51 protein-coding genes, 4 tRNA genes and 1 pseudogene are annotated in these 55,815 nt (G+C 67.1%); 28 read left to right on the top strand and 28 right to left on the bottom strand.

Annotated elements, in window-relative coordinates; all coding sequences use genetic code 11:
* Window positions 1-273 precede the first annotated feature (273 nt).
* Window positions 274-1,350, top strand: coding sequence for a phosphoribosylformylglycinamidine cyclo-ligase (gene purM / locus ACGFNJ_RS35440; RefSeq protein WP_393458628.1), 1,077 nt, complete (start codon window positions 274-276; stop codon window positions 1,348-1,350).
* A 182-nt stretch (window positions 1,351-1,532) separates the two neighbouring features.
* On the opposite strand, the gene ACGFNJ_RS35435 is transcribed toward purM, so the two are convergent.
* From ACGFNJ_RS35435 to ACGFNJ_RS35420, 4 genes are all read right to left on the bottom strand, one after another.
* Complete coding sequence (locus tag ACGFNJ_RS35435) at window positions 1,533-1,739, bottom strand: DUF3073 domain-containing protein (RefSeq protein WP_069165659.1); 207 nt, start codon at window positions 1,737-1,739, stop codon at window positions 1,533-1,535.
* A gap of 176 nt (window positions 1,740-1,915) precedes the next feature.
* Window positions 1,916-2,869, bottom strand: a complete 954-nt coding sequence (locus ACGFNJ_RS35430; RefSeq protein WP_393458625.1) for an asparaginase — start codon at window positions 2,867-2,869, stop codon at window positions 1,916-1,918.
* Window positions 2,866-3,606 (bottom strand): MOSC domain-containing protein, encoded by a 741-nt coding sequence (locus tag ACGFNJ_RS35425; protein ID WP_393458622.1) that lies wholly within the window; start codon window positions 3,604-3,606, stop codon window positions 2,866-2,868. The genes ACGFNJ_RS35430 and ACGFNJ_RS35425 overlap by 4 nt, the downstream gene beginning before the upstream one ends.
* Before the next feature lie 148 nt (window positions 3,607-3,754).
* Entirely contained in the window at window positions 3,755-4,867 is a 1,113-nt protein-coding gene (locus ACGFNJ_RS35420; protein ID WP_393458619.1) for a YgfZ/GcvT domain-containing protein, read from the bottom strand.
* A 206-nt stretch (window positions 4,868-5,073) separates the two neighbouring features.
* Here ACGFNJ_RS35420 and ACGFNJ_RS35415 point away from each other — a divergent pair, with 206 nt between their 5' ends.
* The 6 genes from ACGFNJ_RS35415 to ACGFNJ_RS35390 all read left to right on the top strand — a co-directional run bounded on the left by ACGFNJ_RS35415 (window position 5,074) and on the right by ACGFNJ_RS35390 (window position 13,737).
* Window positions 5,074-5,994, top strand: a complete 921-nt coding sequence (locus tag ACGFNJ_RS35415; protein ID WP_393458616.1) for an aminodeoxychorismate lyase — start codon at window positions 5,074-5,076, stop codon at window positions 5,992-5,994.
* Between the two features lie 240 nt (window positions 5,995-6,234).
* A complete protein-coding gene (locus tag ACGFNJ_RS35410) occupies window positions 6,235-7,734 on the top strand; it encodes a cytochrome ubiquinol oxidase subunit I (RefSeq protein WP_393458613.1) in 1,500 nt (499 codons plus the stop codon).
* Window positions 7,735-7,743: 9 nt separating this feature from the next.
* Window positions 7,744-8,775, top strand: coding sequence for a cytochrome d ubiquinol oxidase subunit II (cydB, locus tag ACGFNJ_RS35405; RefSeq protein ID WP_393458610.1), 1,032 nt, complete (start codon window positions 7,744-7,746; stop codon window positions 8,773-8,775).
* 3 nt (window positions 8,776-8,778) lie between these two features.
* Window positions 8,779-10,635, top strand: a complete 1,857-nt coding sequence (gene cydD, locus ACGFNJ_RS35400) for a thiol reductant ABC exporter subunit CydD (protein WP_393458607.1) — start codon at window positions 8,779-8,781, stop codon at window positions 10,633-10,635.
* Between the two features lie 120 nt (window positions 10,636-10,755).
* Window positions 10,756-12,480 (top strand): ATP-binding cassette domain-containing protein, encoded by a 1,725-nt coding sequence (locus ACGFNJ_RS35395; RefSeq protein ID WP_393459239.1) that lies wholly within the window; start codon window positions 10,756-10,758, stop codon window positions 12,478-12,480.
* Between the two features lie 387 nt (window positions 12,481-12,867).
* Window positions 12,868-13,737: a class I SAM-dependent methyltransferase gene (locus tag ACGFNJ_RS35390; RefSeq protein WP_393458604.1), complete on the top strand. Its 870-nt coding sequence runs from the start codon at window positions 12,868-12,870 to the stop codon at window positions 13,735-13,737.
* 1 nt (window position 13,738) lies between these two features.
* On the opposite strand, the gene ACGFNJ_RS35385 is transcribed toward ACGFNJ_RS35390, so the two are convergent.
* From ACGFNJ_RS35385 to ACGFNJ_RS35360, 6 genes and pseudogenes are all read right to left on the bottom strand, one after another.
* Window positions 13,739-14,446 (bottom strand): FABP family protein, encoded by a 708-nt coding sequence (locus ACGFNJ_RS35385; protein ID WP_393458602.1) that lies wholly within the window; start codon window positions 14,444-14,446, stop codon window positions 13,739-13,741.
* A 202-nt stretch (window positions 14,447-14,648) separates the two neighbouring features.
* Window positions 14,649-14,954, bottom strand: a complete 306-nt coding sequence (locus tag ACGFNJ_RS35380; RefSeq protein ID WP_014981486.1) for a DUF1416 domain-containing protein — start codon at window positions 14,952-14,954, stop codon at window positions 14,649-14,651.
* Window positions 14,955-14,956: 2 nt separating this feature from the next.
* Window positions 14,957-15,790: a sulfurtransferase gene (locus ACGFNJ_RS35375; protein ID WP_393458599.1), complete on the bottom strand. Its 834-nt coding sequence runs from the start codon at window positions 15,788-15,790 to the stop codon at window positions 14,957-14,959.
* 121 nt (window positions 15,791-15,911) lie between these two features.
* Window positions 15,912-16,391 (bottom strand): annotated as a pseudogene (locus ACGFNJ_RS35370) (DUF4395 domain-containing protein); the annotation flags it as partial.
* A gap of 310 nt (window positions 16,392-16,701) precedes the next feature.
* On the bottom strand, window positions 16,702-17,142 hold the full coding sequence (locus ACGFNJ_RS35365) for a thioredoxin family protein (protein ID WP_393458596.1): 441 nt from the start codon (window positions 17,140-17,142) through the stop codon (window positions 16,702-16,704).
* On the bottom strand, window positions 17,139-17,939 hold the full coding sequence (locus ACGFNJ_RS35360) for an LmeA family phospholipid-binding protein (protein ID WP_393458593.1): 801 nt from the start codon (window positions 17,937-17,939) through the stop codon (window positions 17,139-17,141). Before ACGFNJ_RS35360 ends, ACGFNJ_RS35365 begins: the two co-directional genes overlap by 4 nt.
* A gap of 196 nt (window positions 17,940-18,135) precedes the next feature.
* Between ACGFNJ_RS35360 and ACGFNJ_RS35355 the strand changes: the two genes are divergently transcribed.
* The 6 genes from ACGFNJ_RS35355 to pstB all read left to right on the top strand — a co-directional run bounded on the left by ACGFNJ_RS35355 (window position 18,136) and on the right by pstB (window position 24,106).
* Window positions 18,136-18,897, top strand: a complete 762-nt coding sequence (locus ACGFNJ_RS35355; RefSeq protein WP_393458590.1) for a winged-helix domain-containing protein — start codon at window positions 18,136-18,138, stop codon at window positions 18,895-18,897.
* 174 nt (window positions 18,898-19,071) lie between these two features.
* Window positions 19,072-19,992, top strand: a complete 921-nt coding sequence (gene mshD, locus ACGFNJ_RS35350) for a mycothiol synthase (RefSeq protein WP_393459236.1) — start codon at window positions 19,072-19,074, stop codon at window positions 19,990-19,992.
* Window positions 19,993-20,234: 242 nt separating this feature from the next.
* Window positions 20,235-21,347, top strand: coding sequence for a phosphate ABC transporter substrate-binding protein PstS (gene pstS / locus ACGFNJ_RS35345; protein ID WP_393458587.1), 1,113 nt, complete (start codon window positions 20,235-20,237; stop codon window positions 21,345-21,347).
* Window positions 21,348-21,435: 88 nt separating this feature from the next.
* On the top strand, window positions 21,436-22,407 hold the full coding sequence (pstC, locus tag ACGFNJ_RS35340) for a phosphate ABC transporter permease subunit PstC (protein ID WP_393459231.1): 972 nt from the start codon (window positions 21,436-21,438) through the stop codon (window positions 22,405-22,407).
* On the top strand, window positions 22,407-23,309 hold the full coding sequence (pstA, locus tag ACGFNJ_RS35335) for a phosphate ABC transporter permease PstA (protein ID WP_393458584.1): 903 nt from the start codon (window positions 22,407-22,409) through the stop codon (window positions 23,307-23,309). The genes pstC and pstA overlap by 1 nt, the downstream gene beginning before the upstream one ends.
* A gap of 20 nt (window positions 23,310-23,329) precedes the next feature.
* Window positions 23,330-24,106: a phosphate ABC transporter ATP-binding protein PstB gene (gene pstB / locus ACGFNJ_RS35330; RefSeq protein ID WP_393458581.1), complete on the top strand. Its 777-nt coding sequence runs from the start codon at window positions 23,330-23,332 to the stop codon at window positions 24,104-24,106.
* A 199-nt stretch (window positions 24,107-24,305) separates the two neighbouring features.
* Here pstB and phoU read toward each other — a convergent pair whose 3' ends face one another.
* The 3 genes from phoU to dusB form a co-directional block, all read right to left on the bottom strand.
* Entirely contained in the window at window positions 24,306-24,968 is a 663-nt protein-coding gene (phoU, locus tag ACGFNJ_RS35325; protein ID WP_069165695.1) for a phosphate signaling complex protein PhoU, read from the bottom strand.
* Between the two features lie 100 nt (window positions 24,969-25,068).
* Window positions 25,069-27,285 (bottom strand): LCP family protein, encoded by a 2,217-nt coding sequence (locus ACGFNJ_RS35320; RefSeq protein WP_393458577.1) that lies wholly within the window; start codon window positions 27,283-27,285, stop codon window positions 25,069-25,071.
* A 300-nt stretch (window positions 27,286-27,585) separates the two neighbouring features.
* Window positions 27,586-28,728 (bottom strand): tRNA dihydrouridine synthase DusB, encoded by a 1,143-nt coding sequence (dusB, locus tag ACGFNJ_RS35315; RefSeq protein ID WP_393459228.1) that lies wholly within the window; start codon window positions 28,726-28,728, stop codon window positions 27,586-27,588.
* A gap of 178 nt (window positions 28,729-28,906) precedes the next feature.
* On the opposite strand from dusB, the gene ACGFNJ_RS35310 reads away from it, so the two are divergent.
* Complete coding sequence (locus ACGFNJ_RS35310) at window positions 28,907-29,725, top strand: LLM class F420-dependent oxidoreductase (protein WP_393458574.1); 819 nt, start codon at window positions 28,907-28,909, stop codon at window positions 29,723-29,725.
* Window positions 29,726-29,826: 101 nt separating this feature from the next.
* On the opposite strand, the gene ACGFNJ_RS35305 is transcribed toward ACGFNJ_RS35310, so the two are convergent.
* Genes ACGFNJ_RS35305 through ACGFNJ_RS35290 form a run of 4 tightly spaced genes read right to left on the bottom strand, consistent with a single transcriptional unit; the run spans window position 29,827 to window position 33,267 of the window.
* The gene (locus tag ACGFNJ_RS35305; protein WP_393458571.1) at window positions 29,827-30,705 is read right to left on the bottom strand and encodes an SDR family oxidoreductase; all 879 of its coding nucleotides are present in this window, start codon (window positions 30,703-30,705) and stop codon (window positions 29,827-29,829) included.
* Window positions 30,706-30,731: 26 nt separating this feature from the next.
* On the bottom strand, window positions 30,732-31,166 hold the full coding sequence (locus ACGFNJ_RS35300; protein WP_393458568.1) for an SRPBCC family protein: 435 nt from the start codon (window positions 31,164-31,166) through the stop codon (window positions 30,732-30,734).
* A gap of 17 nt (window positions 31,167-31,183) precedes the next feature.
* Complete coding sequence (locus ACGFNJ_RS35295; protein WP_393458565.1) at window positions 31,184-32,383, bottom strand: lipid-transfer protein; 1,200 nt, start codon at window positions 32,381-32,383, stop codon at window positions 31,184-31,186.
* The gene (locus ACGFNJ_RS35290) at window positions 32,380-33,267 is read right to left on the bottom strand and encodes a MaoC/PaaZ C-terminal domain-containing protein (RefSeq protein WP_393458562.1); all 888 of its coding nucleotides are present in this window, start codon (window positions 33,265-33,267) and stop codon (window positions 32,380-32,382) included. The genes ACGFNJ_RS35295 and ACGFNJ_RS35290 overlap by 4 nt, the downstream gene beginning before the upstream one ends.
* Window positions 33,268-33,413: 146 nt before the next feature.
* Between ACGFNJ_RS35290 and ACGFNJ_RS35285 the strand changes: the two genes are divergently transcribed.
* Complete coding sequence (locus ACGFNJ_RS35285) at window positions 33,414-34,466, top strand: AraC family transcriptional regulator (protein WP_393458559.1); 1,053 nt, start codon at window positions 33,414-33,416, stop codon at window positions 34,464-34,466.
* 3 nt (window positions 34,467-34,469) lie between these two features.
* Here ACGFNJ_RS35285 and ACGFNJ_RS35280 read toward each other — a convergent pair whose 3' ends face one another.
* Window positions 34,470-35,360: an SDR family oxidoreductase gene (locus ACGFNJ_RS35280; RefSeq protein WP_393458556.1), complete on the bottom strand. Its 891-nt coding sequence runs from the start codon at window positions 35,358-35,360 to the stop codon at window positions 34,470-34,472.
* A 192-nt stretch (window positions 35,361-35,552) separates the two neighbouring features.
* The gene (locus ACGFNJ_RS35275; RefSeq protein ID WP_393458553.1) at window positions 35,553-36,698 is read right to left on the bottom strand and encodes an acyl-CoA dehydrogenase family protein; all 1,146 of its coding nucleotides are present in this window, start codon (window positions 36,696-36,698) and stop codon (window positions 35,553-35,555) included.
* Window positions 36,699-36,847: 149 nt separating this feature from the next.
* On the opposite strand from ACGFNJ_RS35275, the gene ACGFNJ_RS35270 reads away from it, so the two are divergent.
* On the top strand, window positions 36,848-37,498 hold the full coding sequence (locus ACGFNJ_RS35270; protein ID WP_245745855.1) for a hypothetical protein: 651 nt from the start codon (window positions 36,848-36,850) through the stop codon (window positions 37,496-37,498).
* 162 nt (window positions 37,499-37,660) lie between these two features.
* On the opposite strand, the gene ACGFNJ_RS35265 is transcribed toward ACGFNJ_RS35270, so the two are convergent.
* The 3 genes from ACGFNJ_RS35265 to ACGFNJ_RS35255 all read right to left on the bottom strand — a co-directional run bounded on the left by ACGFNJ_RS35265 (window position 37,661) and on the right by ACGFNJ_RS35255 (window position 39,903).
* Window positions 37,661-38,632, bottom strand: a complete 972-nt coding sequence (locus tag ACGFNJ_RS35265; RefSeq protein ID WP_393458550.1) for an acyl-ACP desaturase — start codon at window positions 38,630-38,632, stop codon at window positions 37,661-37,663.
* Window positions 38,633-38,940: 308 nt separating this feature from the next.
* Window positions 38,941-39,531 (bottom strand): DUF937 domain-containing protein, encoded by a 591-nt coding sequence (locus ACGFNJ_RS35260; protein WP_393458547.1) that lies wholly within the window; start codon window positions 39,529-39,531, stop codon window positions 38,941-38,943.
* A gap of 299 nt (window positions 39,532-39,830) precedes the next feature.
* Window positions 39,831-39,903: transfer RNA gene (locus tag ACGFNJ_RS35255), tRNA-Lys, on the bottom strand.
* A gap of 850 nt (window positions 39,904-40,753) precedes the next feature.
* Between ACGFNJ_RS35255 and ACGFNJ_RS35250 the strand changes: the two genes are divergently transcribed.
* The 4 genes from ACGFNJ_RS35250 (at window position 40,754) to ACGFNJ_RS35235 (ending at window position 41,822) form a co-directional block, all read left to right on the top strand.
* Window positions 40,754-41,419, top strand: coding sequence for a TetR family transcriptional regulator (locus tag ACGFNJ_RS35250; RefSeq protein ID WP_393458544.1), 666 nt, complete (start codon window positions 40,754-40,756; stop codon window positions 41,417-41,419).
* Window positions 41,420-41,514: 95 nt separating this feature from the next.
* Window positions 41,515-41,587 (top strand) — tRNA-Glu (locus ACGFNJ_RS35245).
* A gap of 29 nt (window positions 41,588-41,616) precedes the next feature.
* Window positions 41,617-41,690: transfer RNA gene (locus tag ACGFNJ_RS35240), tRNA-Asp, on the top strand.
* A gap of 58 nt (window positions 41,691-41,748) precedes the next feature.
* Window positions 41,749-41,822, top strand: a tRNA-Phe gene (locus tag ACGFNJ_RS35235).
* A 462-nt stretch (window positions 41,823-42,284) separates the two neighbouring features.
* On the opposite strand, the gene ACGFNJ_RS35230 is transcribed toward ACGFNJ_RS35235, so the two are convergent.
* Window positions 42,285-42,725 (bottom strand): pyridoxamine 5'-phosphate oxidase family protein, encoded by a 441-nt coding sequence (locus tag ACGFNJ_RS35230; protein WP_393458541.1) that lies wholly within the window; start codon window positions 42,723-42,725, stop codon window positions 42,285-42,287.
* Between the two features lie 126 nt (window positions 42,726-42,851).
* Window positions 42,852-43,457 carry a GNAT family N-acetyltransferase gene (locus ACGFNJ_RS35225; RefSeq protein WP_393458538.1) on the bottom strand — a complete coding sequence of 202 codons (606 nt, stop codon included), beginning with the start codon at window positions 43,455-43,457 and terminating at the stop codon, window positions 42,852-42,854.
* Between the two features lie 136 nt (window positions 43,458-43,593).
* On the opposite strand from ACGFNJ_RS35225, the gene ACGFNJ_RS35220 reads away from it, so the two are divergent.
* The 5 genes from ACGFNJ_RS35220 to ACGFNJ_RS35200 all read left to right on the top strand — a co-directional run bounded on the left by ACGFNJ_RS35220 (window position 43,594) and on the right by ACGFNJ_RS35200 (window position 46,076).
* Window positions 43,594-43,902: an ArsR/SmtB family transcription factor gene (locus ACGFNJ_RS35220; protein ID WP_393459225.1), complete on the top strand. Its 309-nt coding sequence runs from the start codon at window positions 43,594-43,596 to the stop codon at window positions 43,900-43,902.
* Window positions 43,899-44,399: an SRPBCC domain-containing protein gene (locus tag ACGFNJ_RS35215; protein ID WP_393458535.1), complete on the top strand. Its 501-nt coding sequence runs from the start codon at window positions 43,899-43,901 to the stop codon at window positions 44,397-44,399. Before ACGFNJ_RS35220 ends, ACGFNJ_RS35215 begins: the two co-directional genes overlap by 4 nt.
* Window positions 44,400-44,587: 188 nt before the next feature.
* On the top strand, window positions 44,588-44,830 hold the full coding sequence (locus ACGFNJ_RS35210) for a hypothetical protein (protein WP_393458532.1): 243 nt from the start codon (window positions 44,588-44,590) through the stop codon (window positions 44,828-44,830).
* Window positions 44,831-44,946: 116 nt separating this feature from the next.
* On the top strand, window positions 44,947-45,111 hold the full coding sequence (locus ACGFNJ_RS35205; RefSeq protein WP_393458529.1) for a hypothetical protein: 165 nt from the start codon (window positions 44,947-44,949) through the stop codon (window positions 45,109-45,111).
* A gap of 263 nt (window positions 45,112-45,374) precedes the next feature.
* On the top strand, window positions 45,375-46,076 hold the full coding sequence (locus ACGFNJ_RS35200) for a polyprenol monophosphomannose synthase (protein WP_393459222.1): 702 nt from the start codon (window positions 45,375-45,377) through the stop codon (window positions 46,074-46,076).
* A gap of 55 nt (window positions 46,077-46,131) precedes the next feature.
* Here the strand turns inward: ACGFNJ_RS35200 and ACGFNJ_RS35195 are convergent, their stop codons facing one another.
* The 3 genes from ACGFNJ_RS35195 to ACGFNJ_RS35185 all read right to left on the bottom strand — a co-directional run bounded on the left by ACGFNJ_RS35195 (window position 46,132) and on the right by ACGFNJ_RS35185 (window position 50,684).
* Window positions 46,132-46,569, bottom strand: a complete 438-nt coding sequence (locus ACGFNJ_RS35195) for a DUF6069 family protein (protein ID WP_393458526.1) — start codon at window positions 46,567-46,569, stop codon at window positions 46,132-46,134.
* A 131-nt stretch (window positions 46,570-46,700) separates the two neighbouring features.
* Window positions 46,701-48,140 carry an HAD-IB family hydrolase gene (locus ACGFNJ_RS35190; protein WP_393458523.1) on the bottom strand — a complete coding sequence of 480 codons (1,440 nt, stop codon included), beginning with the start codon at window positions 48,138-48,140 and terminating at the stop codon, window positions 46,701-46,703.
* A gap of 81 nt (window positions 48,141-48,221) precedes the next feature.
* Window positions 48,222-50,684, bottom strand: coding sequence for a glycerol-3-phosphate 1-O-acyltransferase (locus ACGFNJ_RS35185; protein WP_393458520.1), 2,463 nt, complete (start codon window positions 50,682-50,684; stop codon window positions 48,222-48,224).
* Between the two features lie 147 nt (window positions 50,685-50,831).
* Here ACGFNJ_RS35185 and ACGFNJ_RS35180 point away from each other — a divergent pair, with 147 nt between their 5' ends.
* Window positions 50,832-51,596 carry a DUF2127 domain-containing protein gene (locus ACGFNJ_RS35180; RefSeq protein ID WP_393458517.1) on the top strand — a complete coding sequence of 255 codons (765 nt, stop codon included), beginning with the start codon at window positions 50,832-50,834 and terminating at the stop codon, window positions 51,594-51,596.
* 104 nt (window positions 51,597-51,700) lie between these two features.
* Complete coding sequence (locus ACGFNJ_RS35175; protein ID WP_393458514.1) at window positions 51,701-53,020, top strand: salicylate synthase; 1,320 nt, start codon at window positions 51,701-51,703, stop codon at window positions 53,018-53,020.
* Window positions 53,021-53,091: 71 nt separating this feature from the next.
* Here the strand turns inward: ACGFNJ_RS35175 and ACGFNJ_RS35170 are convergent, their stop codons facing one another.
* A complete protein-coding gene (locus ACGFNJ_RS35170; RefSeq protein WP_393458511.1) occupies window positions 53,092-54,714 on the bottom strand; it encodes a (2,3-dihydroxybenzoyl)adenylate synthase in 1,623 nt (540 codons plus the stop codon).
* Window positions 54,715-54,849: 135 nt separating this feature from the next.
* Here ACGFNJ_RS35170 and ACGFNJ_RS35165 point away from each other — a divergent pair, with 135 nt between their 5' ends.
* Window positions 54,850-55,725: an oxidoreductase gene (locus tag ACGFNJ_RS35165; RefSeq protein ID WP_393458508.1), complete on the top strand. Its 876-nt coding sequence runs from the start codon at window positions 54,850-54,852 to the stop codon at window positions 55,723-55,725.
* Window positions 55,726-55,815 lie beyond the last annotated feature (90 nt).

Raw genomic sequence — 55,815 nt, 5'->3', positions numbered from 1 at the left:
GGCGTTCGTACGTAGTGCAATCGAGACGAATCGAACGCCGCATGGTGTCCTCGGCGGGATACCGTGACAACTGGTCGCGCAGGCGCAGGGGTCACTTGTCGAGTACGCCGAGCGCTTTTCGACCGACGCGTGGTCAGCCCGGTTGACAAGTCTCGCGGCACCCAGGTCCGGCAAAAAGGCACGGGTAGGCGGGACAGCTGCAACGTAGTTACAGCTCTCCGGTAGCGTGAGCAGGCATCTATCCGCCGATTCGGTTTGGAGCTTTCCCCGAAAATGACTGAACAGACCCCCAGTGGTGGTGCCTCGTACGCCGCGGCAGGCGTGGATATCGAGGCAGGTGACCGCGCAGTCGAATTGTTCGGGCCATTGGCGAAGAAGGCGAGCCGACCCGAGGTCCAGGGCGGCCTCGGCGGATTCGCCGGACTGTTCGCGCTGAAGGGTGGCTACCGCGAGCCGTTGCTCGCCGCCTCCACCGACGGGGTCGGCACCAAGATCGCGGTCGCGCAGGCGATGGACAAGCACGACACCGTCGGGCTCGACCTCGTCGCGATGGTCGTCGACGATCTCGTCGTCTGCGGCGCCGAACCGCTGTTCCTGCAGGATTACATCGCCATCGGCAAGGTCGTCCCGGAGAAGGTCGCCGAGCTGGTCTCCGGCATCGCCGAGGGCTGTGTGCGGGCGGGTTGCGCGCTGCTCGGCGGCGAAACCGCCGAACACCCCGGCCTGATGGACCCGGACGACTACGACCTGTCCGCGACCGGCGTCGGCGTGGTCGAGGCCGACGCGGTGCTCGGCCCGGACCGGGTGCGTCCCGGTGACGTGGTGATCGCGATGGGTTCCTCCGGCCTGCACTCCAACGGCTACAGCTTGGCCCGCAAGGTGCTGCTCGACATCGACCGGATGTCGCTCACCGGGCATGTCGAGGAGTTCGGGCGCACCCTCGGCGAGGAGCTGCTCGAGCCGACCCGGATCTACGCCAAGGATTGCCTCGCGCTGATCGCCGAGACCGATGTGCGCACCTTCGCGCATGTCACCGGTGGCGGGCTGGCCGCCAACCTGGGCCGCGTGCTGCCTGCCGGCATGGTGGCCGAGTTGGATCGCGGGACATGGAACCCGGCGCCGGTGTTCAAGATGATCGCGCAGCGCGGCCGGGTCGAGCGGGTCGAGATGGAGAAGACGTTCAACATGGGCGTCGGCATGGTCGCCGTCGTCGCGCCGGAGGACGTCGATCGCGCGCTGGCCGTGCTGACCGCACGACACATCGAATGCTGGACGCTCGGCACCGTCAAGAAGGCCAAGGAGGCCGACGCGGTGCGCGCCGTCCTGGTCGGCGAGCACCCGCGGTTCTGAGCCGGCAGGGCCGCTCACACAACTACACCCGAACACACGTCAGCGTCCCGCATCATCAGATGCGGGACGCTGGTGCGTTATAAGCGTTTTCGGCGCCGACCTGGTTCGGAGCAAGCCGTCAACACGCAGCAACGGCTGAAGGGGGAGGCACGTCGACCTCCCCCTTCAGACAGTGCTCCGAGTCAGCGGCGCCAGTCGTCGTAGTCGTCCTCTTCCCACTGGGATGAGGACTTGTCCGCGTCGTGCTCATCGGACAGCACACCACTCCGTTGGGAGTTGGGGCTTCCCGAAAGCTCGCGCTGAAGGCTCGCGAAGTCGCTCGGCGGGCTGCTGTACTTCAGCTCGCGTGCGACCTTGGTCTGCTTTGCCTTAGCCCGGCCACGGCCCATGGCTGACCCCCTCGCGTCACTGCGGGGCGGCCTGGGGTTTGGTTGGCGGCCCCGTTCGAATTAATACTCTTCCTGACAGACACTTTAGCGCGTGTCTGGCCGTCCCGCTTCCAGGAGTGGGTGAAGAACTCCGGAAGAGGTTCCGTTTGCCCGGTTGTCGCCCTCGACCGGGGGGCCTACAGCACCCCGGGGATCGCGCGAATCACGCCGACCCGAGCACCGCCGCCGAGCACCGCAGGCGCAGCGAGTTCCGCGTGCGCGTCGGACCAATCGATGCCGATGCGGTGCAAAATGGCCAGCGTCAGGGGCATTCGGGCACGGTCGTGTCCGTCGTCGATCTTGTAGGCGAAAGCTGTTCCGTCGGGCAGTGCGCCGGCGTGCACACCATCGGCGCCGATCTTGCAAACCAGTCCGGGAGTGGCTTGCATGGCCAGCAGATCGGGTGCGTTGGTGCCCGAAATCACTCGCGGATGCGCGCGGATGGCGTCGGCGACGCGGCGCTCCGGTGCGTCGGGATCGGCGGTCGCCATGGTCGCGAAGACGCGGGCCAGATTCACCAGCGAGACCGGAATGATCGGCAGGCCACAACCATCGATGCCGAGGTCGGTCTCGAGCTCGCCGGTGAGGTCGGCAACGGTCGCGATGATCGCCTGCTGCAACGGATGTGCCTGGTCGAGGTAGCCCTCGGTGGGCCAGTCGTTGATCTTGCAGGTCGCCAGCATCGCGGCGTGCTTGCCCGAGCAGTTCATGTAGATGCGGCGCGGTTCGTGCGAACCGGAAAGGACGGCCGCGCGCGCCTTGTCGTCGACCGGCAGATCCGGCGGGCAGGCCAGCGACTTCTCATCGAAGCCGAAGCGGTCGAGGAGCCTGCGCACCAGCGCGACATGATCGGGCTCGCCGTAATGCGAGGCGGTCGCGACCGCGAGCTCGGCGTCGTCGACCGGCTCGAACCCGTGCCGCAGCAAGGTGATCGCCTGCATCGGCTTGTTCGTCGAGCGCGGGAAGATCGGCAGATGCACCTCGCCGAGCGCGAGGGTCGGCTCGCCCGCGGGATCGAGGATGACCGCCGAGCCGCGGTGCACGCATTCACGGAAGCCGGAGCGAACGACTTCGACCAGTTCCACACTCACAGTTGGGCTCCCGTGTCGAGTTCGGCGGCGCGCCGGTCGGTCGCGCCGTTGTCGGTGGTGCTGCCCGCATTTCGCGCGGCGGCCCGCTGGGCGTTCGCATGCCTGCGGGCGTGGCGATCGATCTGCATCCGCACGTCGTCGGACAGCGTCGGCTCCGCGGCAAGCAGGATCGCGAGCAGGTCGGGATCGTCGCCGACGAACAGGTCGCGCACGGTGATGCCGTGGTCGGGCACGTGCACCACCGCAACCTCGTCGCCTGCGCCGATCGTGCCCTCGGTCAGTACGCGCAGGTAGGCGCCGGTGTCACTGCGCAATGTGAAGCGCTTGACCCACTGGGTTTCTCCGCTCCAGTGCTGGAAGGTGGCGCACGGCACGCGGGGCGCGCTCACCTCGAGCATGGTGTCGCCGATCGTCAAGCGGGCGCCGAGCACCGCGTCGCTGACCGCGAGCCCGGCGATGCGCAGGTTCTCGCCGAACCATCCGGCGGGCAGCTCACGACCGAGTTCGCCGCCCCAGCGTTGGGCGTCCTCGTCCGCATACGCGTAGACCGCCTGGTGGGCGCCGCCGTGGTGCGCGGTGTCGCAGACGTGATCGCCGTCGAGCCCGAGCGTGCGCACCGGCACCCGGCCCGGCTGCGGGCGCTTGTCGATCGCGGACCGGCCGACCCGGCCTGGCACCTCGAGCTCGGCGTGCACGACGCAGACGGCCAGCACGCGGCCGGTGTCACCGGTTCGCATCGGTGCTGCTCCTCTCGTCGGGTAGTCGGGTATCGGTGGCGCGCGGGTATTCGGCGACAGCGCGCCGCGGGTGGTCGGAAGTCACCGTGCCGCCCCGTCGCGGGGCAGGGAGCTTGTGCTCCTTGGGGATTCGATGCGCATGGGCGCGTCAGCGGCCGCGGAGCCGATCGACCGCGAGCCTGCCTGCCTGCGGTCCGTCGTCCGAGGGCACCGAATCGGGATCGATGGCGGCGGCGCTCGGACCTGCGGTCAGCGCGGTGTCGGCGGGCACGGTGCGCTTGATCAGCGCGAGCGCAATCGGACCGAGTTCGTAGTGATCGATGACGGTGCCGAGCCGCCCGACCGTGCGGCCGCCCGCGGTGACATCGTCGCCGACCGAGGGGCGCTCGTCGGCGGAACCGTCCAGGTGCAGCAGCACCAAATGTCGCGGCGGCTTGCCCAGGTTGTGCACTCGCGCCACGGTCTCCTGGCCGCGGTAGCAACCCTTGTCCAAATGCACGGCGCCGTACTCGGCGACCCCGCCGATCCAGCGCGCCTCGTGCGGGATGGTGCGTTCGTCGGTGTCCAGCCCGATGCGCGGTCGCACCGCGGCGACCCGCAAGGCCTCGAAGGTCCACAGGCCTGCGGGTTCGGCGCCTGCCTCGGTGAGGCGGGTCCACCACTCCGACAGCTGGGCGCGGGGAATCACCAGATCGAACGAGTCGGCGGTGGGCCACGGCATCCGCCGCAGGAAGCCGCCGTCGGGCAGCGGCACCGCCGCGTACGTGCCCGGCAGGCTCGCGACGCCGATGGCCTCGGTCAGCTCGGCGACCTTCGGGCCGAGCAAGCTCAGCACCGCGTAGTCGGCCGCGGTAGGCTGTGCGTCGGCCCAGAAGACCATCTTCCGCAGGAACTCCAGCAGCGCGGGGCCGCGGTCGCCTTCGGCATCTATATACACAGTGCCGTCCAGCTCGGTGAGCACGAAATGGTGCAGCACCCGGCCGTTCAGATCGAGATCGAGGTTCTCCGCCGACTCCCCGTTGCCGAGGCTCGCGACGTGCTGGCTGGTGATGGTGTGCAGCCAGGTCAGCCGTTCGGCGCCGGTGATGGTCATGACGAAACGGTGCGACCGATCGATGACGGCCGCACGCTGCACAGCGGCGCGCTGCTCGCCGAGTGGATCACCGTAGTGCCACGCGACGGCGGCATCGGGCGAACCCGGCGCTCCCGCGACGGCTCCCGAAACAGCGAGGATAGGGCTGGGCGCAACGACCACGGACACATTTCCACTGTAGGCGGGGTCGGCATCGGGTGTCAGAACCGGGGCTCTCGGGTGCCGCGAACCGGCCTAGCGAGAGGCGCACTGAACGTCTGGCACGCGGCGTCCGACCAACGCCTGAGTGAATCTTCGGCGGCAGGTTGCACAAAAAGGTCATGAAGTCTGTCGTGACATGGGCGCGGCGAACCAACACCGCCTAGTCTCGACGCATGGTAGATCGGGTTCTTGTCTCACTCGACGGCGCGGTCAGGGACGCGGACGCGCCGTTGCTGTTTGCGGACGATATCGGCGTATTGCGCGGCGACGGAATTTTCGAAACGGTGCTGGTGCGTGCGGGCAACGCATGCGCGATTGAATTTCATCTAGGCAGACTGCGTCGCTCGGCGCAGGCGTTGGATCTGCCGGAGCCCGAGCTTGGGCGCTGGCGCACCGCGGTCGAGCGGGCCGCGAAGGAGTGGGGCAGTGATCGCGAAGGCGTGATGCGGCTGGTGCTCACCCGCGGCCGCGATTCCGAGCTCTCCGGGGTGACCGAGAAGGTGACGAGCGGTGATCTCGCGGCCGCCGTTCCGGTGCCGACCGCCTATGTCCTTGTGCTACCCGTGCCCGATCGGGTGCAGAAGGCGCGCACCGAAGGCGTTGCCGTGGTGACCCTTTCCCGCGGCATCTCGATCGACCTGGCGCAGGCCGCGCCGTGGCAGTTGCTCGGGGCCAAGACACTGTCCTACGCCTCCAACATGGCGGCGCTGCGGTTCGCGGCGCGGATGGGCGCCGACGATGTGATCTTCACCAGCACCGAGAACCGGGTGCTGGAGGGGCCGCGCTCGTCCGTGGTGATCGCGCGGGACAAGCAGCTGATCACCCCGCCCGCGAAGAACGGCATTCTGCCCGGCGTCACCCAGCGCGCGTTGTTCGTCGAGGCGGAGAAGGCGGGCTGGGAATGTACCTACAAGTCGCTGTTCACCGCTGATCTCCTTACCTGCGACAGCATTTGGATGCTGTCGAGTGTTTCGCTCGCCGCCAGGGTGAACTCGCTGGACGGGCTGCGGATGATGGCGCCGGACAACGCGGAGGAGATCATCGACTTGGTCGACCGCGGTATCGAGCGAGCAGGGGCCATCGGCGATTGGTGAGGTGACGCCGAGTTGCTCGGCGAAAGGGATCGCGGCGGCAGGTCGCTCCGCGCGGCGCCGTTGCGGTGCCCGCACCGGGTGATCTGCGTCCTATCGGACGTGTGATCGGCGCGGGCGAACTCGGCAAACCGCTGGTGCGGGACGAAAGACCCCGTGTGTCGTGTCCTAAGCCTCATTATTTGAACCTCTCCCCCACGTAGTATTACTACGTCACGTCGTAGACGTAGGAGGAGGACCGAATTGAGTGCCCTGGACGTCTCGCGGTGGCAGTTCGGAATCACGACGGTCTATCACTTTCTGCTGGTGCCGCTGACCATCGGACTCGCGCCGCTGGTCGCCGCCATGCAGACCGCGTGGGTGATCACCGGCAAGGACCACTGGCTGCGACTGACCAAGTTCTTCGGCAAGCTGTTCCTGATCAACTTCGCGCTCGGTGTCGCCACCGGCATCGTGCAGGAGTTCCAGTTCGGGATGAACTGGAGCGAGTACTCCCGCTTCGTCGGTGACGTGTTCGGCGCGCCGCTCGCCTTGGAAGGCCTGATCGCCTTCTTCATGGAGTCGACCTTCCTCGGGCTGTGGATCTTCGGCTGGACCCGATTGCCGAAGCTCGTCCACCTCGGCGCGATGTGGATGGTCGCCATCGGCGTGAACGCGTCGGCGTACTTCATCGTCGCCGCGAACTCGTTCATGCAGCATCCCGTTGGGGCGCGGTTCAATCCGGAGACCGGCCGCGCCGAGCTCGACAGCATCGTCGCGGTGCTCACCAACAACACACTGCTGGCGGCCTTTCCGCATGTCGTCGCCGGATCCTTCGTCACGGCAGGCACTTTCGTGGCGGGCATCGCGGGCTGGTGGATGGTGCGCAAGGCGCGTAGCGGCGATGCCGCCCAGCTCGCCGAGGCGCGCACCATGTGGCGGCCTGCGGCAATCGCGGGCAGCTGGGTGATGCTGATCTCGCTGGCTGCGCTGTTCTTCACCGGCGACACCCAGGGCAAGCTGATGTTCGAGCAGCAGCCGATGAAGATGGCCTCGGCGGAATCGTTGTGCCACACCAAGACCGACCCCGACTTCTCGATCCTGACGGTCGGCACCCACAACAACTGCGACAGCGTGACCCACGTGCTCGACGTGCCGGGTGTGCTGCCCTACCTGGCCAAGGGCAAGTTCAGCGACGTCACCCTGCCCGGCGTCATCGACCTGCAGAAGGAATACAACGACAAGTACGGCGTCGGCGACTACCGGCCGAACCTGTTCGTCACCTATTGGTCCTTCCGGGCGATGATCGGGCTCGCGGCGGGCTCCGGATTGCTTGCGCTGGCAGGACTTTGGCTGACGCGTCGCGGCAGGGTGCCGGACCAGCGGCGGTTCTCCTGGCTCAGCCTGCTCGCCATTCCGACACCGTTCCTGGCCAACAGCGCAGGCTGGGTGTTCACCGAAATGGGCCGCCAGCCTTGGGTTGTCGTGCCGAATCCGACGGGCGATCCGAATCTGCGGCTGACCGTGCAGGAGGGCGTGTCCAACCATTCGGTCACCACGGTGGTGGTCTCGCTGGTCACCTTCACGCTGCTGTACGGGGCGCTGGCCATCGTGTGGTTCTACCTGATGCGGCGCTACGTGATCCACGGTCCCGACAAAGCCGCGCCGCCGCCGACCGACACCGGGCCCGACGGCACCGGCGGGCCGCCCGGCCGGGCGAGCGCCGAAGAACCTGCCGTCGAACAGCTTTCCTTCGCATATTAGGAGCCGGCGATGAGTTTGCAAGAGTTCTGGTTCGTGCTGATCGGGGTGCTGTTCACCGGGTACTTCGTGCTGGAGGGTTTCGATTTCGGCGTCGGGATGCTGATGCCGATCCTCGGCAAGGGCTCCGACACGCGCCGCCGGGTGGTGCTCAACACCATCGGACCGGTGTGGGACGGCAACGAGGTGTGGGTGATCACCGCGGGCGGCGCCATGTTCGCGGCCTTCCCCGAGTGGTACGCCAGCATGTTCTCCGGCTTCTACCTGGCGCTGCTGGTGCTGCTCGTCGCGCTGATCCTGCGCATCTGCGCCATCGAATACCGCGGCAAGATCGATGACCCGCGCTGGCGGGCCCGCTGCGATATCGGCATCGGCATCGGGTCATGGATACCGGCGCTCGCCTGGGGCTGGGTCTTCGCGAACATCGTGCGCGGGGTGCCGCTGAACGAGAAGAAGCAGTTCGCCGGTTCGGTGTGGGATCTGTTGGGGCCCTACGCTTTGCTGGGCGGGCTCACCACGGGGTTGCTGTTCGCACTGCACGGCGCGGTCTTCCTCGGGCTGAAGACCGGCGGCGAGGTGCGCGCCGACGCGCAACGCACGGCTCGGCTGCTGCTGGGGCCGACTGTCCTGGTGGTCGGCGGGTTCGGCCTGTGGACGCAGCTGGCGTACGGCACCGGTTGGACCTGGATTCCGTTGGGGCTGGCGGTAATCGGCCTGGCAGGCGCTGGGATCGCGGTGTACGCCGACCGCGACGGATGGGCATTCACCGGGACCGCCCTCACCGTGGCGGCGGCCACCGCCCTCCTGTTCGGGTCGCTCTTCCCGAATGTGTTGCCTTCCACCATCGATGCGGCGTTCAACCTCACCATCCACAACGCCTCGTCCACGCCGTACACGCTGAAGGTGATGAGCTGGGCGGCGGTGATCGTCACCCCGGTGGTGCTGATCTACCAGGGCTGGACGTACTGGATATTCCGCAAGCGGATCACCGTCGACCAGATCCCCGCGCCGGTCGGCCTACCGCTCGGCGCGACGAAGGACTGAGCCATGGCCCGCCCGCCCGTCGACCCGCGCCTCTGGCGGTACGCCCGCTCAGCTCGCCGCTACCTGGTGCTGAGTGTCGCACTGTCACTGGCGATCACCGGATCGATCGTGGTCGCGGCGCTCATGCTCGGCCGGGTGCTCGCCGGGGTCGTCACCGATCCCGGCGCGCGCACGCTCAGCGGGTGGACGACCGAACTGCTCGTGCTCACGGCGGCCATCGCCTGCCGGGTGCTGGCCACCTTGGCGCAGTCGCGGCTGGCGCACCGGGCGGGCGCGAGTGTGGTCGCGGAGCTGGAAACCGCGGTGCTCAGTGCGGGGGCTCGCCTCGCGCCGCGCGAACTCGACACTCGGCGAACCGAACTCGCGGTCGTCGTCGGCACCGGCCTGTCCGGACTGCGCGGCTATCTCACGGGATACCTGCCCGCGCTACTGCTCGCCGTCCTGGTCCCGCCGATCGTGTTGGCGGTCATCGCGATCCACGATCCGATCTCCGGTCTGATCGTGGTGGTCACGCTGCCGCTGATCCCGATCTTCATGATCCTGATCGGTCTGCTGACTCAGGGCCGTGCCGAGGCGACCCTCGTTGCCACCACCCGGCTCTCGGATCAGCTCCTCGACCTGTTCGCGGGGATGCCGACGCTGCGGGCGCTCGGCCGAGAATCCGGCGCGAATTCGCTGGCGGCGGAGGCCGTGGCGCCGAGCACCATGGCCGGTCGGGTGCGCGACCTCGGAGATGCCTTGCGGCAGCGGACCATGCGGGCGTTGCGGATCGCGTTCCTGTCCTCGATGGTGCTGGAGATGCTCGCGACCCTCAGCGTCGCTCTTATCGCGGTCTCCATCGGCCTGCGCCTCGTCTTCGGCGAGATGAGCCTTTACGCGGGCCTGGTTGCCCTCGTGCTGGCTCCGGAGGTGTACCTGCCGCTCCGGATGGTCGGCGAGCGATTCCATGCCGCACAGGACGGTATGGCGGCCGCTGACCGAGCCTTCGCCGTGCTCGAATCCGATCCGCGAACAACCGATTCCGGTGACGACGACACAGCTCGCCAGGCGGCGACGGGTGTCGTCGCCGGTGTGGGACACCACCTTGATGCTGCCGCGTCCGTTCCGGCAGCGGCGCGTAGTTCGTCGCAGGACAACGGCAAGGGGCCCAGGCACCTCGCGGGCGTGGTCGAGCTGCGCGGACTCTCCGTTCGGGCGCGAGACGGCCTGGCGCCCGCAGACCTCTCGGCGCGGGTGTTGCCCGGTGCCGTCACCGTGTTCGCCGGCCCGAACGGCAGCGGTAAATCGACCGCAGTACAAGCGATTCTGGGATTGATCGCGCCGGACCGTGGCTCGGTGACCGTGGACGGCGTCGACCTACGGGACCTACCCGCGGACGAATGGTGGGCGCGAGTCGCCTGGCTGCCGCAGCGGCCGGTTCTGGTGCCGGGGACACTGCGCGAAAACCTCGAACTCTTCGGTGCCGACACCGCCGTATCGCGCGCACACGGCCCCGTCCGAGTAGTCGACGAGCTGGAAGCCGCTTGTCTCGCCACCGGATTCGACGCTGTCCTGGACGAGCTCCCCGAGCGCTGGGACACCGTAGTCGGCCCAGGCGGCGTCGGACTCTCCCTCGGCCAACGTCAGCGATTGGCTCTCACCAGGGTTCTTGCCGCTGACCGCCCGATTCTGCTGCTCGATGAGCCGACTGCTCACCTCGACGCCGACAGCGAAGCCTCCGTGTTGGCGGCACTGACCCGGCGCGCTCGAGCAGGCGCGACGGTCCTCGTGATCGGCCACCGCCCAACAGTTCTCGCCGCCGCGGACCACATCGTCGAGGTGCATGCCGTGATCGACCAGCTGACCGAGATATCGGGGTGATGAGCCGATGAACGTAATCGTCGTCGCTGCTCGACGACTGGGCCCGCGGGGATCCGAGCTATGAACAAGGTTGCGGGCAAGGCGGTTTCGGTCGGCGGGCTGGTCGGTGATGTGCGGCAGATGTGGGCGTTGCTCGAGTTGTCGCGGTGGCGGGTCGCGGTGGCGGTGGTGTGGGGGGTGTTGGCGCTCGGGAGTGGGCTCGGGCTTGCGGCGCTTGCCGCGTGGTTGATTGCGCGGGCGTGGGAGATGCCGCCAGTGCTGGATTTGAGCATCGCGGTGGTCACCGTGCGGGCACTGGGGATTTCCCGGGGGTTGTGCCGGTATCTGGAACGGCTTGCCACGCACGATGTTGCGCTGCGGGCCATGGGAACAGCGCGGACGACGGTCTATCGGACGTTGGCGCGGTCCGACTTCTGGCTACGCAGGCCCGGCGCTGGTCTGCCAGCGACGGCCGACACCAGTGCGGATCGAGCTGGCGAGGTGGCACACGCGGATCGGGTCGCCACTGTTGCCAGGCGATTTGGCGATTCGGTTCGGGCGGACGGCAGCGCCCCCTTGCGGCGCGGGGATCTGCTTGTCCGAATAGGCAGCGATATAGACGATCTCGGCGCGGTCGTGGTGCGCGTCTTCGTTCCGGTGGCTGTCGCGGTCGTCCTCGCGACCGTCGCGATCGGACTGCTTGCCGCCATCTCGGTCGCCGCCGCCGCGATTCTGGCTGGTGCACTGGCGCTTTCGGGCATAGTGGCGCCGTGGTTGTCCGCACGGGCGGCACAGGAAGCCGAACGTGCGGTGCGGGCGGATCGGGCCGAGTTCACCGCGCAGGCGCTCACGGTGCTCGATCACGCGGCCGAACTTCGGGTCGCCGGTCGGCTCGATGCGGCACTCGACGCTGCCGCCGAGGCATCTCGGCGCGCGGTGACCGCGGAAGATGCGGCCGCCGCGCGCAGCGCCTGGTCCGCTGCGGCAACTCCACTCTCGATCGGGGCAAGTGTGCTGGGCGCCTTGCTGATCGGCATCACGCTCTATGGCCCGTCCGGCGGCGCACCTGGTGCGATGACACCGATGGCGCTGGCCGTGCTGGTCCTGCTCCCGCTGTCGGCATTCGAGGCCGTCGGCCCCCTGCCTGCCGCAGCGCAGGCGCTCACCACCGCGCGCGCAGCACTGCACCGTCTGACCGCGGTCGACCACTCCGCGTCGAGGGACGGTGGGAGTGCGGACCTGGCAGCGGCGCAACAACTCCCGGAGATTCCGAGCGGCAATCGAATCGCCGTAGTCGGGCCGAGCGGGGCCGGGAAGACCACCCTGCTGATGGTGTGGGCCGGGCTGTTCGGCACCCCACGTCCTGGTGTCACCTTCTTCGCGGAGGATGCCCACTTGTTCGGGACCTCGATCCTCGAGAACCTTCGGGTGGCCCGCGGTGACCTCACCGAGGACGAGGCGGAAACCGCTTTGCGCACAGCGGGTCTCGGCGACTGGCTGGCGGCACTGCCGGAGGGGGTGCACACCGATCTGATCGGTGGCGCCGCCGCGGTGTCGGGTGGCCAGCGTCGCCGAATTCTGTTGGCGCGTGCCCTTGTCGCACCCGCCCGGGTATTGCTGCTCGACGAGCCCACCGAGCACATGGAGTCCGAGGCCGGCGCGCAGCTGTTGCGGGCGTTGCTCGACGCCGACAGCGGGCTCGTGGCGCCTGATCGAACTGTGGTGGTCGTCACACACCAATTACCGTCGGGCCATCGCGCGGACGTCGTCGTACGAGTCGACGCATCGTCGCAGGTAAACGTCGATTTTCTCGACCACTCGTCGACCTTTTCCGCCCATGGAGAAATTCCGTTGCCGACCCGCTGACTCCTCGCTAAATTCATCAGTACACGAGGAAGGAGGTGGTTCGAAGAATGGTTATTCAAAGGACACGTGAGGTGGCTGCGCGCTAGCGCCACCGCTGCAGGTGATTCGCCCGCGCGAGCGCTGACGAAAACCACGCAGTCACCCGACCCCCGAGCCCCTGGTTGAGTCCGACCAGGACCTGTGCGCCTTACAGTGCACCGGTAGGGCTCGGGGGTCGTTCTCGTCCGCCTCTCCGAGTTTTTTGGCCAGACCTAGGTGGCACATCAGTTGCGTTGGCGACCGGCGGCAAGGTTTGGGATGAATTAGCCGGTACCCGGTGAGTTACCCATGTTCTCGCGAGATCTGTTGTCCCGGTACGGGAAAGAGATGAGCGGTAGGCTCGGGAACGTGCAGAGCGACTCTGAGCGCAGTACCACTGCGGAAGGTGCTGCCGCACTGCGCGCCGCTGGTGCGCGTGAACGGGATCCATTCCGGCGCAATCCGGATAATCTCGCCGAGTTTTTGATCGGAGCCCGATATCGCCTCGGTATTCGGATAGCGCCGCTGCGGGCGGTGCTGTTGTGGCGTATCGAGCGGGAAATGCCGGGCTTGTACTCGTTCGTCACTGCGCGCACGAAACAGTTCGACCAACTGCTCGTCGGCGAAATCGACGGCGGCGCACAGCAAGTGGTCATTCTCGGTGCGGGTGCTGACAGTAGGGCGTATCGCCTGTCGGATGCGATCGGCGAAGTTCCGGTCATCGAAGTGGATCATCCCGCAACCAGCGCGTGGAAGCAGGAACGATTGCGTGCGGTACCCGGCGTCACCGCGAACCACGTGCGTTTCGTTCCGGTCGATTTCAGCACCAGGACATTGGACGACGCGCTCGACACAGCCTCGGTGGACCGTGCGATCCCGACGGTATTTCTCTGGGAGGGCGTCGCCCCCTACCTCACCGCAGGGGAGGTCGACGCGACCTTGTCCTCGATCGCCCGTTTCGCCGCAGGCTCCAGCGTGATATTCGACTATTGGCACCGAGACGTCTTCGATCAGCCGTGCCCATATCCCGAGGGCGAGAAGTACATTCGCTTCGTCGCCGCCCGCGGCGAACCAGCGCGCTCCGGCCTCGACCCGGCGACGTTGGCCGACTATCTCGCAGAACGGGGCCTAGACCTGATCGACAACGCGGGTCCGCAAGACCTGGCCCGCCGCCAGCTGCCTGGCGTCCGCCGCCCGATCAACACCTTCTCCGCGATCGCGCACGCCAGGGTGCGGTAGGTCAGCCGATGTAGCGCTGCAGCCGCGCGGACAGGCGGGGCGCCAGCGGGCCGTCGGCCACCACGCGCTCCTCGACATAGGCGAGGTCGCCGCCTTCGACGATGCCGTACAACCGCTTCGCGCCGCCGACCACGATGCCTGACTGGCTGCGGATCACCACGTCGGTGGCGAGTTCCCAGGACGACTGGGTGAGCGCCTGTCCGTAGAAGAGTTCGACGATGCCGGTGCTGTGCGTGAGCAGCAGCTCGATCACCTCGTCGTTGCCGTCGATGCCGACGCGCCAGAATCCGCTCTCGCGCAGATCGGGGCCGCCGTACTCGCCCTCGGCGTCGATTACCCAGGACCGAGATTCCCACGACAGGTAGTCGCCACCATCGTGCGAGACGACGATCTGCTGACCGAACCGGTAGTCGCCACGGTCGGGGTTGTTGCCTTCGCCCTCGCCACGCCACACGCCGACCATCGGCAGCAGCGCCAGCATGGAAGCGCTCAGATCCGGCCCGAGGCGCAGATTGGCGGTATCGACGGGCAGCGGCAGATCCGGCAGCGCCGGAATGTTGCGGGCTCCGGTGGCCTTGGCGCGCTCAGCGGCCTCTGACACGGCTTGATCGCCGCTGCGACGGCCGGGTACGTCGGCCGCAGCGTTGCCGTTCAGTTGTTCACTCGCTCGCTCGGCTGGACTGGAACCTTCGCTCGCGAGTTCACTCATGACTCGGTGAACAGCCGATAGAAGACGTACAGACCGAACCAGCCGATCAGGATGGCGACGGCCACCAGCAGAATCTCGAAGAAGACGACCACATTTGGAGTCTAACGACAACAGCGAGCCGGTACACAAACGACCCCGGTGCTTCCCGTCATAGTGGGGAAGCCCGGGGCCGTTAGCTGCATGAGGTTTCTTACATCCGTTTTTACTTGGCGACCGCGACGTCGACGGGGTGGATGCCCGCACCGTCGGGACGGATCTCCGCGGAGCCGTTGCCGGCCGAGGAGAGCGCCCGCACGGTCCATGCGCCCGGTGCCGCGAAGAAGCGGAAGTCGCCGGTGCCCGAGGCGACGACCTCGGCGGTGAAATCACCGTTGCCGTCGAGCAGGCGCACGAACGCGCCGCCGACCGGCTGCCCGTCGGTGCTCAGGACGCGGCCGGTGATGACCGTCTCCTTCTCCACGTCGACGCCTGCGGGGATGGCCTGACCCTGGGTAGGTGCTGCGCACATGGTTATGCTCCCAACTCGATCGGTGCACCGACGAGGGAGCCGTACTCGGTCCAGCTCCCGTCGTAGTTCTTGACATTGCTGTGGCCGAGCAGCTCCTGCAGCACGAACCAGGTGTGCGAGGAACGCTCGCCGATCCGGCAGTAAGCGATGGTCTGCTTCTCGCCGTCCAGGCCCGCTTCCTTATAGAGCTCGGCGAGCTCGGCGTCGGACTTGAAGGTGCCGTCTTCGTTCGCGGCCTTGCTCCACGGCACGTTGATGGCGCCGGGGATGTGGCCGGGGCGCTGGCTCTGTTCCTGCGGCAGGTGCGCGGGGGCCAGGATCTTGCCGGAGAACTCGTCGGGCGAACGGACGTCGACCAGGTTCTTGGTGCCGATCGCGGCGATGACCTCGTCGCGGAAGGCGCGGATCGACACGTCGGGGGCGGCGGCCTTGTAGGTGGTGGCCGGGCGGCTGACGCCGTCGGTGGACAGCGGACGGCCGTCGAGTTCCCACTTCTTACGGCCGCCGTCGAGCAGCTTGACGTTGTTGTGGCCGTACAGCTTGAAGTACCAGTAGGCGTAGGCGGCGAACCAGTTGTTGTTGCCGCCGTACAGCACAACCTCGTCGTCGTTCGAAATGCCGCGCGCCGAGAGCAGATCGGAGAACTGCTCCTGGTTCACGAAGTCACGACGAACCTGATCCTGCAGGTCCTTCTTCCAGTCGAGCCGGACGGCGCCCTCGATGTGGCCACCGTCGTAGGCGGAGGTGTCCTCGTCGACCTCGACGAATACGACGCCGGGGGCGTTGAGGTTCTCTTCGGCCCAGTCCACGGAGACCAGGACATCGGAGCGAGCCATGTTGTTCCTTTCAGATGACTTGCAAGGGTCAGTTCGGTGCCGGGGACCCGGCGGTGTGAGCGTCAGGCCCGGAGGAGGCAGCTTGCGTCACCACGGAGGGGTCGTGAACACCGCCAGTAGATGCAGTGGCCCGACGGAAACGGGCAACCAGGGGATAGATCTGGCAGCCCAGGCAAATCCCGAACGCCGCGTTCAAAAACGCTGCGAACAGGGCAAAGCCGGCGAACACCACGCCGACAACTGTGGAGCCGAGCACGAAGCCCAGCAGGCTGGCCACCGCGAAGACCAGGCCGAGCAGCTGCGCGAATTTCAGCGGCGGCACGGGTTCGGTCTCGGTGGTCGGGGCAACGCGCGGCGCGACGAATTTCGCGTAGATGCGGCCGTACGGATGCTTGCGCGGTCCGTAAGCCGCGCCGATCGCGAAGACGACGGCTTGGATGGCGATGAGCACCGCGGCGGCGACGGGGGAGAAGATGGCGGCGATCAGCACCAGGACCAGGACGGCGGTGGTGATCCACGCGGCGAAGCGGGGACCGCGAACATCGACCTGTCCGTTGGCATTTGGCTGATTTTGCGAAGTATTACGGATCTCAGTGGACATTGTGCGTACTCCTGAGCTGGATGCGACTGGTGGCGGGAAAATTGCCAGTTCGCCGGGGGATCAAGAGATCACTCGCGCGGCGAACAAAGGTCGGCGTCAGGAAATCTGAGAGGGCCGACCGCTCAGCGGCACAGGCAGCAACAACCACCGAGGCGACACAGATCCACTGTGCGGCGTCGGGTGAGCATCAGCTCGTGGTTGGAAAGCACGAATGCAGTTTACCCAATTGGGCGGGCTAATTGGAGCCCGGGTTGCCGACAGTTCCGAATCGGGTCTGTCAAGGCGGCTATGCGGACGGCGCGTGCGCGCGCTAAGCAGCCACGGTCAGCGGCTCGAGCGCCGAGCGCAGATCGGTCATCTTCGGCACGCCGGAGATCCGAAAGCGTTCGCGCCCTTCACTATCGAAGACGAACGTGGTCGGCAGCGAGAGCACGTTGAGTTCCTTGGCCAGCGCGGGCTCGGCGTCGATGTCGACCTCGATGTCCAGCGGCGGCTGCGGCGACTCGGCCAGCTGGCCGGTGACATCGGCGACCACGCGCCGGACCGCGGCGCACGGCCCGCACCAGTCGGCGGAGAAGTGCAGCACGGCGGGGCCGGTTCCGGTGACGCCGACGGTGGCGAGCAGATCGGCGCGCGCGGACCGGGTTTCGATGACGTCGGCGACCCTGACTTTGCCGTCCCTGCGGCGCAGCACGATCCCCACCGCCAGCGCGGCGAGCAACATCACTGCCAGAATTGTGATTTCAATCATGGTTGTTGCAATCGGTCGAGGTCGATCGTGACGTTCACGCCCTTGCCCTGCACCACGATTTGTCCGCCGTCTGCACGGACTTTCATGGGCTGGACACCGAACGGCAATTCCTTGATGTCGATAGTACGGGTGAACGCCGCGAGCACCGCTGGGCGTTGCTGCTCGGGCAGCATCGCGACCGGGACGGTGGTGGTGTCCGCGCCCTTGCACGAGCCGGTCGCCACGATCTTGACCTGACCGCCGTCGAGGAACAGGTCGGCCTGCACGGCCACGTTCTCGCCGGCGAACTGGGCGCCCGATTGCTCGGGCAGGGTGCCGGTGAGGCACAGCTTGCCGTCGGTGGTGGTCATCCCCGACCCGCCGGATCCGCCGGTGCCGTCGGATTTATCCGCCTCCGCGCCGTGCACCTGCAGGTTCGGGATGTTGAACAGCCTGCCGAGCTCGGTCGGCTTGATCCGCAGCGAGCTGTCGATCTGCTCCACCGGGACGTTGCGCAGGCTGCCGTCGACCAGCTCGTGCAGCGGCAGCCGCACGCCGGTCAGCGTCGCCTCGAGCGGGAGCTCACCCGGAATATCGGGGCGCTTGCCGTAGGCCCGCATCAGCACCTTGTCGTAGCGGCCGTTGGCGGCTTCGACAAGGAACGGAAAGCTGCCGATGGACACCTCGGGGTCGGCGGCGAGGTCGGCGCCCGTGCGTAGCGCGCGCGAGACTCGATATTCCGAATAGGCCGCGACGCTGAAATCGATGACCACTGCCAGTCCCGCGAGAATCAGCAGCCCGATGATGAGCTTGCGCATTGCTGAACCTTATCGGCACCGTGCCTACGGTGCATTTCTGGTATCAGACATATCACTTGGGGTGCGTCGGCAACCCGGATGGCGAGGTCATCGGGGTTCACAGGCTAATCTTGCATCCGAATTACCTGTGATCAGCGACGTGGCCCCCGGCAGTGTGGCTGTTGTCCTCGGAGCTACGAGATGGGAGGAGAAGCTTGTGGAGCTGCTCCTGCTGACCTCTGACCCCAACCCCGAGTCGGTGCTGCCCTCGTTGGCCTTGCTGGCGCACAACGTGCGTCCGGCGCCCACCGAGGTCTCCTCGCTGCTCGAGGCGGGATCCGCGGATGTCGCACTTGTCGATGCGCGCACCGATCTCGCCGCCGCGCGCGGCCTGTGCCGCCTGCTCGGCAGCACCGGGTCGTCGGTGCCGGTCGTCGCGGTGCTGACCGAGGGCGGCCTGGTCGCGGTGAACGCGGACTGGGGCCTCGACGACATCTTGCTGCCCGGCACCGGGCCTGCCGAACTGGACGCCAGACTGCGGCTGCTCGTCGGCCGCAACGGCGGCGTCGCCAGCCCGGAGAACAGCGGCAAGATCACCCTCGGTGAGCTGGTGATCGACGAGGGCACCTACACCGCGCGGTTGCGCGGGCGGCCGCTCGATCTCACCTACAAGGAATTCGAACTGCTCAAGTATCTCGCGCAGCACGCGGGCCGGGTGTTCACCAGGGCCCAGCTGCTGCAGGAGGTCTGGGGCTACGACTTCTTCGGCGGCACCCGCACGGTCGACGTGCACGTCCGACGGCTGCGCGCCAAGCTCGGCAGCGAGTACGAGTCGCTGATCGGCACCGTGCGCAATGTCGGCTACAAGGCGGTGCGGCCGTCGCGGACCGCGAAGGGCGAGGCGGTGCCTGCCGCGGACGACGAGCAGGAGGGGACCGACGACGTGCCGCTGGCTCCGGTCAACGGCTCTGCGCAGTGAGTTCGGCGCCCGCGCCGAATATTCCGAAACACCGACGCGTCATTATGTGTTCGCACGACGTTCAAGCGTCCGATCGGTGCCGCCGACCGGCCGCGAAATGTTGAGCGACGCAATGACGTTGTCCGGGTGGGGAACCCACTCGGGGACCCGACACCCGGCGACGAATGGAGTCCGATGACCGGCGCGGCAACACGGTGGACCGAGCGCATCGGCGCGGAAGCGGCCGCCGAGGTCCGGCAGTTGCTCGACCGCGCGACCGTCGCCGACGGGGTTGCTCCGATCTCCGAACAAGCCGTTCTTTCGCTGGCAACGGCCGACGAACCCGAGGTGAGGCACCTGCTCGCCGAGCAGGACGGCCGGATTGCCGGCTACGCGAATCTTGTTCCCGCGCATGGTGAACATCCCGCCATGGCCGAGGTCGCGGTCGATCCGCCCGCGCGCGGCAACGGCATCGGCACCGGCCTGGTCGCGGCCGCGCTCGCCGAGGGCGGGCCTGGCACCAGGGTCTGGGCGCACGGCGATCGGCCCGCCGCCAAAGCCGTCGCGGCCCGTCTCGGCCTGCACACCGCGCGCGAGTTGTGGCAAATGCGCAGGGCATTGGCAACGCCAGAGCTACCTGGTCTTCCCGTGCGAAGTGGAGTGACTCTCCGCACTTACTCCGGACCTGCCGACAACGCCGAATTGTTGCGCGTGAACAACGCCGCCTTCGCCTGGCATCCAGAACAGGGCGGCTGGTCCGAACGTGACATCGAGGCACGTCGCGCCGAGCCGTGGTTCGACCCGAATGGTCTGTTCCTCGCGACCGACACCGCGCATCCGGAGCGGGTCCTCGGATTCCATTGGACCAAGGTGCATTACGACGAAAAACCGCCGATCGGTGAGGTGTACGTGGTCGGCATCGACCCGGCCGCGCAGGGGCGTGGGCTCGGCCGCCTGCTCACCCTCGCCGGGCTGCACTATCTACGCGATCGCGGCCTCGCCGAGGTGCTGCTCTACACCGAGGCCGACAACGCCTCTGCCGTACACACTTACACCCGGCTCGGGTTCGCTCCCGCCCATAGTGATGTCGCGTATTCGGCGGCCGAAACTGAATAGCAGGGGCCGCTCCGGGGGTGCCTGAGTAAAACTGCGGCTAATGTCACACATAACGGGCTCAATCGCGCTTGCCTGTTCACCCGCCGTTCACTCAGGTCGGTCCAGCTGTCAACCACGTGACTTTACGTTGATTGGTGGGGAGCCCACGGCTGCCTGGTGCGCAAGCTTCTCGCGAACTGCACCACATCACCCGTCCGGGCCGGTGAGGGACCGGACGAGTAAGACGTCCTTCCGGAGGAATAGTGAATCTCAAGCGCAGCAGCGCCCTCGTTGGTGTGCTGGCCGTTGGTGCCATGACCCTCGTCGGGTGTGGCAGTGACGACAACACCACCACCAACACCGGCAACACTGCCAAGTCGGACATCGCGTGCGGCGGGAAGAAGGCGCTCAAGGCCAGCGGTTCGTCCGCGCAGAAGAACGCGGTGGAGCGCTTCACCGCCGCCTACGAGGCCAACTGCGACGGCGCGACGCTGAACTACACCTCCAGCGGCTCCGGCGCGGGCGTCAACGAATTCATCGGCGGCCAGACCGATTTCGGCGGTTCCGACTCGCCGCTCAGCGCGAAGAAGGAAGAGCCCGCCAAGGCGCAGGAACGCTGTGGCTCCCCGGCGTGGAACCTGCCGACCGTGTTCGGTCCGATCGCCGTCACCTACAACATCGACGGCGTCAAGGACCTGGTGCTCGACGGCCCGACCGCGGCCAAGGTCTTCAACGGAACCGTCGCCACCTGGGACGCGCCGGAGATCAAGGCGCTCAACCCGAACGCGAAGCTGCCCTCCGACAAGATCGCGGTGATCTTCCGCAGCGACGAGTCGGGCACCACCGACAACTTCCAGCTCTACCTGGATGCCGCCTCCGACGGCGCCTGGGGCAAGGGTGCGGGCAAGGCCTTCCAGGGCGGTATCGGTGAGGGCGCCAAGGGCAACGAGGGCACCTCGGCCGCCATCAAGAGCACCAAGAACTCGATCACCTACAACGAGTGGTCGTTCGCGAAGGCGCAGAGCCTGTCCATCGCGCAGATCGTCACCTCGGCCTCCAAGGACCCGGTGAAGCTGACCTCCGAGTCCGCAGGCAAGGCCATCGACGGCGCGAAGATCAAGGGCGAGGGCAACGACCTGGTGCTCGACACCAGCTCGTTCTACAAGCCGACCGTGGCGGGCGCCTACCCGATCATCCTGCCCACCTATGAGATCGTCTGCTCGAAGTACAAGGACGCCGACACTGCCAAGGCGGTCAAGGCATTCCTGACCTCGGCGACCACCAACGGTCAGAAGGGTCTCGACGAGGCCGGTTACGTGCCGATCCCCGACAAGTTCAAGACCCGCCTGACCACCGCGATCAACGCCATCTCCTGATAGCGCAGCCATGACCGTGCACCCTGAGGTGACCGCAGCGGGCTCGTCGGATTCGACGGGCCTGCGGGCGGCCGGAAACAAAGCTCCCATGTCGAGTGAACCGAGCACCGAACCAGCCAAGAAGGTTCAAACCCCGCACAGCAATCGGGCGGAGATCGTATTCCGTTCGCTGGCAACAGCAGCGGGCGCGATCATCGTCGCCGCGATCGCGCTGATCGCGCTATTCCTGCTGATCCGCGCGGTGCCCTCGGTCATGGCGAATCACGCGAACTTCTTCACCAGCACCGAGTTCAACACCACGGACGGCAACAACCTCCGGTTCGGTATCCGCGACCTGTTCATGGTCACGGTGTTGAGCTCGATCTTCGCGCTGGCCGTCGCGGTGCCGATCGGCGTCGGCATCGCACTGTTTCTGACCAACTACGCCCCGAAGGCGCTGGCGAAGCCGTTCGCCACGCTGACCGATCTGCTGGCCGCGGTGCCGTCGATCGTGTTCGGCCTGTGGGGCTTCCTGGTACTCGCGCCGCAGCTGAAGGGCGTACAGGAGTTCCTGAACAACAAGCTCGGCTGGTTCTTCCTCTTCGGCGACGGCAACGTGTCCATCTCCGGCGGTGGCACGATCTTCACCGCGGGCGTGGTGCTCGCGGTGATGATCCTGCCGATCATCACCTCGGTGTCGCGTGAGGTCTTCAGCCTGACGCCGGTGGCGCACGTCGAAGCCGCGCACGCACTCGGCGCGACCAAGTGGGAGATGGTGCGGATGACCGTGCTGCCCTACGGCCGCAGCGGTGTGATCGCGGGCTCGATGCTCGGGCTCGGGCGCGCGCTCGGCGAGACCATCGCGGTGTTGGTGGTTTTGAAGACCGCCACCCAGGGCGGCAGCTGGTCGCTGTTCGACGGCGGCTACACCTTCGCCTCCCGGATCGCCGCGTCCGCCTCGGAATTCAGCTCGCCGCTGCCGACGGGCGCCTACATCGCGGCAGGCTTCGTGTTGTTCGCGCTGACCTTCGTCGTCAACGCGCTCGCGCGATTCGCCGCGGGCGGAAGGGTGAACGGCTGATGACAACGACAACGCTCGACAAGCCGATCAAGGCGCCGACGTTCCGCGACGTCAGCACCGGCCGCAAGATCCGCAACCAGATCGCGACCATCGTGGTCTGGCTCTGCTTCGCGATCGCGCTCGTTCCGCTCGCGTGGGTGCTGATCATGGTGGTCAGCAAAGGCTTCGACGCGATCGCGTCGCTGGACTGGTGGCAGAAGTCGCAGAAGGGCATCCTGCCCGACCAGTTCGGTGGCGGCATCTACCACGCCATTTACGGCACCGTCGTGCAGTCGGCGATCGCCGCGGTGATCGCGGTGCCGATCGGCATCATGGCCGCCGTCTACCTGGTCGAATACGGCCGCGGCTGGCTGGCCAAGACCACCACCTTCATGGTGGACATCCTCGCGGGTGTGCCGTCCATCGTCGCGGCCCTGTTCATCTTCGCGCTGTGGATCGCCACGATCGGCTTCCCACAAAGTGCCTTCGCGGTGTCGCTGGCCATGGTGCTGTTGATGCTGCCGGTGGTGGTGCGCAGCACCGAGGAAATGTTGAAGCTCGTTCCGGACGAGCTGCGCGAGGCGTCCTATGCGCTCGGAATTCCCAAGTGGAAGACCATCGTTCGGATCGTGGTGCCGACGGCGCTGCCCGGCATGATCAGCGGCATCCTGCTCGCGCTCGCCCGCGTGATGGGTGAGACCGCGCCGGTGCTCGTGCTGGTCGGTTACAGCAAGTCGATCAACACCAACCTGTTCGACGGCAACATGGCCTCGCTGCCGCTGCTGATCTACCAGGAGCTGGCGAACCCGGAAGCGGCCGGTCGGGCGCGGGTGTGGGGTGCGGCCCTGACGCTCATTCTGCTGATCGCGCTGTTGTACGTGGCAGCGGCGGTCGTCAGCAAGTGGCTCACGCGGAATCGATAGAAGCGAAACGGATAACTCAGATGGCCAAGCGGATCGACGTCAAAGACCTGAACATCTACTACGGCAAGTTTCACGCTGTCGCCGAGGTGAAGCTGAGCGTGTTGCCGCGCAGTGTCACCGCCTTCATCGGACCGTCGGGTTGCGGTAAGTCCACGGTGCTGCGCTCGCTCAATCGCATGCACGAGGTGATTCCCGGCGCCCGCGTCGAAGGTGCGGTGCTGCTGGACGGCGAAGACATCTACGGTGCGACGGTCGACCCGGTCGGCGTGCGGCGCACCATCGGCATGGTGTTCCAGCGCCCGAACCCGTTCCCCACCATGTCGATTCGCGACAACGTGGTGGCCGGGCTCAAGCTGCAGGGTGTGCGCAACAAGAAGGAGCTCGACGAGGTCGCCGAGCGCTCGCTGCGCGGTGCCAACCTGTGGAACGAGGTCAAGGATCGTCTGGACAAGCCGGGTGGTGGCCTGTCCGGCGGTCAGCAGCAGCGACTGTGCATCGCCCGTGCGATCGCGGTGTCCCCGGACGTGCTGCTGATGGACGAGCCGTGTTCGGCGCTCGACCCGATCTCCACGCTCGCGATCGAGGACCTGATCACCGAGCTGAAGAAGGAATTCACCATCGTCATCGTCACCCACAACATGCAGCAGGCTGCGCGCGTGAGTGACCAGACCGGCTTCTTCAACCTGGAGGCCCAGGGCAAGCCGGGTCGGCTGATCGAGATCGACGACACCGAGAAGATCTTCTCCAACCCCGGCCAGAAGGCGACGGAGGACTACATCTCCGGTCGCTTCGGCTAAAAGGCAAGCGCCGCAAGAACAGAAAGGCCCGCACCGGTTAGGTGCGGGCTTTTTCTGCGTGTGTCAGCCGGAGCGAGTGTGTCGTCTGTGGCGTTCGGGCGGCGGCGGCGCGGCCGGGATGTCGGGCGCCGCCGGAGGTTTCGGGTAGGGCATACCGAATAGGTTGGGTATCAACCTATTCGGGGGAATCCGAGGGTTCTCAGGCCTCGACGTCCGGGTCCGGCGGGAGCACGCCGGTGACGAGGAAGATGACGCGGCGGCCGATTTCGACGGCGTGGTCGGCGAAGCGCTCGTAGTAGCGGCCGAGCAGGGTGACGTCGACCGCGGCGGCGACGCCGTACTTCCAGTCCCGGTCCATCAGCAGGCTGAAGAGGTGACGGTGCAGATCGTCCATCGCCTCGTCGTCCTCGTTGAGCTGCGCGGCGCGCTCCGGATCACGGGTCTCCAGCACCTCTTTGGCGCCTGCGCCCATGTTGACGGCGATGCGGCCCATCTCGGCGAAGTAGCCGTTGACCGCCTCGGGTAGCGCGTGATTGGGGTGCCGCCTGCGCGCCACCTTGGCGACGTGCAGTGCCAGTGCGCCCATGCGGTTCACGTCGGCAACGATCTGGATCGCGCTCACCACTTGCCGCAGGTCTCCAGCGACCGGTGCCTGCAACGCAAGCAGCGCGAACGCTTTCTCCTCGGCGTCCTGGATCAGCTCGGCGATCCGGTCGGACTCGGTGATCACCTGCTCTGCCAGAGCGAGGTCGGCTTGGAGCAATGACTGGGTGGCCCGATCCATGGCCGCCCCCGCCAGACCGGCCATCTCGCCCAACAGGTGGGCGAGATCGGCCATTTGCTCGTTGTAGATGACACGCATGAAATCAGACATTAGTTCCCGGCGCTGACGGTGTCACCAACGGAGGGTGAATGCCCGGTGCTGATGGTTAGCGGTGGTGTTGCCGCAGGTGGGGCCGTGGCTATTTGCAGGTGTCGTCCGCGGCGTTCATATGTTCCAGATCGGAGGGCAACACGACCGGCGTCGCATCCACGGCAGGCGTGGTCGACACGTTCGTGATCGGGTCACCGAACGGCGTCGGCGGCTTGATCACCCCGCCGTAGTTCTCGCCGAGCACGACCTCGACGGTGGCGCCGAGCTCGTTGGCCTGCTCCAAGGTTGCCCCGGCGATCGAGGTGGCGACCGTCGCCGCCTCGGCCTCGTGCCCGCTGGAGTAGCGGATCTTGGTGGTCTTGGACGACCCCTCCGAGAAGTTGCCGGTGCTGTTGATCTGGAAACCCTGGTTGGCCAGCTTGGTGGCCGCGGTGGCTGCCATGCCCGCCGTCCCGGTGCCGTTGGAGACCAGCAGTGGGACGCTGCCCGGGTTGACCGCGGTCAGCTTCGGCGGGGCAGGCGGCGGTGCCGTGCTCGACCCGGGCGGCGGTGGCGCCTTCTTCTCGCCGGGCAGCGGCCGATCGTCGATGATCGCGCGGAAGATGGCCTTGATGTCGGTTTCGCGCGGGATCTCGTTGCCGTAGGAGGTGGTGCCCGCGGTCGGGATGGTCAGGAAGGTCACCGCGCCCGCGTCGACCTTCTGCAGCGAACGGCCGAGGGTCAGCAGGTCGTTCGCGTTGACCCGGTCTACCCAGGTGTGTTTGGTGAACGCGTCGATGAAGCCGCGTAACTTGCCAGGATCGAACAGCACCTTGCTGGAGAGCGCACCGCGCAGCAGCGATGCGAGGAACCGCTGCTGCCGGTTGATGCGGTCGTAGTCGCTGCGCTCCTCACCCTTCACGTGCCTGGCCCGCACGTAGTTGAGCGCGGTCTCGCCCGAAATATGTTGCTGCCCAGAGGTTTCCAGGACGGTGCCGAGGACGTCGTCGATGATCGGTTTCGTCGTGCAGACATCGACGCCGCCGACCTGATCGACCATGCCTTCGAAACCGGCGAAGTCGATGCTGATGAAATGCCCGATGGTCAGGCCCGTCATCTTCTTGATCACGTTCACCAGGCACTTCGGTCCGCCGAGTGCGTAGACGGCGTTGAGCTTGTCACCGATGGCCGACGGGAAGGATTCGCTGGTGTACTGGACCTTTTCGTTGTCCCAGCCGTTGCACACCGGCCGGGTGACATCGAGGTCGCGGGGGAAGGAGACGACGACGACCCGCGAGCGGTTCTTCGGAATGTTCACCAGCATGACCGTGTCCGCGCGGGAACCTTCGGCGTCGTCGAGCGTGCCCGCGCCGAGCTGGCCGTTCGCGCCGACCCTGGTGTCGGTGCCGACGAGCAGGAAGTTCTCGTCACCGAGCTGCGCGCCCGAGTCGACGACATCGTCTTCGTTGCCGTCGATCGCCTCCACCTGGGTGAAGCCGTTGGTGGTATAGCGCAGATAGCTCCAGCCGCCACCGGTGGACAGTAAGCAGAGCACGGCGAACATCACCAGGGTCGAGCGTCCGATGACGCGCAGGCGCTTGTTGCGACGCTGTTTACTGGCCGCCAGCCGGGACAGGGGGACGGCGCCGACCGATTTGGGTGGTGCGGCACCGTCGCTGCTGGTGCTGTCCTTCTTGCGCTTGGCGCGTGGGGTCTCGTCGAGCGGCGGCAGGATGTCGGTGACCTCTTCGGCCGCCTCCGGTTTGGCGCGGGCGGGCGGCGGAGTGCGCCTGCTGTCCTCGGTGGGCGGGCGCCGGTCGGGCGTCCGCGCAGCCGGGGTGCCCGCGATGTCCTGGGCTACCGGGGAACTGCCCGTGCGCGGCGGCGTGGCGGCCGGGCGGCGCGGCGGCTGCTCGGCCGGGCGGCGCGCGGCGGGGTCGGCTTGGCGTCGGGCGGTGGGATCGCTCTGCCGCCTGGCTGCCGGGTCTGGCGGGCGCGGTGCGGGGTCGGCCTGTCGCCGTGTCTGTTCCGCCGGCCTGCGCGGCGCCTGGTCCGCGGGCGGTGCCGCATCGGGGCGGCGCGCGGTGCGTCCTGGCTCGGGCGCGGCGGAACGCCGGGAGCGACGGCCGGTGCGCTCGTTGTCGACCTTCTCGACGAGATCCTGCACCGTGAGCGGTGCGGCGCCGGGGTCGTCGGTCGCTTCGGTATGGCGGGAGCGCCGAGACGACCGGGAGCCGTCTCGTTCGGTGTTCTCCGCCGTGGGATAGCGCTCCCACGGGGCGCGACCTCCGGGCCGTGGCAAATGCCCGTGCCGATCGTCACCCACCAACGAACCTCGCTTTTCGTCTTCGTCGCCGCCTCGGGCCTGACTCGACCGGCATGACCGATTCCGCAATGATAACGATTCCGCCACGGCGAGCCACACGAGTCTGAAATCGAATAGGCCACAGTGTCGTTTGGATACCCAGTTCGCGGGCGCGATGCCTGGTTATCGGCCGTCGGCGAGTCGCGCTCGCCCGCCAGACTTCTCGGCCGCGCCGCGCAATTCGAGCCACCGCTGTGCAAGCCTCGACCGCACCGCGGGCTGCGCCGACCGCTCGGCACCGTCGGTCGTTGCTGTGCGCCCTCAGCCGCCGCTGTGCATCACGTCGGCGCCGTGCGGGACGGCGGGGTCCTCCGGGTCGTCGAGCCAGCCGTGCGGTAGCGAGACCTTGCCGGGGGAGCCCTGTCTACCGCGGGGGCCCTCGGCGTCTCTGGGGAACGGGGCCGTCGGATCGAGCTGCCCGACAAGGTCTTCCAACTCCGTGAGGTGCGACACCGTCGCGAACGCCCTGCGCAGCTCGGCGCCGACCGGGAAGCCCATCAGATACCAGGCCATGTGCTTGCGTAGGTCGCGCATGGCCTTGTCCTCGCCGAGCAGTTCCGCGAGCAGCGCACCGTGCCGGTACAGCACCTCGCCGACGCGGCCGAGATCCGGCGCCTCGGGCAGCGGTTGGCCGCGCAGCGCCGCCTGGATTTCGGCGAACAGCCACGGGCGGCCGAGGCAGCCGCGGCCGACAACGACTCCGTCGCAGCCGGTTTCGTCCATCATCCGCACCGCGTCGGCGGCGGAGAAGATATCGCCGTTGCCGAGCACCGGGATCGTGGTGACGGCTTCCTTCAGCCGCGCGATGGCCGTCCAGTCGGCCTGGCCGGAGTAACGCTGCGCCGCGGTCCGTGCGTGCAGCGCAACCGCTTGCGCGCCTTCGGCTTCCGCGATGCGGCCGGCGTCGAGGTAGGTCAGGTGCTCGTCGTCGATGCCGATGCGGAACTTCACCGTCACCGGCACGCCCGCCGGTTCGGCCGCGAGCACCATGGCGCGCACGATCTGGCGGAACAACTCGCGCTTGTAGGGCAGCGCGGCGCCGCCGCCGAGCCGGGTGACCTTCGGCACCGGGCAGCCGAAGTTCATGTCGATGTGATCGGCCATCCCCTCGCCGACGATGATCCGCACGGCCTCGCCGAGGGTGGCCGGGTCTACGCCGTAGAGCTGCATCGACCGCGGCGACTCGTCCGCGTCGAACGACATCATCTCCAGCGTCTTCTCGTTGCGCTCGACCACCGCCCGCGCGGTGATCATCTCGCAGACATAGATCGAGGTCGGGCTGCCGAATTCGCGGCACAGCTTGCGGAACGCCAGGTTCGTGATGCCCGCCATCGGCGCGAGCACCACCGCAGGATCGACCGGATACGGCCCGATCCGCAAGGTGGTCGCCGCCTCGGAAGTCATCGTCACGCCGTCCAGTGTCTCATTTCCGCACGTAAGGAGCCTGCCGGGGTCGGCAGGCCCGGCAACTCGGCTCGGTGTCCTGCCGTTGCGCCAGGCGGGCGAGTCTGCCGCTTCGCACGACGCGCCGATGACACGCCACGGCGGAATATCCGGGCGGCAGAGCCGAGTTCGGCTTCGTATGAAGATCGGAATCAGCACCTTTCTGACGGATGAGGGCATCAGCGGTACGAAGCTCGGGCCTGCGCTGGAGGACCGAGGGTTCGATGCGCTGTTTCTCGCCGAGCATTCCCACATTCCCGCGAGCAGGGCGACCCCGTATCCGGCGGGTGGTGAGTTGCCGCGGCAGTACTACCGCACGCTGGATCCGTTCGTCGCGCTCAGCGCGGTCGCGGTCGTCACCGAGCGGCTGCTCCTCGGCACCGGGGTCACCCTGCTCATCCAGCGCGACCTCATCCACACGGCCAAGGAGGTCGCCTCCCTCGACGTGATCTCGAACGGACGCGTCGTCTTCGGGGTGGGAGCTGGCTGGAACCGCGAGGAGATGGCCAACCACGGCACCGACCCGCGCACGCGCGGTGCCCTGCTCGACGAACAGCTCGAGGCTGTCCGGGTGATCTGGAGCGAGGATCTCGCCGAATACCATGGCCGCTTCATCGATTTCGATCCGCTGTACGCGTGGCCGAAGCCGGTGCAGCAGCCACATCCGCCGATCTTCGTCGGCGGCGGGCAGGCCGCGGCCAAGCGCGCCATCCAGCACGGCGTCGGCTGGATACCGATCGGGGTGTCGGACCCGGCCGAGGTGCCTGCTCAGCTCGCTCTGCTCGAAGGGCATGACCTTCCGGTGGTCGTCAACACCGACCCCGATCCCGCGGTGCTCGATGCTTACGCCGAGGCAGGGGTGGTGCGGGCGAACTTCTTTCTGCCGACCCTGCCCGAGTCGGAAACGCTGCAAGCGTTGGATGAGTTCGCGAAGGTCGCCGATCCGTACCTCGGGTAGTCGGCGCGGGCCGGTCGCGGCTCAGCCGTCGACCGGCCCGCAGTGCAGCTGAGCGATCATACGGAATCCGTTACCCCGCAGCCGGATTCGCCGACCAAGGGTCAGCCGAGGTCGGGGAGCCGGTCGGCCAGATCGGCCAGCTCCCACGGACCGGCCGTCTCGATGGTCTGTGCGGCGGTCCAGCCGTTGAGCACCGAGATCGCGCCGCCCTGCACCGCGAAAACCTTGCCGGTGATCGGGCACTTCTCCTGCGCGAGGTAGCCGACGATGGGTGAAATGTTTTCCGGGGCAAAGGCATCGAACTCGCCCTCGGGCACCTCCTCGGCGAACATCGCGCCCATGCCAGGGGTCGCGAGGGTGAGCCGGGTTCTGGCGACCGGAGCAATGGCGTTGGCGCGCACGCCATATCGCTCGAGTTCGAGCGCGGCCACCTGAGTCATCGCCGCGATCCCCGCCTTTGCCGCGCCGTAGTTCGCCTGGCCGGGGTTCGGCATGAACGTGCCGGACGCGGAGGCGGTGTTGATCACCGAGGCGGCGACCTGTTTGCCTGCCTTCGACTGTTCCTTCCAGTACGCGGCAGCATGGTGCAGCACCGCGAAATGGCCCTTGAGGTGTACCGCGATCACCGAATCCCATTGCGTCTCATCCATGGTGGCGATGAACGCGTCCCGCAGGATGCCCGCATTGTTGACCAGGATGTCCAGCCCGCCGAAGGTGCTGATCGCCCGCTCGACCAGACCTCGCGCGCCCGCCCATTCGGCGATGTTCGCGGTGTCGGCGACCGCGCGCCCGCCCGCGGCGATGATCTCGTCGACCACCTGCTTGGCAGGCCAGGCATCGGCGCCGCTGCCCTCGTTGTCGCCGCCGAGGTCGTTGACCACGACGGCGGCGCCTTCGGCGGCCAGCAGCAGCGCGTGTGCCCTGCCGATGCCGCGGCCTGCACCGGTGATGATGGCGACGCGTCCGTCCAGCGAACCCATGTCGTTCCTTTCGAAGAGGGGAGTGGTCAGGCGAGCAGACCGGCGAGGTTGGTGAGGGAGGCGTCGAGTTCCTTGGTGGACGCGCGCTCGACCGCGGCGCCGATGGCGCCGACCATCATCTGGCTGACGAACTCGGCGTCGATGGTGACCAGTGCTCCGGTCGCGCCGCTCGGCGCGACGGTCAGCGTGAAGCTGATCTGCGCGCCCGCCATTCCGGTGCCGGAGAACTTCGTCGAGTTCGGGGCGTCGTAGTCCTCGACGGTGAAGGTGATGGTGTTGGCCATCCCCATGATGGTGAGCACCTCGGTCATGGTGGCGCCGGTGGACAGCTGCGCAGGCGGCTGCTCTTTCCACTTGGTGTGCACGGTCAGCCACTCTTCGAAGCGGCTCGGGTCGGACAGCACCGCCCACACCTTCTCCTGTGCGACCGGAAACTCCTTGGAAACCTTGGCCTGTGCCATGGCAGTTCTTCCTTTCTTCAGCGTTGGGCAGGCCGGTAGGCGGTGACGAATGCCGCGCCGCCGAGGCCGATGTTGTGGGCGAGTGCGACTTTCGCGTCGGTGACCTGACGGGCATCGGCCGCGCCGCGCAATTGCCAGGTGAGTTCGGCACATTGGGCGAGGCCGGTGGCGCCGAGGGGATGGCCCTTGGAGATCAGACCGCCGGACGGATTGACCACCCAGCGGCCGCCGTAGGTGGTGTCCTCGGCGTCGACGAGCTTGTGACCCTCGCCCGCGCCGCACAGGCCGAGTGCCTCGTAGGTGAGCAGCTCGTTGGGGGAGAAGCAGTCGTGCAGTTCGATGACATCGACATCGTCGGGCCCGATCTCGGCCTGCTCGTACACCTTTCGGGCCGCGGCGGCGGTCATGTCGACGCCGACCAGCGAGCGCGCGGTCTTCGTGGCGAAGGTGGATTCGAGGTCGCTCACCATCGCCTGGCCGACGATCTCGACCGCCTGGTCGGCGAGATCGTGCTCGTCGACGAAGCGTTCGCTGGCCAGCACCGCGGCGCCCGACCCGTCCGAGGTCGGTGAGCACTGCAGCCGGGTGAGGCCGAGCGGCTCGTACACCATTTTCGCGGCGTTGATCTCGTCGAGCGTGTACACGTCGCGGAACTGCGCGTACGGATTGTTCGCCGAATGCCGGTGGTTCTTCTCGGCGATCTTGGCGAAATGCGCAGGGGTGGAGCCGTACTGCTCCATGTGCTCGACGCCCGCCGCGCCGAACATCCACGGCGCCACCGGCATCGCGAAGTCCCGCAACTGGGCCAGCGCCTCGATGTGGCGCAGCAGCGGCTGTTCCCGATCGCTGTAACCGGCCTGCAGCGAACCGGATTGCATCTTCTCGAAGCCGAGAGCCATGGTGCAGTCGGCAAGGCCGCCGCGAATCGCCCTGGCGGCCAAGTACAGCGCCGAGGTCCCGGTGGAGCAGTTGTTGTTGACGTTGACCACCGGCAGCCCGGTCAGCCCGAGCTCGTAGATGGCGCGCTGCCCGCTCGTCGAATCGCCGTAGACGTAACCGACATACGCTTCCTGCACCTGGTCGTAGCGGATGCCCGCGTCGGCGAGCGCGTCGCTGCCCGACTCCTTCGCCATGGCCGGGTAGTCCCAGCCCTCGCGGCGGCCTGGCTTCTCGAACTTCGTCATGCCGACACCGATGACGAAAACCCTGTTGCTCATGTCGTTTTCCTGTCCACTGGTGGCTCGAACTCCGCGAGCCCGTCCTTGATGACGAATGTGTCGTTGTCGGACCAGGTTTCGAAGGCGTAGCGGTCGCGCCCGTCCGCGTGGCCGGTTGCCCACACGGCGGTGGTGATGGTCTGTCCTGGAAAGGCGGGTGAACTCAACCGCACCGCAAGCCGTTTCAGCTTCGCCGGGTCGTCCGGGCTGATCCGGGTGATCAGCCCGTGTGACAGGGTCGCGATGGTGCACAGGCCGTGCACGATGATGCCGGGCAGACCCATCGCCTTGGCGAAGTCGTCGTCGAGGTGGATCGGCATCGGATCGCCCGCCGCGTCGGCGTAGCGGAAGGTCTGGTCGGTGTCGAAGGTGTGCGCCATGGTGAAGTCCGGCGCGAGCACCCGCAGGCCCGCCTCGAATCCGTGCGCCGGGCTCGGCTCGCCACGGCTGCCGTCGAAGACGCCGCCACGGAAGAAGCCGACGAAGAACTGTTCGTTGACGAGGTCACCCGCGTCGCGGCTGTGCGTCTCGATGTGCGCGGTGACCACCACGCCCGAGGATTTGCCCTCGATGCCGATCGGCCTTGCCCGCACCGCGAGCGTCTCACCCGGCTCGATCGGCCGGTGGAAACGGAAGTCGTGCTCGCCGTGCAGGATCCGCAACATCAGGTCGTCGGGCACCACCGACATCGCGGCGTCGGCCATCGGCACCATGATCGGCACGACCGCGAAAACCGGTGGCGCGTAGACACCCTCGGTGTGCTGCCGGATCGGATCGTTGGTCGCCGCCGCGTAAGCGATTGTGCGTGCCCGGTCCACCGTGAACGTGTCCTGCGCGCCCCAGGCGCCCAACTGTTCGAGACGGAATTCGGATCCGTCGGTCACTGGTATCACACCTGTCCTCCCTGGTCGGCGTCGTTGCCTACGTCGTCAACGCTAGGAATCAGCGGGCGCGGCCGGGATGACCGCGCTGCGCTCGTTCCGTGACCGCCGCGCTCACCGCATCCGGCCTGGTAGGTTCGCCTCGACCAGTGACGCAGGAGGTTGGGGTGGCGGCAAGGACGGTGCCGATCGACTTCGTGCGCTCCGCCGTCGCCACCGCCCAGCGCCAGGGCGTCGACATCGTGCAGCTGTTGGACAGCGTCGGCGTCGCGCCGGAGCTGCTCGCGCAGGATCGGGCGCGGGTGACCGTCGACCAGATGGCCGCCACCGTGCGGGAGCTGTGGCGGATCAGCGACGACGAGCTGTTCGGGCTCGGCCCGGCCCCCGTCCCGCGCGGTTCGATCCGGCTGGTCGGCTTCGGCCTCGTCGCCTGCCCCGATCTCGGCGCGGCGATCCGGCGCTTCGGCGAATATCAGCGGCTACTACCCGGCCTGCCGCCGACAGCGGTCACCAGCACCGGCGGACGCACCAGGGCCACCCTCGACACCAGTGTGTTCATGGAGGGGGAGGAACTACTCACCGTCTTCCTGCTCGCCGCGATGCATCGGATCATGTCCTGGGGCATCGGTCGCCGAGTTGCCTTGCACCAGGTGGAATTTCCGTATCAGCGCCCGCGCAACATCGACGACTACGACCTGGTGTTCGCGGCCCCGCTGGTCTTCGGCGCGGCGACCGCGGCCATCACGTTCGACACCGACCTGCTCGCCGCGCCGCTGACGCGCACCGAAGACGACCTGATCGAGTGGACCCGCAACGCGCCGGTCGACGTCCTGTCCCGGCGCGACTACGGAACCTCGCTCGCCGAACAGGTGCGCAAGATCCTCGCGCGCGGACTCGGCGGCGACCGAGGGGCGGCCGGGACGGGTGAGCGCTGGCCGACCGCGGACGAGGTCGCCAAGCGACTGGCCATGAGCCCACAGACGGTGCGCCGCAAGCTCGGTGAGGAAGGCACCTCGATCACCCAGATCCGCGAGGACATCCTGCGCGACGCGGCGGTGGCCAGTCTGGTGCGCGGCGACGAGACGGTCGAGGCGCTCTCGGCCCGGCTCGGCTTCTCCGAACCGAGCGCCTTCCGGCGCGCGTTCCGCCGCTGGACCGGCAGCCCGCCGGGCTCCTATCGCCGGGTCGCCTCGGACAGCTGAGTCCTACAGGTCGCGAACGCGGCGGTGGTACTTCTCCCGGATCTCGGGATCGGGCTGCGCGTATGCCGTTGTCGCCCCGGTCTTTCGCGCGACGAACAGCTGGGCACGGTAAGGCAGGAGCTGCGCGGACTTGATGATCGCGGACAGTCGGCGCGGCACCGTCACCAACGGCTTGTCCTGCACCACGGTCCGCACGATCGCCTGTGCGACGTCCTCGGGATCCACGGTGGTCATCGGCTCGATCCAGCTCGGCATGTTCGCACCGGCGGACAGTTCGGTGCGCACGATGCCGGGCAGCACCGCCGAGACCCGGATGCCGTGCTCCTTCAACTCCAGATGCAGCGCCGAGGTGAAACCGATCACCGCGTGCTTGGTCGCGCAGTAGGTGGCCAGCCCCGGAAAGCCTTGGGTGCCAGCGAGTGACGCGATGTTGATGAGGTGCCCGTTGCGCTGATCCGCCCCTGCTGCCTTGGCGCGCGCCAGGAAACGCTTGGTGGCCAGCCGCGAACCGGTGATCACCCCGCGCAGGTTGATGTCGACGATCCGGTCGGTCATCGCCTCGTCCTCGTCGGCGAACAACCCGGTCGGCATGATGCCCGCGTTGTTGACGAGCACATCCAGTGGGCCGAGCTCCTTTTCGAGGGCGTCCAGGAACGCGGCGAACGACGCGCGATCGGTGACGTTCAGCGGCAGCCCGATGATCTTCGCGTCCGGGTCGGCGCCGAGCTCGGCCGCGGTCTTGGCGACGAGCTCCACATCGATGTCGCCGATCGCGACCGCGGCGCCCGCGCCGAGGAACGCCTCGGCGGTGGCCTTGCCGATGCCGCGGGCGCCGCCCGTGATCGCGACGACCTGTCCGGTGAGCGCGGGGCCGTCCTTCGGTGCACTGGTCATGTTCTCGGCCTTCCTGTTTCGGCGTCGATCGAGTGCTGCCGGTCGGCCTCGATCGGGTGCGGCCGGTCGGGATCGGTCATCCGCAGCCGAACAGAGCCGCCGGCCTGGTGCGCCGCACTCCTCCAAGTGTCGACGCACCAGGCCGGCATGTCGGCGGATTCGCCCATCACGATGTGGTGGAGTCGCGTCGGATCACAGTCCGCGCGCGATGATCTCCTTCATGATCTCGTTGGTGCCGCCGTAGATCTTCTGGATCCGCGAGTCGGTGAAGATCCGCGCGATCGGATACTCGGCCATGTAGCCGTAGCCGCCGAACAGCTGTAAACACCGGTCCGCCAGGATGTTCTGCTGCTCGGACAGCCACAACTTGGCCTTGGCCGCGGTGGGGATGTCCAGGTCGCCCGCCACGTGCTTCTCGACGCAGTCGTCGAGGAAGCTCCAGCCGACGGTCACCGCCGTATCGCATTCGGCGAGGGTGAATTTGGTGTTCTGAAACGCGAAAAGCGGCTTGCCGAAGGCGGTTCGCTCCTTGGTGTAGTCCAGCGTCAGCTCGACCGTCTTCTCCATCGTCGCCTGCGCGGTGACCGCGATGATCAGCCGCTCCTGTGCCAGCTGCTGCATCAGCTGGATGAAACCCATGTTCTCGGCCTCGCCGAGCAGGTTCGCGCGCGGCACCCGCACCTCGTCGAAGAACAGCTCGCAGGTGTCCTGCCCGTGCTGGCCGATCTTGTGCAGGTTGCGCCCGCGCCGGAATCCGGCGCGGCTGGTCTCCACCCCGATCAGCGAGAGCCCGCCCGCGCCGCCCTGCTCGTTCGTCTTGGCGACCACCAGCACCAGATCGGCGAGGTAGCCGTTGGAGATGAACGTCTTGGCGCCGTTGATCACGTACTCGTCGCCCTGCACGGTTGCGGTGGTGCGGATCGCCTGCAGATCCGAGCCGGTGCCCGGCTCGGTCATCGCGATCGCCGCGACGATCTCGCCCGAGGCCAGCTTGGGCAGCCAGCTCTTCTTCTGCTCGTCGGTGCCGTAGTTCGAGAGGTAGTGCGCGATGATCGTGCTGTGCACGGGTCCGCCGAAGCTGGGGGCCAGCGCGCGCACCTGCTCGATGGCGATCACCGCGTCGTGCCGGAAGTCCCCGCCGCCTCCGCCGTACTCCTCCGGGATGCTCGGGCACAGCAGGCCGAGCTCGCCCGCCCGCAACCAGACCTCGCGATCGATGTGCTGCTGCTCACCCCAGCGCTCCTCGTGCGGCGCGCACTCCTTGCTGAAGAAGTCGCGCGACAGCTCGGCCAGCGCGTCCATCTCCGCATCCATCCACCGTGAGCGGTGCTTCGCCATGTTCGCCCGTCCCTTCCGCATCCGACGCCGTCGTCGTGCCCTCACGGTAGGAACCAGCAGGTCGGGTGGGAAGGACCGAGCCGCCCGAATCCCATGACCGCAGCGCTCTCGCCTAGCCTGGGGCCACCCACCAGCATCGGAGAGGACGAATGGCCGAACGGATCGAAGAGACGGAATCGGGGAGCGACGACAAGACGACCGGCACCGCGCCGGAGCCGGGGGGCAGCACGGAATCGACATCCCGGAAAGCGGACGCCGAGCCGAAGGCCGCACGTCCGGGAACGGTGTCGATCCGGGTATCCACAGTGATTCAAGCCGTGGCGATCGGTGTACTCGCCGTGGCCGTCTGCGTGCTCGCCGGGTTTCTCTGGTCGGCGCGCAGCGATATCGCCGACCGAAATGCGCGGGCCGAGGACGATCGGAAGGCCGAGCAGATATCCACCGATTACGCGGTCGGTGCTGCCACCCTGAACTACCAGGACATCAATGGGTGGGTGGGCAGGCTCAGGTCGAATACCACGCCGCAGTTGGCGAACAAGTACGACGCAGTGGGTTCCAAGCTCGAACAGATTCTGGTTCCGCTGAAGTGGACCTCGACCGCGACGCCGATCAGCGCCAAGGTCGTTTCCGCACAGGGCAACGTCTACAAGGTGAATGTGTTCGTCAATGTGAGCAGTACGACCGCGCAGAATCCGGAAGGCACCCAGACCGTCGCGACCTACAACGTCACGATGGACAAGAGCGCCGACTGGAAGATCACCGATGTCGGCGGGATCGACGGCGCACTTCCGTTGAAGTAACCGTCCGTCGAACTGCGGCGGACTTTGCCGCGATGCGCACTGAAAGAAATGTTCGACGCAATAAACCTTCGAACCCGAAATAGCTGGACTCGGCGATAGCCGAAGATAAACGCGCCGCCACCCGGAATCCGGGTGGCGGCGCGTCGGGGTATAGGGGCGAGCTCAGCTCGCGGTGCTGCCTGCCATCTGGCGTTCGGCCTTGGCGGCCTCGCGGGCGAGCATCCGGTCGCGCTGCTCCTCGAACTTGAGCACGTCCTTGCCGAGCTTGTCGATGTAGGCGGCGAGCCGCTCGCGGCAGGCCTCACCGCGCGCGGTGAAGTCGTTGCGCTCGAAGACATTCCACTTCTTCAGCACCGGCTGCACCACTTCCTCGAGGTGCTGGCGCAGGTCGTAGATGCCGTGCTTGGCCATCAGGACGCCGTTGCGGCGGAAGTTCGGCATGCCTGCGCCGGGCATCTGGAAGTTCTCCAGGATCAGCGTGACCGCCTCGATCGCCTGGTCGGGGGCCAGATCGAGGGCCGCGCCACACACATTGCGATAGAAGATCATGTGCAAGTTCTCGTCGGCGGCGACACGCTGCAGCATGCGGTCGGCGATCGGGTCGTCGCACACCTTGCCGGTGTTGCGGTGGCTGACGCGGGTGGCCAGCTCTTGGAAGGTCACGTAGGCGACGGAGTGCAGGATGCCCGCGTCGGCCTCGGTCGGGGACGCGAAGCCGTTGGTCATGTGGATCATCCTGGCCTCTTCGAGAGCGACCGGGTCGACGGCGCGGGTGACCAGCAGGTAGTCGCGCATCACGATGCCGTGCCGGTTCTCCTCGGCGGTCCAGCGACCGACCCAGGTGCCCCACGCGCCGTCCTGCGAAAAGTTTTCAGCGATCTCGCGGTGATACGAAGGCAGGTTGTCTTCGGTCAGCAGATTGGTGACCATTGCCGCTTTCGCGACCTCGCTCAGGCGGGACTGCTCCGGATCCCAGTCGATACCCCCGAGTGCGGCGAAATTGCGGCCTTCGTCCCACGGGACATAGTCGTGCGGATGCCATTCCTTTGCCAGGGAGAGGTGCCGGTTGACGTTTTCTTCGGCAACCGGCTCCAACTCCGTCAGAAGCTCGAGTTGAGTCAGATCCCTTGCCATGTAATGAACCCTTCAGTCTGTGCGTCCGGTCGAGCAGGTCATCCCCCCACGGTAGACCGTTGCCGTGCGGCCATACCTTACGGCACCGTAGGTGTGATACGAAACGCATCCGAATGACCTTGGCGCCCCGTGGTGCACGTCATACGCCCTCGTTGGCGTTCGGCGACCACCTTCGAGTGTATGGCTTCGGCCCGCAGCGAGTGGTCTATCGCTGCGGGCCGAGGAGTGTTAGCAGGGCGTGCTCGATCGCACAGTACGGGCGCGTCGCGACGGCGCGAGGTGGGGTGGAAAAGACAGTTGGCCGGTCGTCAGCGCTTTCCGCCGAACAGTCCGCCGAGCACGTTCCCCAGCGCGCCACCGGCGTTCTTGGCCAGCGCTTCGCCGATCGCTCCGCCGATGCCGCCGCTCTTGCCGCTGCCGTTGAGCAGCCCGCCGAGCACGTCGCCGATGCCGCCGCCACTGGATTGTGTGGGTGCCTGTGTCGCGTTGCCGCCACCGCCGGTCATCTGCTTGGCCAGGTAGGCGAGCACGATCGGGGCGAGGATGGGCATCAGCTTGGCGATCAGGTCGTTGCCGCCGGTGCCTTCGGTCGCGCCGAGCGCGCTGATCACCGTGTTCTTCTCGGTGCCGAAGACGTTCTCGACGATCTTCGAGCCGTCCGCGACGTCGACCTTGTCGATGTCGACCTGGCCTTCGCCCTCGACGAGGTCTCCGTGGTTGTCCAAGGCGCCGACGAGGCCTGCGGCGCCCTCCGGCTTGGTTGCGTTGGCCTGCAACCCGCCGAGCAGGGTCGGCAGTGCGGCCTGGACCGCGGTCGTCGCGGTTTTCTCGTCGACGCCGAGCTTCGCGGCGATCTGGGCGATCGGTACCTGGGAGAGCAAATCATCGAAGGAAGTCATCAGCTCCGCCTTGTCGAGGGGATGACCCGGGATTGCCCGTGTCGCGTTCGACGTCGCCGCGCTGGCGCTCGGCTCCGTCGCGCGCGGCGCACTGTGTCTTCGGTTCGCGCACAGTAGGGAATGCCCGGATGGAGTGTGGTGTGTTCGGATCCCGCGCGCCGGGGCGCGTTGTCAGTATGGACCCCGAGGGCGGGCTGGCATATAGGTGCCTTGTGCACGCGGCGAGTCCATCGGGAAAGCGGGAGCCGCACGCTGCGGAAACAGGTTCGGGCGCCCGGGAAACCGGGCGCCCGACGCTGTGCCCCCAGTAGGGCTCGAACCTACGACCTGCGGATTAAAAGTCCGTAGCTCTACCAACTGAGCTATAGGGGCGCGGTGGGTCAGTGTAGTGGGCATCGCGCCGTTGACCCAATTCGGGGAGCACGGTGCGTCGCGGTTCGCTGCGCCCACGGCTCGCGGATGTCGGCGGAGGGTGGCAACCTGACGCCGAGACTTGTTGTGGCACCGAGTAACGCGCGATGCGGGCGGCAGGATGTCACCGGTAAACATTTGGTACCCAACTTTGTTCATCGTGACGAGATTTGGCTACCATCCAATCATGTTGGGTGACAATGTCTTTGGATTTGCGGGGGAACAGTGGCCTGAGCTCGGGGTCGGTGACCGGGTGGGCTGCGGGCGATGACCGGTCTGCCGGGTGGGCGGTGGACTCGGATGAACGTCGCTGGGACGCTGTCGAATTGGGGGAACGAACACGCGCCACACTTCGGTTGCGGAATGTTTGCTGTAACACTAAACCGCGGTAGTTGGTTACCTGACTCGTCGGTTTGCCGCGTGTCGGATGGGGTTTCCGGGTACGGTGACGACTTGATGAATTCCGGAAGAATCACCGACTCGTCCGGTGATTCGGAATTCGGCTTATCGCTGATGTGCCCGAACGTGTCGCGACCGGTCCGGCCGATCGTGGCTTCCCTGGAGACGACGCCGCAGGAGGCAGATCCGAGACGAAGAAATACCCGGGTGCGCACCCCCTGCGGCGCACCCGGGCAGGAAAACTATACCAGCTGGTGTGTTTCAGGTTTTTCGCAAGTTTTCGTACCGAAAGTTTGAAACTGGGCGAAAACCCCGGTTTGAAGTATTGATAAAACTCATAACTTCGCGCCAAGGGCCCGTTCCTTTGGGGGTGGCTGTTTGGCGGCGAGTAGGCTTCGGAGGCGTTTCGAGCATGGCACGGCAGCAAGAGCGGGCCCGCCGGACACGTGCGGCGATTATCAGGTCCGCCGCCGTTGAGTTCGGGAAGAGCGGCTATGCCGCTGCATCGCTCAACCGCATATTGGAAGGGTCGCGTGCCACCAAGGGCGCCATGTACTTCCATTTCGATTCCAAGGAAGATCTCGCGCGCGCCGTACTGGAGACGGCGGTCGAACGCTATCGCGCATCGGCCGAGCGTTGGCTCGCACGAACAGATCTCGGACCACTAGACGTCATGCACGGCATGATCGACGAGATGGCATTGCGGCTCGAACACGACATCATCGTGCAGGCCGAATACCGGTTGATCATCGAACCCGACTTCTATCGGGACGTACAAACCGGCGGCGGACGGATACTCGGGCGCGCCACGCGCTCGCTCACCGTCCGCGCAATCGACCAGGGCCAGTTGCGCGCCGACGCCGACGCCGACCGGTTCACCAGGACGCTCACCGCCGCACTGGCGGGCCAGCGCTACATGATCGACGCACACGGCAGCGGCATCGATCTGCGCTCCCGATTCGAGGAAGCGCTCGAGGTCGTCATCGAATCCATGGCCACCCCCGAGTGGACCGAGAAGTTCCGCAGCGACGGCTGGCGCACCCACGCCCGCCTCGAAGAGCTCAGTTTGGGCCTTTGACCAGCCGGTTTGGGAATCGAGTCCGGTCTGTCATAAGCTAACCGGGCTCCCAACGGACAGCCGTTGAAGCCGGTTCCGGAGAAATCCGGAGACGAGCCCCCTTCGTCTAGCGGCCTAGGACGCCGCCCTTTCAAGGCGGTAGCGCGGGTTCGAATCCCGTAGGGGGTACGGTCTTCGGATCGTTGGAAGCACAGCAAGGCCCTGTGGCGCAGTTGGTTAGCGCGCCGCCCTGTCACGGCGGAGGTCGCGGGTTCGAGTCCCGTCAGGGTCGCAAGTGAGCGCCGGAGCAATCCGGCGTTTCGCGTATGGCATTCAACTCGGGTGCCTGCGGCCAGGTAGCTCAGTTGGTACGAGCGTCCGCCTGAAAAGCGGAAGGTCGCCGGTTCGATCCCGGCCCTGGCCACTCCACTCGTAGGTGAGCCCTGCACGCGGAACGCGCGTGCGGGGCTCGTTTCGTTCGTGTCTTGTGGGGGTGCAACCCCCACGCCCCGCTCGGCGGGGCTTCGCCCCCCGAACCCCCCGACCGTTGTTGCGCCGGTGGCTGATTCCCTACGCCCCGCTCGGCGGGGCTTTGCTCCTTGGGGTTGTTGCGTTTTTGGGTTGCAGACCGCCAATATTGATGCCGCGCAGATCTTGGTGTGCTGCTTGGTATGTCAAGTCCCTACGTCCCTACCGGCGCGTTCGCCACGTCCCTACCGGCGCGTTTGCCCCCTCCGGACCACTCCCTTATGCGTAACTCCGCGCCACGCTCGGGAACCCGACCGATGTCGCCTTGGGATGTGGACCATCGATGTCTACGTCGCGCAGATGCTGGTGTTCCGCTTGGGAAGTCAGGTTTGCGGACTCGGGTACGGATTGCCGTGGGCTACTGGTCGAGGGGGAGTCTGAAGTCGACGGTGTTCCAGCGTTCTGGGTGCATGAGGATTGTGACGTTGGGGGGCGCGGACTGCTCGGTTGCGTTCACGTAGTCGGTGGCGCGGGCCGGGCCCATGTAGCGGACGGCCATGTCGAGGCCTTCCTGCTTCGAGGCCGGTCTGATTTCGGTTACCGGACCCTCGACTGACACGTAGCGGTAGTCGTCGACGACGGCGACCTGCGCGCACAATGCGAAGCGGCCTGCCTTCTCGATGAGCCGGACCTTGCGCGAACCGGCGGGCGTGATCACCTTGATGAGTCCGCCGGGCTGGTACTCGTACCAGATCGGCGCGGTCAGCGGCGCGCGTTCCGGTTCGGCCGTGACACTGAGGATTCCGACATGCGGATCGGCGAGGAAGGCCTCGCGTTCCGCTCGGGTCATCGGACGCATGACTCCCAGGCTAGCTCCGTCCGATGTCGAGGTTCGGGTGAAAGCCACATCGTGTGAAGCGTCGCTGTTGCCGGTCGGAACCCGCTGCGGGCGTACTCATCTCGAGGCAGGGGCCTGGGCGGGGGCTCAGGCTGGTTCTTGGGCTTGGCGGCGGGGGGACCAGCCGGGGCCGCCGGGTTGGGAGCCGCGGAGGGTGACGGTGGGGTGGCGGGGGAGTTCGAGGTACATGCGGATGTCGTCGTAGCGGTCGTTGCCGACTTCGATGACGTTGGGGAGGCGGCCCCATTCGCGGAAGCCGAGTTGTTCGTACAGTTCGATCGCGCCGTGGTTGTTGCCGCGGACGCCGAGGGTGAGGGTTTCCAGTCCGGTGTCGCGTGCGTTGTCGATCAGGGCGGTGACGATCACGCGACCTAGGCCGAGTCCTCGGGCGGTGGGGTGGGCCATGACTCGCTCGATGGTGGCCGAATGCGCGAATACGGCGCCGGGTTGGCGCCGCCACAGCCCCATTGCGGCAATGTGGTTGTCTGCCATGGCGACAGCGAGGGCGGCGTCTCCTGCGCGGACTGCGGCGAGTACCCCGTCCAGCCATGCGTCGGTGTCGGCTCGGGTCGGTGGTGACAGGAAGCCGATGGCGCCACCCAGTTCGGTCACATCGTGCAGCAGCCGGTGGGTGCCGGCCTGTAGTCGAAGGTCGGCACTCGTCGGCCAGGTCGGGTCGATCTCGCTGGGCACAGCGGGGTCCATCCTTTTCAGTCGAACAAACTAGAACTCCGGTCGGTGACGCTAGCGCCCGCCACCGACAAGCCAGGTCCCTTGTATGCCTTGACAGTTATATAACTGAGAGGGAATTATGAGGCGGGTGACCGCGGTGGACGTTTTTCAGGTGTTGGCCGAGCCGAGCAGGCTGGCCATCTTGGAGGTGCTGCGGCAAGGCGAGCAGTCGGTGGGGGCGCTGGTGGCGGAGTTGCCGCTGAGTCAGCCCGCGGTGTCCAAGCATCTGCGTGTGCTCAAGGACGCGGGGCTGGTCGAGGTCCGGGTCGACGCGCAGCGGCGGCTGTATCGGATTCGGCCGGAACCGCTTGTGGAGCTGGACGATTGGCTGGCGCCCTATCGGCGGTTGTGGAACACCCATCTCGACCTACTGGAAGAGCATCTCGAACGGAGGAGGCGGACATGAGCGAGGCACAACTTCGAACCGACGGAGCCCGGCCCGCGGTGCGGCTGGAGCGGGAGCTGCCGGATCCGCCCGCGGTGGTGTGGCGGGCGATCACCGATCGTGCCGAACTGCGGGCTTGGTTCCCGTGCGATGTGGATGTGGCGGGTGGTGTCTGGGCGGTCGGCGCGACGATCACCTTCCGGTTCGAGGGGGAGTTCGACGGGATGTCGCTGACCGGTGAGGTATTCACCGTCGACGAGCCGAAGCTGCTGGAATTCAGTTGGGGCGACGAGCGACTGCGTTTCGAGCTGGCCGCGCGCGGCGGCGGCACGCATCTCGTGCTGATCAACGAGCTGGCCCCCGATACCGCGGCGCGCAATGCGGCGGGCTGGGAGATCTGCCTCGACCAGCTCGCGGGTCTCGCACCGTCCGACGATGCGTGGAAGCCGCTCTTCGAGTCCTATTCTGCCGCTTTCGAACCCCTCGTCGGACCCCAGTCCGGCCCACCGAAGGCCTGAAGCCGCGTGCGAGGCGGGACCGACGCTGTCGAGTCCCACTCGTGGTGACGCCGGTTCCGGTGGCAGGGCAAGTGGGGACTGTATGCGGCGGGACGCGATTCCTAGCGTTGATAACTGCGGACTTGTTCGCGGCTCCTACCGTTGGCAGCTGCGGACAAGTCCGGGGCGATCACTGGCAGGAGTTGTTGATGAGATTTTCCGAGGAGCTGGCGGACTGGACCGACTGGTACGTCGCCGAATTCTTGCTCGGCCGCGCGCTGGGCATCTTCCCGGAATCGGCACAATTCCAGGACGTCGAGGAAGTCGTCCTCCTACCGAGCCCCGTCGGCAACGCCCTGCGCGGCGTCTTGGAACACCTCACCGGCGCAGGCATCCTCGAAAACCACGACAAATCAGACCAGTACCGCTGGTCCCCCCGACGCACACGGTGACGAGTGGCACATGGCTGCGGCAAAGTGCGAGAAGCCCCCTCCGTGGTGTGCCACTCGTAGCCGGTGATCTTGGAAACTCCGGTGTGGGGGACGGTGATGGTGGAATGCTGGGGGGCATGGCTGAGCGCTGGTATTACTGCTTGAAGCACAGGCGGGCCGAGAAGGGGCGGCAGTGCTGGTTCCAGGATCGGATGGGCCCGTATCCGGATCAGGCGACCGCCGAGCGGGCGTTGGAGATCGTCAAAGCGCGCAACGCGCAGGCCGATGCCGGGGAGGATTGACCAGGTCGGCAGGGGTTCCGCTGCGCGGCAAGTGATCTCGTAACGCCGCGGCAGGCATCGGTAGGAAACGGCACGCCAAAGGTGATCTTGTGGCGGCCGTCGCCATGTCCGGATCACGGCGACCAGGTATATCCACTCAGGCCCTCTTCAGTTCGATCAAGTACGGTTTTCTCCGAATCAGACGAATGCTCGGTGGCCCTGACGTGGGCTGCCAGCTGGACCAGGATCAGCAGGGAGGGCGACCCTTGAGGGTTACCGTTGTTGTGCCGACCTACAACGAGCGGGACAATCTGCCGGTTGCGGTGGAGCGGCTGACGTCGCTGCCGGTGCCCGACCTGCACGTCCTCGTTGTCGACGACAATTCGCCGGACGGCACCGGCGAGGTGGCCGACAAACTGGCCGCGGAGCTGCCGAACGTGGTCGGCGTGCTGCATCGCACCGAGAAGGACGGCCTCGGCCGCGCCTACATCGCCGGAATCACCAGGGCGCTGGACGAGGGCGCCGACGTGGTCCTGCAGATGGACGCCGACCTGTCGCATCCGGCCGAGGTGATTCCGGCGATGCTGGAGAAGCTGGCGACCACCGATGCCGGTGTCGTGCTCGGTTCGCGGTATGTGCCCGGCGGCTCCACCGCCGCCGAGTGGAAGTGGTACCGCAAGGCGCTCTCCGCCTGGGCCAACTTCTACGTGAACCTGATCCTGCGCCTGAAGGTGAAGGACGCCACCGCCGGGTTCAAGGCGTGGAAGGCGGACACGCTGCGCGCCATCGACGTCGGCTCGATCCGTAGCAACGGGTACTCGTTCCAGGTCGAGATGAACTACCGGACGGTCAAGCAGGGCATCGAGATCGCCGAGGTGCCGATCCGTTTCGAGGAGCGCACCCTCGGCGCCTCCAAGATGAGCCTGAAGGTGCAGCTGGAATCGGCGCTGATGCCGTGGAAGCTGCTTTTCGGCCGCTCGGTCTAGATCTGCGCCAGGGCCCCGCATCCGCAAAGGATGTGGGGCCCTGTGCTGTTCGCGGTCAGCGGGCGGCCAGCCCGCGGCGCAGTGCTTCCAGGCCGATGACCAGGACCGGCACCAGCACCAGGTGCATGACCGACAGCGCGATGGTGGTTGCCGTGTCGAACGTGGCGGCGACGGTCAGTCCGATGGTCGCGACGGCGAGCACGCTGCCGACGATCTGGGCCACCCGCAGCACGCCGACCCAGAAGTAGGAGATCAGCGCGGTCAGGGTCATGCCGATCAGCAGCGGGACCGCGGACGAGAAGATCACCCCGCCTGCGCCGACGTAGCTGGTGACGCCCTTGTCGACCACCTCGAACGAGCCGCCCGCCGCTTCGCCGAGCTGCCAGACGATCAGGTTGACGACGACGGCGGCGATGACGCTGCCGACGATGGCGATCGGCCGGTTGACGCCGGGGATCCGCAGGGACGGTGTGGTGGTTTGCGCGATGCTCATGATCTTTTCCCTCATCCGAAGCTATGTGGCTTGGTGCTGAGGACAATCGTGATACCTCAACAATTGTTGAGGTCAAATCGTGCTTGCAGTGAGCTGGATCACGCACTGTCCCGATTCGCCGGCGGGTCCGCTCAGTCCGCGTCGGGTTTCGGCCAGTCGAGCAGCGTGTCCACGAACAGCTGGCGGACCGCGGCCACCTTGTCGTCCATGTCGTTCGGATCCCAGTCCCGCACGTCGATGGGGTCGAGGATCGCGACATCCACGGTGCCCCGCCGCGCGACCATCTCGTTGCGCCAAGAGATTTCACCCGCATTGCGGATGACGATCGGGATGATCGGCACGCCCGCCTGGATGGCGATATGGAAGGCGCCCTTCTTGAACGGGCCGACATCCGGTGTGTAAGAACGGGTTCCCTCGGGCGCGACGGCGATCGACAACCCACTGCGCAGTGTCTCGACGACCGGCACCAGTGCGGCCTTGGCTTTGGCGGTGCTCGACCGATCGATGAAGGTCACGCCGACGAAGCGCATCAGCGGGCCGAAGATCGGATTGCTGGTCAGCTCCTTCTTACCGATGCCGGTGACGCCGCCGCCGAGCACCTCGGGAACGATGATGATGTCGAACTGGCTCTGGTGATTGAACAGGAAGACCGCGGGCCGGGGTGCGCGCGCGTTGGCGGCGCCGGTCACCCGCAACTGAACGCCGGTGATGCTCAGGGTGTTGTTCGCGGCGTGCGCCATCAGCGCGTCGGCCATCTGCTGTCGGTCCCTGGTCGGCGACTTCGTCGCGACACCGTAGAACGCGCCGCCGAGCAGGCCGGCGAATCCCGCTGCGGTGCGGCCGTAGTCGGCCAGGTGCGGGGCCTCGCGTGGACGGAAGTGCAGCGTCGGCCAGCCCTGCTCGCCCGCTGCGGCGGTGAGCGACTGATCCGGGTTCACCGCCACCGGGTGCCCGACCAGCGACAGCAGGGGTAGATCGGCGCTCCCGTCGGTATATGCGTAGCTGCGGGCAAGATCCACGCCGTGGTCTGCGGCGAACTCACGCACCGCCTCGGCCTTGCCGTTGCGCCACAGCGTCTTTCCGTCGGCATACCCGGTGAGGATGCCGTCCTGGGTCGCCATCGGCGTGTACAGCACGTGCTCGACACCGAGCGCTGCCGCGGCGGGAGCCACCTGGAAGCGGGTCGCCGAGCTGGCAAGCACCACCGTGTGCCCGGCCGCCTGGTGGACCCGGATCAGTTGCCACGCTTCGGGATACAGGTGGCCGTAGACGGTGCGCTTGAACAGCCGCGCACCGAGCTCGTCCACCTCCGCCTCCGGCTTGCCCGCCAGCGCCTCGGCCAGCTGGCGCAGGAACCGGCCGTATTCGCCGTCGGTGGTGGCGTTGCGGATGCCGTCGAGCAGCACGTCTTCGGCGCCGCGACGGCCGAACAGCCGCCGCAGCAGCCGCTTTCGCGGGAATCCGTCGATGACCGTGCCGCCGAAGTCGAAGATCGCGGCGATCTCGGGACCCTGCGGCCCGGAGCGGATGGCGTCGATCGCGGTTGCCAGCCCGGCGTTGGGCACCGTCATCTCAGCTCCTGCTTTCCTGCGGATACCCGCAGCGAGTTGGCGCCGAGGCGCGCGATACCTCCGGACAGCGCCGCGTGCAACTCACCGGTACTCCCGGTTGGACGGATCGAGCGCGGCCGCCTGCGAGATCCTGGCCCCGATGGTGCGCAGCCGTTCGGCGAATTCCACCCTGCGTTCGGTCAAGTCGGCCCTGCGCTTGGCCGAATCATCGGACACCGGTTCGAGCAGCCCGTAGTTGCCCGCGAGTTTCAGTGCGGTGGTGAACAATTCGGTGGAGACCGATTCCGGGCTGTGCAGCCGCTGCTGCAGCATCATCTGCTTGCCCACCGACACGCACTCGGCGATGAACTGCTTGCGATCGAGCTCCACCTCGGGGTCGCGCGCGGCCAGCCGCTCGGCCACCACCAGCTGCGCGTCGAAGAACGACCGGAGTACGCGGTGCGCCATCATGAACCCGGACTCGGTGAGCACGGCCATGATGTCCGAACCGAGGGTGTTCTCCCGGGTGTGACTGTGCCACTCCGGATCCAGGAGCAGCATCTCGGCGGTCATCTGCTCGGCGAACTCGGCCCGCTCGGGGAAGAAGAACTCGAACTTCAGCAGATCGCGCAGCCGGAATGCCTCGTCCCACCCGGTGCTCAGCTGGTCGGCGCCGTCGCTGTCCAGCGCGGCCAGGATGGACAGTTCGAGGATGGCACGGTTGACGAACCAGTGCACCGCGCTGTTGCGATAGAACGCCGCCTCCAGGTGCGCGCCCGCCTCGATCGAGTACACCGGCTCAAGCCCGCCGCGGTAGACGGTGACCACCTTGGCCAGCGAGAGTTGTTCCAGCACAACGGCAAGACCCTGATCGTCGCGCAACGCCGTGAGCTCGCCGCGGGGCAGATCGCGCTTCTCGATGTAGCCGAGCACCGGCGCGAGCACGGTGCGCACCTCGCCGAGCGTGAGCGCGCGTTCATGCACGCCGAGCAGTGCGAGGGTGACCAGCGCGTTGACCGTGATCGGGGTGACCGCGTTGATGCCGACGGCGATCTCGAACGCCAAGCGCTGCACGGCCTTCCGCTCCAGCTCGGCGACCTCGGGTTGGTCCGGCTCGCCTGCCCCGGTTTCGGTGAGCCCGGTCGGTGCGGACTCGGTGCGATGCAGCGGGATGGTCAGCGGTGGTGTGGTGAGCGGATCGCCGTGCGCCGCAAGCCGATCGCGTGCCGACAGCGGCGCGCCGAACCGCACATACACGTGTCCGGCCGAATGCTGTTGGCTGCGTACGTAACGGGCCAGCCAGGCGAGCCCCTCCGGCCGCTTCTTGCCGCCGACCTGTTCGGTGGCGATGGCGCCGAGCTCGTTGAGCCGTTCGTAGGTGATCGACACCGGAACGAGCATCACGTCCTCGACCCGGTCCGCACGCACCGCTGCCGCAAGGTAGTTGAGCAGCCCGTAGCGCGGCGGTCGCAGCTTGCCGGTGCGGGTGCGGCCGCCCTCGAAGTACCACTCCATGTTGAAGCGCTTGGCGAGCAGATAGGCGAAGTACTCCTCGACCACCGCCTTGTACACCTCGTCGTCGCCGAAGCTGCGCCGGATGAAGACGGTGCCGGTGCGGCGGGCGATCGGCCCCATCGGCCAGAAGCTCAGGTTGGCGCCGCCGATCACGTGGTTCGGCGGGAAATCGTTGCGCGCCAGCACATCACCGAGCACGAACGCGTCGACATAGGAGCGGTGCGACGGCAGGAACACCAGCGGGTAGCGACGGTTGAGATCACGCAGCGCGGCCAGCCCCGAGTCGTCGGAGTCCACCTTCCATGTCGAGGCGTGGATCGGCCGCATCGCCTGGGTGAACAGGTCGGAGACCAACCTGCTTTGCGCGGCGACGAGTTCGTTCAACGCCTTCTCGGCGCGGTGGTACACCTCGTGCGGGCTCGCGCCGATCTGGTCGGCGATGAGCTCGAGCCTGCGCTCGAAGAGCGGCGAGTCGAGGATCTCCTCGGCGACCAGCCGCGGCACCTTGTAGCGGTCGCCGATGATGGTGCGTTCGGCACGCTCCAGCGCGACCACCGCGGCGCGCACGATGGCGCGGGCGAACGGCTCCGTGGTGCCCTTGGCGACCAGCGCGGCCGCCTCCGGGTTGTTCGTGCGCAACTCGCTGAGCAACGCGGGTTGCCCGGTCAGCACCACATGCCGGTTCGGCTCCGCGACCAGTTTGCGCTGTGCGAGCCGGTTCGGCTTGCGCGGATTGGTCAGCAGCGCCATGTCCGCGAAGGTGATTCGGCGGACCCCGTCGCGTTCGGGCGGCAGCCACAGCACGCGCACGGGCACCACGAGCGGATCGTCGGTGCGGCCGACCAGCCGACCGGCCACGGCGGCCGCGTCCAGGTCGAGCTGGGTGATCGGCGCGGCGGTGCCGAATTCCGCGGCGATCCCGCCGTCGGCCAGCCAGCTGCCGATGACTTCGCGTTCCACCGCGGACGCCGCGTCGACCAGGGCCACCACCGACCCCGGTGCCGACGCTCGCTGGATATGCGCGGTCGATCCGCCGTGGTGCTCGATCATTGCCCGGTCCCTCCAAGTGACTATCCCCCTATTGAATCCCCCAGAGGCCGATCCGCGCAGGCACTCGGGCCCGCAAGTCGACCGTGGAGTCTGGAATCGGGCCCTGCCTTGCTGCACCCGGCTCGGCTATCGGCTTAGGCTGCCCAGATGGATTGGGCGTTGCGCGCATGTGGCTGGCACGGCCACTACACCTATGCACCGGACGAGCCGGAGCTGGCCGAGCGGTTGCGTGTCGACACGGTGGCCGGGACGGCCTGGCGTTGTCTGCGTTGTGGCACGTTCGTGCCAGGCGACCCGGTGGGATCGGGTCCGGCCGACCACGCGCCCGAGGTGCCGCGCGGCCGGCTGCTGCGTGATCGCTGGCTGATGCGTGCCCTGGCGATCGAGCGGTTGCTGCGTGGGCTGCTCCTGGTGGTTGCTGCGCTGGCGGTACTGAAGTTCCGCTCGTCTCGGGAGACGATGCGCGCCGCCTTCGACGCGGACCTGCCGCTGCTTCGGCCGTTCGCCGATCAGATCGGCTGGGACATCGACCGGTCCAAGATCGTGCATCTGATCGATCAGGCGTTCTCGTTGTCGAACACCACCTTGTTGTGGGTTGCGGTCGGCATTTTCTGCTACGCCGCGCTGCAGGCGGTCGAGGCGCTCGGATTGTGGCTGGTGAAGCGGTGGGGCGAGTACTTCGCCGTGGTCGCGACGAGTCTGTTTCTGCCGCTGGAGATCTACGAATTGACCGAGCGGGTCACCGCGCTGCGGATCGGCGCGCTGGTGATCAATATCGCGGCGGTGGTGTGGCTGCTCTTCTCCAAGCGGCTGTTCGGCTTGCGCGGCGGCGCGGCCGCGTACCACGCCGAACACAGTGCGGAAAGTTTGCTGAGCGTTGAACGTTCAGCGCTTGCTGTCCCGGCTCGATGATTGTTCGAGGCCTGTTCGCTGTGTTGCCGGGCACACCTCCTCGTTAGTCAGGTAATGCTAACCTTACCTCCAAAGCTGGGCCAGTTTAGAACTTTGGAGGATCGTTGTCGACCACGGACGAACGCTTGCGGGTGGAGATTCTGACCGATCCGGCGGCAGCGATGTCCCGGCTGGCGGGGGCCGATCGGTTCGGTGAGTACGTGGTGTACGAACGTCCGGGGGAGTGGGTATTCGCGGCCGATCCGATCGGCGGCATCGAATTGGACGTCGCCGAACTGCGAGTGACCTGGGCAGGCCAGACCACCACCAGCCGATGGGAGGGCCGCCCGGCAAGCGTTGTCGACCGCGCGCTCGCCGCACTGCCGCTCGACGGCCGAAATGCCTACGGCTGGATCGGGTTCGAATTCTGCGCGTGGACCTTCGGCGCCGCCGAGCACCTCGACTCGCGGACCGCGGTGGCGCAGTTGATGATTCCGCGCATCGAGGTGCGGATCGGCGAGTACGGGATCCGGGTGTCCGGCGCGACCCCCGCGGAGGCCGCCGACATCCACGGCCTGATCGCCGAATCGCAGGAAAGTGAACTGCCGCAGCCGCATCCGGCCGATATCCGACTCGACCCGACCGGATACCAGGACCGGGTGGCCGAGGCCGTCGCGGAAATCAACGCAGGCCGCTATCAGAAGGTCATCCTGTCCAGGAAGGTCGATCTGCCGTTCGTGGTCGACGTGCCTGCGACCTATCGGCTCGGGCGGGCGCACAACACGCCGGCACGGTCGTTCCTGCTGCGACTCGGCGGACTCGAGGCGGCGGGATTCAGCCCGGAGCTGGTTGCCGCCGTCGACGACGACCGGGTGGTGACCACTGAGCCGCTGGCAGGCACCCGCGCCTTCGGCCGTGGCGAGGCGATCGACATGGCGGCGCGGGCCGACCTGGTCAACGATCCCAAAGAGATCGTGGAGCACGCGATTTCGGTGCGGACGTCGTTCGCGGAGATCGCCCAGGTCGCCGACCCCGGCACCGCGGCGGTCTCGGATTTCATGGTCGTGCGCGAGCGCGGCAGCGTGCAGCATCTTGCCTCGACGGTGCACGGCAGGCTGGCCGCCGACCGCTCCAGCTGGGACGCGCTCGAGGTGCTGTTCCCTTCGGTCACCGCGTCCGGCATCCCCAAGCGGGAGGGCATCGATTCGGTGTTCCGCCTCGACCACGACGCGCGCGGGCTGTATTCGGGTGCGGTGGTGACGGTTTCGCCGACCGGCGCGATGGAGGCGACGCTGGTCTTGCGCGCGGTCTATCAGACGCCCGAGGGTGCCTGGCTGCGTGCGGGCGCAGGCATCGTCGCCCAGTCCCGCCCGGAGCGTGAGTTCGAGGAAACCTGCGAAAAGCTCGGCTGCATCGCACCCTATGTGGTGCGCGCGGCGCACTGATCCACTCGGCGAGTTCGGGCAGCATGTCGAAAGATGTGCTGCCCGTTTGCTTTTCCCGGCATTGAGCATCCTCAGCTCGTGGTGGCGCGCAGTGCCTTCTTGTCGATCTTGCCGACGGCGGTGACGGGCAGCGCGCCTGCCTGGCGCAGCACATCGGGCAGCTTGTAGGTGGCCAGCCCGCGGTCGGTCAGGAAGGTCTTGATCTCGGCCAACGTCGGCATCGTGTCTTCGACAACGAGCACGGCACAGACCCTTTCGCCGAGCGTCGCGTCGGGCAGGCCGACCGCGGCCGCGTGCCGGACGGCCGGGTGGGCGAGCAGATGTTCTTCGAGTTCGTCGCAGGAGACGTTCTCGCCGCCGCGGTTGATGACGTCCTTGATCCGGCCGGACACCACCAGGTGCCCGCTCGGCAGCCTGCGCACCAGATCGCCGCTGCGGTAGTAGCCGTCGGGGGTGAAGGCGCGGGCATTGTGCTCGGGCGCGCGGTAGTAACCGCGAATGGTGTACGGGCCCTTGGTGAGCAGCTCGCCCTCCGCGCCGGGCGCGACGTCGTCGCCGTTCGCGTCCACCACCCTGACCTCGTCTGCCGGGGACAGCGCCAGGCCCTGCGTGGTGTGCAGCAGTTCGGCGGGGTCGTCGAGCCTGGTGTAGTTGAGCAGCCCCTCGGCCATGCCGAACACCTGCTGGAGGGTGGCGCCGAGCGCGGGCGTCACCTCGCGGGCATTGACCTCGGCCAGCTTGGCGCCGCCGACCTGGAGCAGCCGCAGTGAGCTCAGGTCGGCCTCCTCCCATTCGGTTGCGGCACACCACAGCTGGGCCAGTGGCGGCACCACGGCGGTCACTGTGACGCGGTGCCGTTCGATGGCGGCGAAGGCGTTCTCCGGGCTCGGATCGGTGACGAAGGCGACCGCGCCGCCCGCGCTCACGGTCCCGAGGATGCCGGGGCAGGCGAGCGGGAAGTTATGTGCCGCAGGCAGTGTGGCGAGGTAGACGTCGTGCTCGGTGAGCGCGCAGACGGCGGCGCTTGCGGTGGCGTTGTAGGCGTAGTCGTCGTGGGTGCGCGCGATCAGCTTCGGCAGTCCCGTGGTGCCGCCGGAGACCAGCATCAGCGCGATATCGCTCGGGTCGATCGTCGGCAGCGAACCTTCGTCGCGCGGAATCGAACTCAGCGCGGTGGCGGAGCCGTGGTCGCCGAGCACGAGCACGTGCCGCAGCGACGGCACCGCGTCCTGCACGGTGGCGGCGAGTTCCCGGTAGTCGAAATCGCCGAGCCGGTCGGCGCAGATATAAGCAACCGCCGTGGAAAGTGCGGTCAGGTGCTCGATTTCGGCCCGCCGGTGCGCAGGCAGAGTCAGTACGGGGATGATTCCCGCGCGCAGCAGCCCGAACAGTACGGTCAGGAATTCCGGCACGTTCGGCAGCTGCACCACCACTCGGTCGCCGGGTGCGATACCGAGCGCGAGCAGCCCGTATGCCATCCGGTCGGCTTCGGCGTCCAGCCATGCGTAGCTTCGCGTTCCGTCGGCATCGTGCAGGGCAGCCCGGTCCGGATGCCGCTGCGCGGTGTCGCGCAGGAGGTCGCCCAGTGCTTGTCCGCGCCAATACCCTGCGGCCCGATAGGTTTCCGCGATATCGGCGGGGAAGGGCACATATCCGTCGCGATGCGTGGACGACGCGGTCGATGGGGAAGTCACGGTCTGCCTCACTGGTAACTCGGGGCCGAGCTGAGAAAATAGGTTAGGCAACCCTATCTTACTTGCCTTGGTCGATGTCCGAGAGTGGCGAGACCGGCGGGCGTTCGCGGCCCCGATTCGGTTTACACTCCCGCTATGAGCAGGTGGGATACCTCGAACATGCCCGATCAGACCGGCCGCACGTTCATCGTGACCGGTGCCAACAGTGGCCTCGGGGCGGCCACGGTGCGCGCACTCGCCGGCGCGGGCGCGCAGGTGGTGCTGGCCTGTCGCAACGTCGCCAAGGGCGAGCAGGTGGCCGCGTCGCTGGGAGACCGGGCGATCGTGCGGAAGCTGGATCTCGCGGACCTCGCTTCGGTGCGTGAGTTCGCCGCGGCGACCGACCGTGCCGATGTGCTGATCAACAACGCGGGCGTGATGGCGCTGCCGGAGCTGCGCACCGCCGACGGCTTCGAAATGCAAGTCGGCACAAATCATCTCGGACACTTCGCGCTGACCGGGCTACTGCTGGACAAGATTTCGGAAAGGATCGTCACCGTCGCCAGCGGCGCGCACACGATCGGCAAGATCGATCTGGACGATCTCAACTGGGAGCACCGAAAGTATCAGCGCTGGCTCGCCTATGGGCAGGCGAAGCTGGCCAACCTGATGTGCGCCTACGAGCTGCAGCGCAGGCTGACCGCGGCAGGCTCGCCGAAGATCTCGGTGGCCGCGCACCCCGGCTACGCCTCGACCGAACTGCAGTCGCACACCGAGTCCATCCAGGACGCGGTGCTGTGGCTCGGCAACCGCGTCCTCGCGCAGAGCGCCGAAATGGGCGCGCTGCCAACGCTGTACGCCGCGACCGCCGCGGTCGAACCCGGCGGCTACTACGGACCGACCGGCTTGCGCGGGCTGCGCGGCTACCCGGGTGTCTCCGGCTCGACGAAGGCCTCGCGCGACGAGGGTGTCGCCCGTGGACTGTGGGAGCTGTCGGAGAAGCTGACCGGCGTCACGTATTCCTTCGGCTAGGGCGTGTTTCGAAGTCCGCTGGTGGTGGCTGCGCGTAGCGGCGCCACCACCAGCGTTTTCGGTGGAAGCTGTTGCCCGCGTTGGCATATG

Source organism: Nocardia sp. NPDC049149 (assembly GCF_043197455.1).
Taxonomy (GTDB): Bacteria; Actinomycetota; Actinomycetes; order Mycobacteriales; family Mycobacteriaceae; genus Nocardia.
The sequence above is the reverse complement of the archived record's forward strand: the minus strand, read 5'-3'. Positions and strand labels throughout refer to the sequence as shown.

What these genes read in the sequence shown, in the direction of transcription:
- purM (WP_393458628.1), top strand. Translation starts at nt 274, where the DNA reads ATGACTGAACAGACCCCCAGTGGTGGTGCCTCGTACGCCGCGGCAGGC.
- ACGFNJ_RS35435 (WP_069165659.1), bottom strand. Translation starts at nt 1,739, where the DNA reads ATGGGCCGTGGCCGGGCTAAGGCAAAGCAGACCAAGGTCGCACGCGAG.
- ACGFNJ_RS35425 (WP_393458622.1), bottom strand. Translation starts at nt 3,606, where the DNA reads ATGCGAACCGGTGACACCGGCCGCGTGCTGGCCGTCTGCGTCGTGCAC.
- ACGFNJ_RS35415 (WP_393458616.1), top strand. Translation starts at nt 5,074, where the DNA reads ATGGTAGATCGGGTTCTTGTCTCACTCGACGGCGCGGTCAGGGACGCG.
- cydB (WP_393458610.1), top strand. Translation starts at nt 7,744, where the DNA reads ATGAGTTTGCAAGAGTTCTGGTTCGTGCTGATCGGGGTGCTGTTCACC.
- cydD (WP_393458607.1), top strand. Translation starts at nt 8,779, where the DNA reads ATGGCCCGCCCGCCCGTCGACCCGCGCCTCTGGCGGTACGCCCGCTCA.
- ACGFNJ_RS35395 (WP_393459239.1), top strand. Translation starts at nt 10,756, where the DNA reads ATGTGGGCGTTGCTCGAGTTGTCGCGGTGGCGGGTCGCGGTGGCGGTG.
- ACGFNJ_RS35385 (WP_393458602.1), bottom strand. Translation starts at nt 14,446, where the DNA reads ATGAGTGAACTCGCGAGCGAAGGTTCCAGTCCAGCCGAGCGAGCGAGT.
- ACGFNJ_RS35380 (WP_014981486.1), bottom strand. Translation starts at nt 14,954, where the DNA reads ATGTGCGCAGCACCTACCCAGGGTCAGGCCATCCCCGCAGGCGTCGAC.
- ACGFNJ_RS35375 (WP_393458599.1), bottom strand. Translation starts at nt 15,790, where the DNA reads ATGGCTCGCTCCGATGTCCTGGTCTCCGTGGACTGGGCCGAAGAGAAC.
- ACGFNJ_RS35365 (WP_393458596.1), bottom strand. Translation starts at nt 17,142, where the DNA reads ATGATTGAAATCACAATTCTGGCAGTGATGTTGCTCGCCGCGCTGGCG.
- ACGFNJ_RS35360 (WP_393458593.1), bottom strand. Translation starts at nt 17,939, where the DNA reads ATGCGCAAGCTCATCATCGGGCTGCTGATTCTCGCGGGACTGGCAGTG.
- mshD (WP_393459236.1), top strand. Translation starts at nt 19,072, where the DNA reads ATGACCGGCGCGGCAACACGGTGGACCGAGCGCATCGGCGCGGAAGCG.
- pstC (WP_393459231.1), top strand. Translation starts at nt 21,436, where the DNA reads ATGTCGAGTGAACCGAGCACCGAACCAGCCAAGAAGGTTCAAACCCCG.
- pstA (WP_393458584.1), top strand. Translation starts at nt 22,407, where the DNA reads ATGACAACGACAACGCTCGACAAGCCGATCAAGGCGCCGACGTTCCGC.
- pstB (WP_393458581.1), top strand. Translation starts at nt 23,330, where the DNA reads ATGGCCAAGCGGATCGACGTCAAAGACCTGAACATCTACTACGGCAAG.
- phoU (WP_069165695.1), bottom strand. Translation starts at nt 24,968, where the DNA reads ATGCGTGTCATCTACAACGAGCAAATGGCCGATCTCGCCCACCTGTTG.
- dusB (WP_393459228.1), bottom strand. Translation starts at nt 28,728, where the DNA reads ATGACTTCCGAGGCGGCGACCACCTTGCGGATCGGGCCGTATCCGGTC.
- ACGFNJ_RS35310 (WP_393458574.1), top strand. Translation starts at nt 28,907, where the DNA reads ATGAAGATCGGAATCAGCACCTTTCTGACGGATGAGGGCATCAGCGGT.
- ACGFNJ_RS35305 (WP_393458571.1), bottom strand. Translation starts at nt 30,705, where the DNA reads ATGGGTTCGCTGGACGGACGCGTCGCCATCATCACCGGTGCAGGCCGC.
- ACGFNJ_RS35300 (WP_393458568.1), bottom strand. Translation starts at nt 31,166, where the DNA reads ATGGCACAGGCCAAGGTTTCCAAGGAGTTTCCGGTCGCACAGGAGAAG.
- ACGFNJ_RS35295 (WP_393458565.1), bottom strand. Translation starts at nt 32,383, where the DNA reads ATGAGCAACAGGGTTTTCGTCATCGGTGTCGGCATGACGAAGTTCGAG.
- ACGFNJ_RS35280 (WP_393458556.1), bottom strand. Translation starts at nt 35,360, where the DNA reads ATGACCAGTGCACCGAAGGACGGCCCCGCGCTCACCGGACAGGTCGTC.
- ACGFNJ_RS35275 (WP_393458553.1), bottom strand. Translation starts at nt 36,698, where the DNA reads ATGGCGAAGCACCGCTCACGGTGGATGGATGCGGAGATGGACGCGCTG.
- ACGFNJ_RS35270 (WP_245745855.1), top strand. Translation starts at nt 36,848, where the DNA reads ATGGCCGAACGGATCGAAGAGACGGAATCGGGGAGCGACGACAAGACG.
- ACGFNJ_RS35265 (WP_393458550.1), bottom strand. Translation starts at nt 38,632, where the DNA reads ATGGCAAGGGATCTGACTCAACTCGAGCTTCTGACGGAGTTGGAGCCG.
- ACGFNJ_RS35260 (WP_393458547.1), bottom strand. Translation starts at nt 39,531, where the DNA reads ATGACTTCCTTCGATGATTTGCTCTCCCAGGTACCGATCGCCCAGATC.
- ACGFNJ_RS35250 (WP_393458544.1), top strand. Translation starts at nt 40,754, where the DNA reads ATGGCACGGCAGCAAGAGCGGGCCCGCCGGACACGTGCGGCGATTATC.
- ACGFNJ_RS35230 (WP_393458541.1), bottom strand. Translation starts at nt 42,725, where the DNA reads ATGCGTCCGATGACCCGAGCGGAACGCGAGGCCTTCCTCGCCGATCCG.
- ACGFNJ_RS35215 (WP_393458535.1), top strand. Translation starts at nt 43,899, where the DNA reads ATGAGCGAGGCACAACTTCGAACCGACGGAGCCCGGCCCGCGGTGCGG.
- ACGFNJ_RS35210 (WP_393458532.1), top strand. Translation starts at nt 44,588, where the DNA reads ATGAGATTTTCCGAGGAGCTGGCGGACTGGACCGACTGGTACGTCGCC.
- ACGFNJ_RS35205 (WP_393458529.1), top strand. Translation starts at nt 44,947, where the DNA reads ATGGCTGAGCGCTGGTATTACTGCTTGAAGCACAGGCGGGCCGAGAAG.
- ACGFNJ_RS35195 (WP_393458526.1), bottom strand. Translation starts at nt 46,569, where the DNA reads ATGAGCATCGCGCAAACCACCACACCGTCCCTGCGGATCCCCGGCGTC.
- ACGFNJ_RS35190 (WP_393458523.1), bottom strand. Translation starts at nt 48,140, where the DNA reads ATGACGGTGCCCAACGCCGGGCTGGCAACCGCGATCGACGCCATCCGC.
- ACGFNJ_RS35185 (WP_393458520.1), bottom strand. Translation starts at nt 50,684, where the DNA reads ATGATCGAGCACCACGGCGGATCGACCGCGCATATCCAGCGAGCGTCG.
- ACGFNJ_RS35180 (WP_393458517.1), top strand. Translation starts at nt 50,832, where the DNA reads ATGGATTGGGCGTTGCGCGCATGTGGCTGGCACGGCCACTACACCTAT.
- ACGFNJ_RS35165 (WP_393458508.1), top strand. Translation starts at nt 54,850, where the DNA reads ATGAGCAGGTGGGATACCTCGAACATGCCCGATCAGACCGGCCGCACG.